General features: G+C 38.7%; 54 protein-coding genes (2 of these 54 only partly in view). 21 read left to right on the top strand and 33 right to left on the bottom strand.

The window, feature by feature from the left end; translation table 11 throughout:
- Positions 1-498, top strand: the 3' portion of a protein-coding gene (locus BMW39_RS07610; RefSeq protein ID WP_051879830.1) for a murein L,D-transpeptidase catalytic domain family protein. The gene continues 297 nt to the left of window position 1, outside the view; the window shows 498 of its 795 coding nt (coding positions 298-795); its start codon lies beyond the left edge, outside the window; the stop codon is at positions 496-498.
- A 60-nt stretch (positions 499-558) separates the two neighbouring features.
- Here BMW39_RS07610 and BMW39_RS07605 read toward each other — a convergent pair whose 3' ends face one another.
- On the bottom strand, positions 559-1,248 hold the full coding sequence (locus tag BMW39_RS07605) for a response regulator transcription factor (protein WP_034973539.1): 690 nt from the start codon (positions 1,246-1,248) through the stop codon (positions 559-561).
- 85 nt (positions 1,249-1,333) lie between these two features.
- Positions 1,334-2,875, bottom strand: a complete 1,542-nt coding sequence (locus tag BMW39_RS07600; protein WP_034973533.1) for a sensor histidine kinase — start codon at positions 2,873-2,875, stop codon at positions 1,334-1,336.
- Positions 2,876-3,065: 190 nt separating this feature from the next.
- Here BMW39_RS07600 and BMW39_RS07595 point away from each other — a divergent pair, with 190 nt between their 5' ends.
- The gene (locus tag BMW39_RS07595; protein WP_034973531.1) at positions 3,066-3,557 is read left to right on the top strand and encodes an SRPBCC family protein; all 492 of its coding nucleotides are present in this window, start codon (positions 3,066-3,068) and stop codon (positions 3,555-3,557) included.
- A gap of 38 nt (positions 3,558-3,595) precedes the next feature.
- Here BMW39_RS07595 and BMW39_RS07590 read toward each other — a convergent pair whose 3' ends face one another.
- From BMW39_RS07590 to BMW39_RS07570, 4 genes are all read right to left on the bottom strand, one after another.
- Positions 3,596-3,940 carry a hypothetical protein gene (locus BMW39_RS07590; RefSeq protein ID WP_034973529.1) on the bottom strand — a complete coding sequence of 115 codons (345 nt, stop codon included), beginning with the start codon at positions 3,938-3,940 and terminating at the stop codon, positions 3,596-3,598.
- 251 nt (positions 3,941-4,191) lie between these two features.
- Positions 4,192-6,234 carry a S9 family peptidase gene (locus BMW39_RS07580; protein ID WP_034974246.1) on the bottom strand — a complete coding sequence of 681 codons (2,043 nt, stop codon included), beginning with the start codon at positions 6,232-6,234 and terminating at the stop codon, positions 4,192-4,194.
- 233 nt (positions 6,235-6,467) lie between these two features.
- The gene (locus BMW39_RS07575; RefSeq protein WP_034973527.1) at positions 6,468-7,208 is read right to left on the bottom strand and encodes a uroporphyrinogen-III synthase; all 741 of its coding nucleotides are present in this window, start codon (positions 7,206-7,208) and stop codon (positions 6,468-6,470) included.
- Between the two features lie 21 nt (positions 7,209-7,229).
- Positions 7,230-7,871: a DUF4271 domain-containing protein gene (locus BMW39_RS07570; RefSeq protein WP_034973526.1), complete on the bottom strand. Its 642-nt coding sequence runs from the start codon at positions 7,869-7,871 to the stop codon at positions 7,230-7,232.
- 148 nt (positions 7,872-8,019) lie between these two features.
- Here BMW39_RS07570 and BMW39_RS07565 point away from each other — a divergent pair, with 148 nt between their 5' ends.
- The gene (locus tag BMW39_RS07565) at positions 8,020-8,529 is read left to right on the top strand and encodes a hypothetical protein (protein WP_131474272.1); all 510 of its coding nucleotides are present in this window, start codon (positions 8,020-8,022) and stop codon (positions 8,527-8,529) included.
- Between the two features lie 9 nt (positions 8,530-8,538).
- On the opposite strand, the gene BMW39_RS07560 is transcribed toward BMW39_RS07565, so the two are convergent.
- Positions 8,539-9,366 (bottom strand): alpha/beta hydrolase, encoded by an 828-nt coding sequence (locus BMW39_RS07560; RefSeq protein WP_034973524.1) that lies wholly within the window; start codon positions 9,364-9,366, stop codon positions 8,539-8,541.
- 142 nt (positions 9,367-9,508) lie between these two features.
- On the opposite strand from BMW39_RS07560, the gene BMW39_RS07555 reads away from it, so the two are divergent.
- From BMW39_RS07555 to BMW39_RS07540, 4 genes are all read left to right on the top strand, one after another.
- Entirely contained in the window at positions 9,509-10,225 is a 717-nt protein-coding gene (locus BMW39_RS07555) for a polyprenol monophosphomannose synthase (protein WP_034973523.1), read from the top strand.
- Positions 10,226-10,228: 3 nt separating this feature from the next.
- Positions 10,229-10,600, top strand: coding sequence for a DUF4296 domain-containing protein (locus BMW39_RS07550; protein WP_034973522.1), 372 nt, complete (start codon positions 10,229-10,231; stop codon positions 10,598-10,600).
- A 3-nt stretch (positions 10,601-10,603) separates the two neighbouring features.
- Positions 10,604-11,737, top strand: coding sequence for a tRNA guanosine(34) transglycosylase Tgt (tgt, locus tag BMW39_RS07545; RefSeq protein WP_034973521.1), 1,134 nt, complete (start codon positions 10,604-10,606; stop codon positions 11,735-11,737).
- 72 nt (positions 11,738-11,809) lie between these two features.
- Positions 11,810-12,904, top strand: coding sequence for an LptF/LptG family permease (locus BMW39_RS07540; protein WP_034973520.1), 1,095 nt, complete (start codon positions 11,810-11,812; stop codon positions 12,902-12,904).
- 38 nt (positions 12,905-12,942) lie between these two features.
- Here the strand turns inward: BMW39_RS07540 and BMW39_RS07535 are convergent, their stop codons facing one another.
- Complete coding sequence (locus BMW39_RS07535; RefSeq protein WP_034973519.1) at positions 12,943-13,653, bottom strand: biotin--[acetyl-CoA-carboxylase] ligase; 711 nt, start codon at positions 13,651-13,653, stop codon at positions 12,943-12,945.
- Positions 13,654-13,741: 88 nt separating this feature from the next.
- Between BMW39_RS07535 and rsfS the strand changes: the two genes are divergently transcribed.
- From rsfS to BMW39_RS07505, 6 genes are all read left to right on the top strand, one after another.
- On the top strand, positions 13,742-14,104 hold the full coding sequence (gene rsfS / locus BMW39_RS07530) for a ribosome silencing factor (protein WP_028121978.1): 363 nt from the start codon (positions 13,742-13,744) through the stop codon (positions 14,102-14,104).
- A 39-nt stretch (positions 14,105-14,143) separates the two neighbouring features.
- Entirely contained in the window at positions 14,144-16,105 is a 1,962-nt protein-coding gene (gene ftsH / locus BMW39_RS07525; protein ID WP_051879828.1) for an ATP-dependent zinc metalloprotease FtsH, read from the top strand.
- 127 nt (positions 16,106-16,232) lie between these two features.
- Complete coding sequence (locus BMW39_RS07520; protein ID WP_034973517.1) at positions 16,233-16,811, top strand: LUD domain-containing protein; 579 nt, start codon at positions 16,233-16,235, stop codon at positions 16,809-16,811.
- A 9-nt stretch (positions 16,812-16,820) separates the two neighbouring features.
- A complete protein-coding gene (locus tag BMW39_RS07515) occupies positions 16,821-17,708 on the top strand; it encodes a phosphatidate cytidylyltransferase (protein ID WP_034973515.1) in 888 nt (295 codons plus the stop codon).
- A gap of 4 nt (positions 17,709-17,712) precedes the next feature.
- Positions 17,713-18,366 (top strand): phosphatidylserine decarboxylase family protein, encoded by a 654-nt coding sequence (locus BMW39_RS07510; RefSeq protein ID WP_034973513.1) that lies wholly within the window; start codon positions 17,713-17,715, stop codon positions 18,364-18,366.
- Between the two features lie 167 nt (positions 18,367-18,533).
- The gene (locus BMW39_RS07505) at positions 18,534-19,328 is read left to right on the top strand and encodes an alpha/beta hydrolase (protein WP_034974242.1); all 795 of its coding nucleotides are present in this window, start codon (positions 18,534-18,536) and stop codon (positions 19,326-19,328) included.
- A 14-nt stretch (positions 19,329-19,342) separates the two neighbouring features.
- Here the strand turns inward: BMW39_RS07505 and BMW39_RS07500 are convergent, their stop codons facing one another.
- From BMW39_RS07500 to BMW39_RS07465, 7 genes are all read right to left on the bottom strand, one after another.
- Entirely contained in the window at positions 19,343-19,867 is a 525-nt protein-coding gene (locus BMW39_RS07500) for a tetratricopeptide repeat protein (protein ID WP_034973511.1), read from the bottom strand.
- Positions 19,854-20,552 carry a peptide chain release factor H gene (prfH, locus tag BMW39_RS07495; RefSeq protein WP_034974240.1) on the bottom strand — a complete coding sequence of 233 codons (699 nt, stop codon included), beginning with the start codon at positions 20,550-20,552 and terminating at the stop codon, positions 19,854-19,856. Before prfH ends, BMW39_RS07500 begins: the two co-directional genes overlap by 14 nt.
- 216 nt (positions 20,553-20,768) lie before the next feature.
- Positions 20,769-22,160, bottom strand: coding sequence for an RtcB family protein (locus BMW39_RS07490; protein WP_034974239.1), 1,392 nt, complete (start codon positions 22,158-22,160; stop codon positions 20,769-20,771).
- Positions 22,161-22,665: 505 nt separating this feature from the next.
- Positions 22,666-23,037 carry a DoxX family protein gene (locus tag BMW39_RS07480; RefSeq protein ID WP_034973507.1) on the bottom strand — a complete coding sequence of 124 codons (372 nt, stop codon included), beginning with the start codon at positions 23,035-23,037 and terminating at the stop codon, positions 22,666-22,668.
- Positions 23,038-23,055: 18 nt separating this feature from the next.
- The gene (locus tag BMW39_RS07475; protein ID WP_034973505.1) at positions 23,056-23,262 is read right to left on the bottom strand and encodes a hypothetical protein; all 207 of its coding nucleotides are present in this window, start codon (positions 23,260-23,262) and stop codon (positions 23,056-23,058) included.
- Between the two features lie 138 nt (positions 23,263-23,400).
- The gene (gene lon, locus BMW39_RS07470; RefSeq protein WP_034973503.1) at positions 23,401-25,803 is read right to left on the bottom strand and encodes an endopeptidase La; all 2,403 of its coding nucleotides are present in this window, start codon (positions 25,801-25,803) and stop codon (positions 23,401-23,403) included.
- 279 nt (positions 25,804-26,082) lie between these two features.
- Positions 26,083-27,303 (bottom strand): aminotransferase class V-fold PLP-dependent enzyme, encoded by a 1,221-nt coding sequence (locus BMW39_RS07465; protein WP_034973502.1) that lies wholly within the window; start codon positions 27,301-27,303, stop codon positions 26,083-26,085.
- Positions 27,304-27,697: 394 nt separating this feature from the next.
- Between BMW39_RS07465 and BMW39_RS07460 the strand changes: the two genes are divergently transcribed.
- Positions 27,698-28,294, top strand: coding sequence for a superoxide dismutase (locus tag BMW39_RS07460; RefSeq protein WP_034973501.1), 597 nt, complete (start codon positions 27,698-27,700; stop codon positions 28,292-28,294).
- A gap of 53 nt (positions 28,295-28,347) precedes the next feature.
- On the opposite strand, the gene BMW39_RS07455 is transcribed toward BMW39_RS07460, so the two are convergent.
- Genes BMW39_RS07455 through mutL form a run of 4 tightly spaced genes read right to left on the bottom strand, consistent with a single transcriptional unit; the run spans position 28,348 to position 32,194 of the window.
- Positions 28,348-28,671, bottom strand: a complete 324-nt coding sequence (locus BMW39_RS07455) for a hypothetical protein (RefSeq protein WP_034973499.1) — start codon at positions 28,669-28,671, stop codon at positions 28,348-28,350.
- A 13-nt stretch (positions 28,672-28,684) separates the two neighbouring features.
- The gene (locus tag BMW39_RS07450) at positions 28,685-29,665 is read right to left on the bottom strand and encodes an endonuclease/exonuclease/phosphatase family protein (RefSeq protein ID WP_034973497.1); all 981 of its coding nucleotides are present in this window, start codon (positions 29,663-29,665) and stop codon (positions 28,685-28,687) included.
- The gene (locus BMW39_RS07445) at positions 29,666-30,430 is read right to left on the bottom strand and encodes a rhomboid family intramembrane serine protease (protein ID WP_034973495.1); all 765 of its coding nucleotides are present in this window, start codon (positions 30,428-30,430) and stop codon (positions 29,666-29,668) included.
- Between the two features lie 3 nt (positions 30,431-30,433).
- Positions 30,434-32,194 carry a DNA mismatch repair endonuclease MutL gene (gene mutL, locus BMW39_RS07440; protein ID WP_034973493.1) on the bottom strand — a complete coding sequence of 587 codons (1,761 nt, stop codon included), beginning with the start codon at positions 32,192-32,194 and terminating at the stop codon, positions 30,434-30,436.
- Between the two features lie 115 nt (positions 32,195-32,309).
- Between mutL and BMW39_RS07435 the strand changes: the two genes are divergently transcribed.
- The gene (locus BMW39_RS07435; protein WP_034973491.1) at positions 32,310-33,407 is read left to right on the top strand and encodes an acyltransferase family protein; all 1,098 of its coding nucleotides are present in this window, start codon (positions 32,310-32,312) and stop codon (positions 33,405-33,407) included.
- A 33-nt stretch (positions 33,408-33,440) separates the two neighbouring features.
- On the opposite strand, the gene BMW39_RS07430 is transcribed toward BMW39_RS07435, so the two are convergent.
- Positions 33,441-33,671, bottom strand: a complete 231-nt coding sequence (locus BMW39_RS07430; protein WP_034973489.1) for a hypothetical protein — start codon at positions 33,669-33,671, stop codon at positions 33,441-33,443.
- A gap of 162 nt (positions 33,672-33,833) precedes the next feature.
- On the opposite strand from BMW39_RS07430, the gene miaE reads away from it, so the two are divergent.
- The 3 genes from miaE (at position 33,834) to BMW39_RS07415 (ending at position 36,659) form a co-directional block, all read left to right on the top strand.
- Positions 33,834-34,415, top strand: coding sequence for a tRNA-(ms[2]io[6]A)-hydroxylase (gene miaE, locus BMW39_RS07425; RefSeq protein WP_034973487.1), 582 nt, complete (start codon positions 33,834-33,836; stop codon positions 34,413-34,415).
- An 8-nt stretch (positions 34,416-34,423) separates the two neighbouring features.
- The gene (locus BMW39_RS07420; protein WP_034973485.1) at positions 34,424-35,038 is read left to right on the top strand and encodes a DUF502 domain-containing protein; all 615 of its coding nucleotides are present in this window, start codon (positions 34,424-34,426) and stop codon (positions 35,036-35,038) included.
- A gap of 244 nt (positions 35,039-35,282) precedes the next feature.
- Complete coding sequence (locus tag BMW39_RS07415) at positions 35,283-36,659, top strand: tryptophanase (RefSeq protein ID WP_034973483.1); 1,377 nt, start codon at positions 35,283-35,285, stop codon at positions 36,657-36,659.
- A 36-nt stretch (positions 36,660-36,695) separates the two neighbouring features.
- On the opposite strand, the gene porW is transcribed toward BMW39_RS07415, so the two are convergent.
- The 5 genes from porW to BMW39_RS07390 all read right to left on the bottom strand — a co-directional run bounded on the left by porW (position 36,696) and on the right by BMW39_RS07390 (position 44,372).
- Entirely contained in the window at positions 36,696-39,311 is a 2,616-nt protein-coding gene (gene porW / locus BMW39_RS07410) for a type IX secretion system periplasmic lipoprotein PorW/SprE (protein ID WP_051879827.1), read from the bottom strand.
- Positions 39,312-39,381: 70 nt separating this feature from the next.
- Complete coding sequence (locus BMW39_RS07405) at positions 39,382-39,969, bottom strand: Maf family nucleotide pyrophosphatase (protein WP_051879826.1); 588 nt, start codon at positions 39,967-39,969, stop codon at positions 39,382-39,384.
- A gap of 64 nt (positions 39,970-40,033) precedes the next feature.
- Complete coding sequence (locus BMW39_RS07400; protein ID WP_034974236.1) at positions 40,034-40,555, bottom strand: KdsC family phosphatase; 522 nt, start codon at positions 40,553-40,555, stop codon at positions 40,034-40,036.
- A gap of 74 nt (positions 40,556-40,629) precedes the next feature.
- Positions 40,630-41,535, bottom strand: coding sequence for a GLPGLI family protein (locus tag BMW39_RS07395; RefSeq protein ID WP_034973482.1), 906 nt, complete (start codon positions 41,533-41,535; stop codon positions 40,630-40,632).
- Between the two features lie 89 nt (positions 41,536-41,624).
- Positions 41,625-44,372: a TonB-dependent receptor gene (locus BMW39_RS07390; protein ID WP_034973480.1), complete on the bottom strand. Its 2,748-nt coding sequence runs from the start codon at positions 44,370-44,372 to the stop codon at positions 41,625-41,627.
- A 223-nt stretch (positions 44,373-44,595) separates the two neighbouring features.
- Between BMW39_RS07390 and BMW39_RS07385 the strand changes: the two genes are divergently transcribed.
- Complete coding sequence (locus BMW39_RS07385; RefSeq protein ID WP_034973478.1) at positions 44,596-45,477, top strand: cupin-like domain-containing protein; 882 nt, start codon at positions 44,596-44,598, stop codon at positions 45,475-45,477.
- A gap of 138 nt (positions 45,478-45,615) precedes the next feature.
- Here BMW39_RS07385 and gdhA read toward each other — a convergent pair whose 3' ends face one another.
- From gdhA to BMW39_RS07370, 3 genes are all read right to left on the bottom strand, one after another.
- Positions 45,616-46,974, bottom strand: coding sequence for an NADP-specific glutamate dehydrogenase (gene gdhA / locus BMW39_RS07380; RefSeq protein WP_034973476.1), 1,359 nt, complete (start codon positions 46,972-46,974; stop codon positions 45,616-45,618).
- A 182-nt stretch (positions 46,975-47,156) separates the two neighbouring features.
- A complete protein-coding gene (dprA, locus tag BMW39_RS07375; protein ID WP_034973474.1) occupies positions 47,157-48,263 on the bottom strand; it encodes a DNA-processing protein DprA in 1,107 nt (368 codons plus the stop codon).
- Positions 48,264-48,293: 30 nt separating this feature from the next.
- Positions 48,294-49,067: a rhomboid family intramembrane serine protease gene (locus tag BMW39_RS07370; RefSeq protein ID WP_034973472.1), complete on the bottom strand. Its 774-nt coding sequence runs from the start codon at positions 49,065-49,067 to the stop codon at positions 48,294-48,296.
- 142 nt (positions 49,068-49,209) lie between these two features.
- On the opposite strand from BMW39_RS07370, the gene BMW39_RS07365 reads away from it, so the two are divergent.
- Together BMW39_RS07365 and BMW39_RS07360 are read left to right on the top strand one after the other, a co-directional pair.
- The gene (locus tag BMW39_RS07365) at positions 49,210-50,319 is read left to right on the top strand and encodes a DUF3078 domain-containing protein (protein ID WP_034973470.1); all 1,110 of its coding nucleotides are present in this window, start codon (positions 49,210-49,212) and stop codon (positions 50,317-50,319) included.
- A gap of 27 nt (positions 50,320-50,346) precedes the next feature.
- Complete coding sequence (locus BMW39_RS07360) at positions 50,347-51,252, top strand: DUF3078 domain-containing protein (protein WP_034973468.1); 906 nt, start codon at positions 50,347-50,349, stop codon at positions 51,250-51,252.
- Between the two features lie 37 nt (positions 51,253-51,289).
- On the opposite strand, the gene msrA is transcribed toward BMW39_RS07360, so the two are convergent.
- The 5 genes from msrA to BMW39_RS07335 all read right to left on the bottom strand — a co-directional run.
- Positions 51,290-51,943, bottom strand: coding sequence for a peptide-methionine (S)-S-oxide reductase MsrA (gene msrA / locus BMW39_RS07355; protein WP_034973466.1), 654 nt, complete (start codon positions 51,941-51,943; stop codon positions 51,290-51,292).
- 93 nt (positions 51,944-52,036) lie between these two features.
- On the bottom strand, positions 52,037-53,008 hold the full coding sequence (locus tag BMW39_RS07350) for an ROK family protein (RefSeq protein ID WP_034973464.1): 972 nt from the start codon (positions 53,006-53,008) through the stop codon (positions 52,037-52,039).
- A gap of 76 nt (positions 53,009-53,084) precedes the next feature.
- On the bottom strand, positions 53,085-55,655 hold the full coding sequence (locus BMW39_RS07345; RefSeq protein ID WP_034973462.1) for a TonB-dependent receptor: 2,571 nt from the start codon (positions 55,653-55,655) through the stop codon (positions 53,085-53,087).
- 110 nt (positions 55,656-55,765) lie between these two features.
- Positions 55,766-56,971, bottom strand: a complete 1,206-nt coding sequence (locus BMW39_RS07340) for a PepSY-associated TM helix domain-containing protein (protein ID WP_034973460.1) — start codon at positions 56,969-56,971, stop codon at positions 55,766-55,768.
- Between the two features lie 43 nt (positions 56,972-57,014).
- Positions 57,015-57,671, bottom strand: partial view of a TonB-dependent siderophore receptor gene (locus BMW39_RS07335; protein ID WP_034973458.1) — the end only. Its footprint extends 1,518 nt past the window's final position; 657 of the gene's 2,175 nt are visible here — the last part of the coding sequence; the start codon falls outside the window, past its right edge; it ends in the stop codon at positions 57,015-57,017.

Here is a 57,671-nt window from a genome sequence, read left to right as displayed (position 1 = left end):
TCTTCCAACAGAAAACGCCTTTGGGTGATCGATACTGGAGAGAAAAAAATACTGTTCAATTCCCTGGTAGCACACGGAAAAGGGACAGGTGAAGAGTTTGCAATGAATTTTTCCAACACGGAGGATTCGCACCAGTCAAGTCTCGGATTCTACGTCACAGAGCAGACTTACAACGGAGACAACGGCTATTCCTTGAGATTGTTCGGAATGGACAAAGGTTACAATGATGCGGCACTGGAAAGATGCATCGTGATGCACGGCGCAAAGTACGTGAGTGAGGATTTTATCAAAGCTGAAAAGCGATTGGGGAGAAGTTGGGGATGTCCCGCAGTTCCTAGAGAATTGGCGCAACCCATCATCAATACGATAAAAAACAGAACTTGTCTCTTTATCTATTATCCAGATCAAAATTATCTTTCGAGCTCACAATGGCTGAAAGGAAACGAACAAAAAGACCAGATCTTAGGTTCTCCGGAACAGAAAATGGCAACGAATTAAGTAAAAAGTAAAGGAAAGAAAAAATCCCTTCAGAGTTTTCTGAAGGGATTTTTGTTTATGTTAAGGATTCTTTACCAATAGACGGAAACCTTCTCCGTGAACGTTGATGATCTCTAATCCATCGTCGTCCTTCAAAAGTTTTCTCAGCTTTGCGATGTAAACATCCATACTTCTCGCGGTGAAGTAATTTTCTTTTTTCCAGATTTTTCTCAGTGCAAGATCTCTTGGCATAAAGTCGTTTCTGTGGATGCAAAGCAACTTCAAAAGTTCATTTTCTTTTGGAGATAATTTGTAATCATTTTCATTGACTCTTAATTGTCTAAGCATAGAGTCAAAGAAGATATTGCTGATCTTGAATTGTTCCTGATCTTCGTTTTCCAAAACAGCACTTCTTTGTAGAATTGCTTTGATCTTATAAAGAAGTAATTCAGTATCAAATGGTTTCGTGATGTAGTCATCTGCTCCGATCTGATAACCTTTCAATATATCCTCACGCAAGTTTCTCGCAGTCAGGAAAATAATCGGTGTATTTTTATCGATTTTCTTCACATCTTCTGCCAAAGAAAATCCATCTTTTTTCGGCATCATCACATCAAAGATGCAGATGTCAAATTCTTTTTCTGTAAACTCTTTCAGTCCCATTTCTCCGTCGGTCGCCAGGGTAACCTCGAAGTTGTTTATCGTAAGGTAATCTTTCAGAACTGCACCAAAACTCTGGTCGTCTTCTACTAATAATATTCTATTGCTCATATTTTTAATTTTACTTTGATTAATAATTGATTTGAGATAAATGATTTTTAGAATTGTTTATCATCCTTCATTTATCGTTTATATTTTAAACCATTGGCAATTTTATGGTAAACGTACTTCCTTTTCCTTTATGAGAATCTACGGATATTTGACCTTTATGGATCTCAATGATCTTCTTTACATATGACAATCCAAGACCTTGCCCTTTTACATTATGGATATTTCCGGTTTCCTCCCGGAAGAATTTTTCAAAGATCTTCGTCTTGTTGGTGCCATCCATTCCCATTCCCTTATCAGAAATTTCGATGACGTAGAAGTTGCCTTCGTTTCGTGTGCTGACTCTTATTTCTGGCGTTTCTGGTGAGTATTTGTTAGCATTGTCCAAAAGATTGATCAAGGCATTCGAGATGTGAAATTCATCCACCAAAAAATTATATTTGGTTGCGTTGAAGTCCGTTGTCAAAGTGCCATTTCGTTGGTCCACAATCAGTCGGAAAGATTCTGCCACGTCTTTTATCAGTTGTCTCACATTGGTTTCTTTCAAATGGAGAGGCATTTCGTTTCGTTCTAATTTGGACATATTCAGCACGGTTTCCACCTGCTTTTTCATCCTCAGATTTTCTTGCTTTATCAATCCGGAGTAGTATTTCACTTTATCAGGATTGGTCGCGATCTTATCATTGGCCAAAGAATCTGCCGCTACGGAAATGGTTGCCAAAGGTGTTTTGAACTCGTGCGACATATTATTGATGAAATCCGTCTTGATCTCCGCGATTTTCTTCTGACGCATCATATAATTAATGGAAATAATATAGATTCCAAGAATCGTCAACAACGAGATGAAGGTTCCCAAAAGCATCGGCAAATTGTGCTTCACCAAAGAAAGGTCATTCCTTGGAAAAACAACGGCGAGCGTGTAAAGCGTTCTATCCTTGCTGTCTGTGAAAAGTGGATAAGTGTAATTCATCTTATCTTTTTGATCCAGATAGATGTTATTTGCAATGGTCGTCAACTTATTGGTTTTGTTGATGACGCCGTAACCAAATTTGGTATCAATTCCTTTGAGTCTCAATTCCTTGGAGATCACAGAGTCTATGGTTTTGCCATCAACTCTTTTTTCGATTGGTAGATTCGTTGCGCTCAACCTCGCAAACTCTTTCATTTGGAAAGAATTATTGTCGATGTCTCTGCTGATGTTGGTTGTAAGCGGTTCTGGTGAGTTTCTTTTCAGCTTCAATTGACCTTCATCTTTGTAGAGTTTCGTGGTGTAAAGCGTATCGCCTTTTGCAGAAACCGGAATGTTCTGCTTTTCTACAATGCTCGTTTGAAATAGAATATTAGAACGGTTTGCCGAATCTGAACTTTGCTGAATATAAGTTTTTGTAGGTTGATTGGCCGATGCCAAAACTTCTTTCCCAACGCCGCCATAGGTCTCATTCCAATACTTGTTGACCTCGATCTGATTTACCTTTTGAGTCGAACTTTCTAATGCGGAATAGACTTTGTTGGAGAAATCCTGTTCCAGAGAGGTATATAATTCTTTGATCCAATACAACTGTAAAGAGACAAAAACGATCAACGAGATTGTCATAAATACAGAAATAATCGGAATGAATTTGTTGTTCATAAGTTGTTTTAAGTTTGAAAAGTTAAAATTACTGATTTTAAGAATGTCGCGATAAAAAATCACGTTTGAAATTATTAAATTTTTCTTAAAATCGACTTATTTAACATTTTTTTGTGAATAATCAAATATGTTGCCATAAGAAAAGTTTGGTGTGATTTTTTATGATTAAGTTTTATAAATAGATAACGTTATGAATTCAGAGATTATTTTCAACACCGATTTAGATTCTGCAACGGCTTATATTTCTAAGATTTATGATGCAGACGTGACAGAACTGTGGGATTATTTTACCCAATCCGAATTGATAGACCAATGGTGGGCACCAAAACCTTGGAAGTGCGAAACCGAAAAAATGGATTTCCGAGAAGGTGGAAATTGGCTGTACGCAATGGTTGGTCCAGAAGGCGAGAAGGAATTTGCAATCACAAACTTTGGCGAAATAATGCCTCACAGAAGTATCTCGTGGACAGATGCTTTCGCTGATGACAAAGGAAAAGTAAAAACTGATTTACCACAAACCACTTGGCTGATAGGCTTCACTGGAATCGATGAAGGTACAAGAATGACCTTCAATCTGCATTTCAATTCCAAAGATGAACTGGCTCAAATTATGGAAATGGGCTTTGAAGAAGGTTTCAAAATGGGATTGAATCAGTTGGAAGATTTACTGTCACAGAATTAAAATTACTCCCTTTAGGGCTGGGGAAATAATTTTAATTCTTAATCCAAATCAATCTCCTCATCCTGAAAATACTGAATAATCGCTTTTTTCATCAAGAGCGATTGTTCGTTTGGTTTCAATTCTGGCAAATCATCGAGTTTGTCATAATGAGGCCAACCATCTTCGTAATGCGTGAATTTATAATAACCAAAAGGCTCCAACAATCTGCAAACCGCGATGTGCAAAAGATTGACCTTATCATCTTTCGTGAATTTCTGCTGTCCGCTTCCCAATTCCTGAACACCAATGATAAAAAGTAATGTATCGATTGGCGGATTTTTTTCGGTTTGAAAATTAACTTCGAAAAAATGTTCTACTTTTTTCCAGATTTCTGCTTCTGTCATTTTAAAATTTAGGATTTATTATTTTTGTAATTAACAGTACAATTACAATTAAGGCATAGCAAATTATAAAAACTGAAGTGATTTTATACATTGATAATGACATTGGGAAATATTTCAGCATAAATTTGCCGTATAGGTTTTTACGATTCCTGTCATCACTTTTCTTTTTAATAATTTCAGGATTTTTAAATATCCTAATTCCAAATTTTAATAAAAAAAGCATCCCAATTATTATTACAATATATATAATGTTATTCATTATTTTCTATTTTTAAGAGAAACGCGTATTCCAAAGCGATTTCCTTCAAACTTTCAAATCGTCCGCTCGCACCGCCGTGACCAGAACTCATATCGGTTTTGAAAATCAGAATGTTGTCATCCGTTTTTAATTCTCTCAATTTCGCAGTCCATTTTGCGGGTTCCCAATATTGAACCTGAGAATCGTGGAATCCTGTTGTGATTAAGATATTAGGATAATTTTTTGCTTCTACATTATCGTAAGGCGAATAGGCTTTCATATAATCATAATATTCCCTCTCATTCGGATTTCCCCATTCGTCGTATTCGCCCGTGGTCAATGGTATCGTATCATCCAACATCGTCGAAACTACGTCCACGAAAGGAACTTGCGCCACAATCCCGTTGAAAAGTTCCGGATTGTAATTCATCACCGCACCAACCAAAAGTCCACCGGCACTTCCGCCCATTGCGTAAAGGTGTTTTGGCGACGTGTAATTTTCTGATATTAAGTATTTTGCGGAATCAATGAAATCAAAAAAGGTATTCTTTTTCTGAAGCATTTTTCCATCTTCGTACCATTCTCGGCCAAGATATTCTCCGCCTCGGATGTGCGCGATGGCGTAGATGTAACCTCGGTCAAGCAAGGTCAATCGTACGCTGGAAAAGCTCGCATCCACCGTGTGGCCGTAACTTCCGTAGCCGTAGAGTAGAAGTGGCGTGTTTTCGGATTTTGGTGTGTCTTTGTGATAGACCAATGAAATCGGAACTTTTTTTCCGTCTCTTGCCGTTGCCCAGATTCGTTCTGAGATATAATTTTCTTTGTTGAATTTCCCGCCTAAAACTTCCTGTTCTTTCAGGAGTTTCGTGGCTTTTTCCTTCATATCATATTCGAAAGTCGAAGCGGGTTTTGTCAAAGACGTGTAACCAAAACGCAATTTTTCGGTGTCAAATTCCATATTCGTTCCGATGTACGCCGTGTAAGTCGGGTCGGAAAATGGCAGATAATGGTAATCTCCGGTTTTGCTTTCGATAATTTTGATTTGAAGAAGTCCGCTTTCCCGTTCTTCCAAAACGAAATATTCATTAAAAATCTCAAAACCTTCCAACAATACATTTTCTCTGTGCGGAATAAAGTCTTCCCAGTTTTCAATAGAAGGATTTTCGACTTTGGTCTTTACAATTTTAAAGTTGGTAGAATCATCTGCATTTGTAATGATGTAAAAATCATCCTGATAATGCTCCACCGAATATTCCAAATCCTCAGTTCGTTCCTGAATGATTTTCCAATCTGCAAAGACATCATTGGAAGGAATAAATCTGTGTTCATCTTCATTCGTGCTTGATGAAGAGATGAAAATATAATCTAAAGTCTTGGTTTTGTAAACATTAACGTCAAAAGTCTCATCTTCCTCGTGGAAAATCAGAACGTCTTTTTCAGTTTCAGTTCCCAACTCGTGGCGATGGATTTGAAAAGCTCTCAGACTTTCATCTTTTCTAATGTAAAAGACATAATTGTTATCATTGGACCACACCGCTTTTCCGGTCGTGTTGTCAATTTCGTCTCCGAAGATTTCGCCGGTTTTTAGATTCTTGAAGAAAATCTTATAAATCCTTCTCCCGACAACATCCGTTGAAAAAGATAAAATATCATTATTAACGCTGATAGAAATGCTCCCAATATCAAAATATTCCTTTCCCTCAGCCAAAACATTCGCATCCAAAAGAATCTCTTCTTCGTTCTCCAAGGTTTGAAAGTTTCGTGAGAAAATCGGATATTCTTTCCCATCTTCATAACGGACGATGTACCAATATTGATTGAAAAAATAAGGCAAAGACTCGTCATCCTTTTTGTAGCGGGCTTTCATTTCTTCATAAAGGTCGTTCTGAAGGTCTTCTGTTTCCTTCATCACAAAATCTGTGTAGGCGTTTTCTTCCTCCAGATATTTGATGACTTCGGGATTTTCTCTTTCATTCATCCAGAAATAAGGGTCGTTCCTTTGGTCGTTGTGAATTTCGAGAAGTTTTTCTATTTTTTTTGCTTTTGGAGCATTCATTTTGAAATTGGTATTAATTGAACCACATAGACACATAGATTCAAATTACTTTAAGAAAAAATAGACAAAGCCTAGAATGCCTTTCCTATTTAAACTTATAATTTTTTTTAAATTTCAGAAAACTATGTGTCTATGTGGTTAAAAGTTTTCTGAGGTGATTATCAGATTTAACAAAATTAAACAAAAAACCATCCCGAAAATTCCGGGACGGCTTTGATTTATGTAATCAATAATTACTTATTGATGCTTTTGATATATTTTTCAATCGCCATTGTCATAGACGGCGTCTCTTTCGTTGGAGCCATCACGTTGACGGTCAATCCAGCTTCTTCTGCAGCCGCTTGGGTTGTGGTTCCGAAAACAGCAATTTTCGTTTCTTTCTGTTCAAATGTTGGGAAATTGATCTTCAAAGATTTGATTCCTTGTGGACTGAAGAACACCAACATTTCGTAATCGTCGATATTGATATCGGTCAAATCACTCGCAACTGTTTTGTACATGATCGCTCTTGTCCAATCGATGTTTGAAGAGTCCAAAACTTTTGGAACTTCTGGTGTCAAGATATCTGATGATGGCAAAAGATACTTTTCTGATGGATGTTTTTTGAACAATGGCGCCAGGTCAGAAAAAGTCTTCTCGCCGAAGCTGATCTTTCTCTTTCTGTAAACGATGTGCTTCTGCAAATAGTTGGCAATCGCTTCGGACTGGCAGATGTAACGCATTGCATCTGGCACTGTGAATCTCATTTCCTCTGCTAATCGAAAATAATGATCAATCGCGTTTTTGCTTGTGAAAATAATGCCTGTGTACTGAGTAAGGTCAATTTTCTGCGTTCTCAGATCTTTCGCATCCACACCTTGAACGTGAATAAAAGGACGAAAATCAATTTTGATCTTCTCTTTCTTTGCGATCTCCAAATAAGGCGAAGATTCGTTAGGTGCTGGTTGTGAAACTAAAATAGATTTGATTTTCATCTTAAAATGTGTGTGTTACATTTAATAAAATAAGAACTTCCAAAGTACCAATACGGGTACTATTTGAAGCGTGCAAATATACAAAAATTTATAATACCATTTTTCGGGTAAAATAGCTTGCTTATGAAAAATATAGATGAGGTTTTTCAATACGAACAAGGAAATTAGTACAATGATGATAACATAAAAATATTGTACCAGATCCAAAGGATAGAAGTAGAGAGCAAATCCAGCGATGATGAGTCCGATGGTTTCCAGGAAGTAGAACTTGCTGGATATCAAAGCCAAGCCTTTCAGATTTTTCCCATCGCCAATGCTGTTATAAAATAAAAACGTGAGCACATTCTTGATAATGTCAAAAGAAATCACAGCTAAGAAGGCAAAACCAAACTTGTTGAGCTGAACGCCAAACAACTGAATATCGGAAATAAATTTCGGAACGATAGGTACGAATTGAGACAACAGAACGGCGATCATCACGCTTCTAACAATGGAAATGATGGTCCAAGACGGCGTCAAATTATTAGAATCTTCGATCTTCTGAGTCAAAAAATCCTTGATGTTTGCATCGCGATTGAAAACAGAAAGCACGATGATATAGGCAAAAATACTCCCGAGAATACAATATACCACCCAATCGTTATGTTCTGCTATTCTTACCAAGCTTCAAATTTTTTGCAAAAATAAGAATTAGAAATTGTTATCGGTTTATTTGTAAGTTAAATAATTGAGATAATTTTTAAGTTTAGATTCTCCTTCTTTTCTAATATTATCCCTAATTTTAATTCATTAAGAAATTTCCAAAATCAAAATGAGTTTCAAAACCTTTGTCATATTAATGTCTGTCGTCGGCATATTTTATATTCCTGGGAAAATTCTCATTTCGAATAATGCTTTAAAACAAGTTAGCGCAACGGTAACCGAAGTTAGGAAAAGCGGAAACAGAGTTGCTTATTTTATGTTTGAGACCAAGGAATATCCTGGTATTTTTTACAATTCAGGAAACGGGATGCTTTCTTATTTCAAAGATGACCAAGCAATTTTGAATACTTCCATCAATAAAAAACTGACTTTCTTTATTAATGAAAGCGAAACTTTAGAAAGTGGTGAAGATAAGTTTTACATTGCCTTAAAGACGAAATCGAAATGGACGGATTTGTTCTACTACAACATCAAATCCTTTACAAAGTTTTTCTTTTCCTTGTTCTGTCTTTTTCTTTTGATAATCAACACCATTGCGATTTATAGATATAAAATGAAGTTGTTTGAGATCACATTTATGGTTTATTTAGTCTTATTCTTTTTGGTACTTGGATTTTAAGTGGGAAAATTATTTCACACTTTCCATAAAATTCACCGCTTCATCAAACCTTTTGCTCCAGGGCAAAAAATATTGCAAGACCATCGGGACGTGCTTTTTATTGAGCATAATTGGTTTGACATCTGGTTGTAAAGTTTTCAATGCTTTCAAAAAATTCTCATTTGCGATTTTTATGGAAGGATAAGTTTTCTTGCCTAAATAGATCATAAAAGGTGGCGTTTTTTCATTAATGAAATAAATCGACGACGCTTGTTTCCATTTTTCTGGGTCTTTGCTCCACGTGATATCGTAATTATCTTCAGCTGTGGGCGGATATTTTTGGAGATAATTTTTCATATCAATCCCAGCACCATCAATTAGGATAATTCCCGAAATCGTTTTCTCTGGAATTCCATATTTGGGATTCATTACCGCAGAAGTTGATAATTGCCCGCCTGCGGAATGACCTGAGATGAAAATTCGTTCTGGATTTCCGTGATATTTTTTCGCATTGGCTTTTGTGAATTGAATGGCTGACGCGATTTCCTCGGTCATTTCGTTAACATCGGCATTCGGACTCAAAGTGTAATCTGGAATCACGACCACCATATTTTTTCGGGCAAAGTTTCTCCCCAGAAGATTGTATTTGTTTTTATTTCCCGTGTTCCAATTTCCGCCGTAAACGAAAATGAGGACAGGAAGATTTTTGTCCTTGATTTTTTTCGGTGTGAAAATATTGAGCTTTACATCTTCTCCTTTATGATTTTTGGTGTAGGAAATATCTTTGTAAGCCATAGTCGGTTTGCAACTGATGATCATTAAGGCAAATAAAAAGAGTGTGATGATAGATTTTTGCATTTCATTTATTATATAATCATATACGATGAATCTTAATTTTCAGATTGTATTGGATTTTCGAGATTCTATTAAAAAAAGTTAATTTCCACCGCGCCAAATAAACATTAACGATTAAAGATTATCTTTGCGGATTATTTGCCGAATGAAGAAACTTGTCATTATTCCCACCTACAACGAAAAAGAGAACGTCGAAAAGATCATTTCGGCTGTTTTTGCTTTGGAACAGGATTTCCACGTTTTGGTGGTGGACGATTCTTCGCCAGACGGAACGGCTGAGATCGTCAAAAATCTTCGTGAAAAATTTCCGCTTCAATTGCATTTGACCGTTCGAAAGATCAAAGACGGACTTGGCAAAGCGTATATTCACGGTTTCCAGTGGGCAATCCACAACGAATATGATTACATCTTCGAGATGGATGCCGATTTTTCCCACAATCCGAAAGATCTTCTCAGGCTTTTCGAAGCTTGCAAATCGGCAGATATGGCCGTTGGCTCCAGATATTCTCAAGGTGTAAATGTGGTGAACTGGCCGATGGGAAGGGTTTTGTTGTCTTATTTTGCTTCGAAATATGTGAGATTCGTTTTAGGACTTCCAATTCACGACACGACGGCGGGATTTGTTTGTTTTAAAAAAGAAACATTGATCGCCATTGGTCTCGATAAGATCAAACTGAAAGGTTACGGTTTCCAGGTCGAAATGAAATATCGCGTTTTCAAAAAAGATCTGAAGATTGTGGAAGTGCCAATTATTTTTACAGATAGGACAGAAGGCGTGAGCAAAATGAACGGCGGAATCATCCAGGAAGCGATTTTTGGTGTTCTGAATTTGAAATGGAAAAATCTGATCGGAAAATTGTAAATCATGAAGTATTTATTTTACATATCAATGATTTTCAGCGTTTTGTCCTGTGCAGAAGCGATAGAAAAACCGAAAGGTCTGTTGCCAGAAGACAAGATGTCCGAGATCATTGCAGATTTTGCCATAAATGAGCAGAATTATACGATTGGAACTGGCATCAATTCCGAAAATGCGGCAAGATTTATTCTAAAAAAGTATAAGATCAAAGGTGAATTGTTCACTAAAAGCTACGAATATTACATGACGAAACCTGAAGTGATCACAGAGATTCTGGAGGATGCTCAGAAGATCATCGTAGCCAAAGACCCGAAAGCTGAGGCTTTCATCGATAAAAAATTAAAAGAGAATCCGGGAATACCGCCGCAAGCGAGATAAATTATGCAAAAATTTTTTGAAATCGAAAAAACTTCAGAGTCCAAAGCTAGAGCTGGAGTTATCAATACCGACCACGGACAGATCCAAACCCCGATCTTCATGCCGGTGGGAACTGTTGCCTCTGTGAAAACCGTTCACCAGAGGGAACTTAAAGAAGACATCAAAGCACAGATCATCTTAGGAAACACCTACCATTTGATGCTACGTCCAACGATGGATATTATGGAAAAAGCGGCCGGACTGCACCAGTTTATGAATTGGGATCTACCAATTTTGACAGACTCCGGTGGTTATCAGGTTTTTTCTTTAGCAAAAAGCAGAAAGATCACGGAAGAAGGTGTGAAGTTCAAATCGCACATCGACGGTAGTTTGCATTTTATGTCACCAGAAGTTTCGATGCAAATTCAAAGACAAATCGGTGCGGATATTTTTATGGCTTTTGATGAGTGCATTGCTTATCCAAGCGACTATAACGCTGTAAAAACATCAATGGAGCTTACGCACCGTTGGTTGAAAAGATGCATCACGTGGACTGAGGAAAACAAAGAATTGTACGGTCACAAACAGAGATTGTTCCCAATTGTTCAGGGTTCTTGTTATTCTGATCTAAGAAAAATTTCGGCTGAGGTGATTTCAGAGGCTGGTGCAGAAGGAAACGCAATCGGTGGACTTTCCGTTGGTGAACCAGAACCGGAAATGTACAGGATCACAAATGAAGTGACGGACATTCTCCCGACAGACAAACCAAGATATTTGATGGGCGTTGGAACACCTTGGAATATTCTAGAAAGTATTGGTTTCGGTGTAGATATGATGGACTGCGTAATGCCGACCAGAAATGCAAGAAACGCAATGCTCTTCACTTGGCAAGGTGTGATGAATATGAAAAATGAACGTTGGAAAGAAGATTTCTCTCCGCTCGACGAGTTTGGGACGAGTTTTGTGGACAGCGCTTACAGCAAGGCTTATGTGCGTCACCTTTTCGTTTCGAAGGAATATTTGGCAAAACAAATTGCATCGATTCATAACTTGGCGTTTTATCTAGATCTGGTTAAAGTTGCGAGAGAGCACATCGTTGCTGGAGACTTTTACCAATGGAAAGATTCAATCATTCCACAGTTGAAGACAAGGCTTTAAAAGACTTAAGAAAAAAATAAAAAGACTCAACAGAGAAGCAATTATCAATCATCATTTATCAATTATAACTCGATGAAAATCATAGACCTTTACGTCATCAAAAAATATTTGGGAACCCTCATTTTTATGTTGGCGCTTTTGTCTATCATCATTATGGTTGTGGATGTGCAGGCAAAAACGCCGAGGATCGAGAGCAACGGATTTACGGTTGGTTATTTCTTGCTTAATTTTTATCCGTTTTGGATCCTGAATTTGATTCTGACCTTTATGTCGATTCTGGTTTTCATCACGGTGATCTTCTTCACTTCCAGAATGGCGAATAATACGGAAATCGTTGCCATCATCAGTAGTGGTGCTAGTTTCCACAGGTTTGCAAGACCGTATTTGATCACCTCGTTGTTGATATTCATAATGACTTTGGCGGTCAACCATTTCATTTTGCCTTGGGCCAATATCAAGAAAAATGTTCTGGAACCTTACACTTACAACAGCGTCAACAAGGAAAAATTATTGGGGAACATGAGCATCGCCTCAAACATCACCCTTTCTGATTATATTTTTGTCAATAGCTACAACAAGAAGGAAAATCGTGGTAATGGCTATATGTATCAGAAGTTTGACAAGAACAAAAAACTGGTCTACCAGATCACCGCAATGGATATCCAGTGGGATGCACAGAAAAAGCATTTCATTATCAATAATTATATCGAGAGAACTGCCGGCAAAAATGACATGGAGATCTTAGGTCAAGGTACCACGAAGATCCAGGATTTCAAATTGCCGCCCTCAGAATTGTTTCCGGACAAATTGGTGGCACAGAATAAAACCACGCCTGAATTGATCAATTTGATAAACCGTGAAAAAATGAAAGGTAATAACAATGTCACGTCCTTTTACAACGAGCTTTATCAAAGAACTTCTATGCCAGTTTCGATTATAATCTTAACATTTCTAGGACTGTCATTGGCGTCTCAGAAGAAGCGCGGTGGCTTAGGTTTGAATTTGGCTTTGGGAATTGCTTTGGCATTTCTTTTCGTGTTTTCTTTCCAGGTTTTGAATGTTGTTTCTGAGAACAAAAGTTTGCCACCTTTATTAGCTATGTGGCTTCCGAATATCATCTTTGCGCCAATCGCGGCCTATCTTTACATTAAAAGAGCGAATCAGTAATTTGTTTATCGTAAAACTGTTTGTTTTAAATTCCGAAGTTAATATAGAAGTTCAATCTCTTTGTGGAAGAATTTCTGCAAGCCATCATTTTCCAAGTTGATCCAAAGAAAACCATTTTTGTCAGCATTTTTGATGATGCCATTTTGGCGCAAATCGTTTTTCTGAAAAACAGAGATCTCATCTTTTCGGAAAAGTGAGTGGTTATAGGTGTTCAATATTATTTCGTCCGAATCCATGTCTTTCATTCTTGAAATTAAATATTGATGAAATTCAGTGACAAATTGATTCAAGTCAAAACTTAAACCTGTGACAGACAATACGGAACCAGCTTTAGGAAGGTTTGAAAAATCAGATTGAAGAACATTGATGCCGATTCCGATGATGTAATATTCTTCATGATTAATCTTCTTTTTCTCGATAAGGATTCCACAAACTTTTTTTCCATTCAAGATGATATCATTTGGCCACTTGATCTTTGTATCGGCGTTTGTCAGATTGGCAAGAAAATCCCGGACGATGATAGCGGTATAGTAATTGAGGAATGTATCGGAAATATTGACTTTTGAAGTTTTCAAGGCGAGCGAGTAAGCCAGGTTTTCATTCGGATCTACCTTCCAGATATTTCCATATTGGCCACGACCTTTTGTTTGATTAAAAGTAAAAACAGCAGTTGATTCGTCTTCATTTAAAACAGAGAGGATTTCGTCATTGGTGGAAAAACAATTTTCGAAGTGGTGCAAACAGGTCATTTATGAAAACTTTAAGAGATAATAAACATGAGAAAGGAAAGATAAATAGATAAAAATCAATAAATTTGCAAATTAGACAATTTTTTGAATGAGTAAAATTACAGAAAAACAATTATTAATCGATAAGATCGTAGATTCGATTCAAGATACAAAAGGTGAAGATATTTTGGTCTTCGATTTAACAGGAATAGAAAACGCTGCAGCAGAAACTTTTATCATCTGCAGTGGAAATTCCAATACACAAGTTTCGGCAATCGCCGGCAATATCCAAAAAAACGTAAGAAACGACCTCAATGACAGACCTTGGCATGTAGAAGGGACTGAGAACTCTATGTGGGTTTTAGTGGATTACGTTTCCGTGGTCGTGCACATTTTCCAAAAAGAGATTCGTGAATATTACGACATCGAAGAACTTTGGGGTGATGCAAAGATCACAAAAATAGAAAGTTAAAAGATGCACTTTAGCATCATCAATCTTTAAAAAATAAAAATGAATAACAAAGGATTCAACTGGTTCATACCCGTTTTATTGGGACTCATTTTACTCATATTTCTTCCAGGACTTCTTGGAGATTCTATGGTAAAAAACATTGATGAAAAAGAATTTTACACACTTGTAGAAAAAGGGAAAGTTGGCGAAGTAATGGTCTATAGAGACAACTTCAAAGCTGATGTTTACCTTACAAAAGCAGCGAAAGCCGAACTTAAAAAGACAGAGAAGGAAAGCGATCCTCTTTCTGCGATCAATATCAAACCTAGTCCGGATTTTGTTTTGACATATGGTGATCTTAGATATTTCCAGGAGAGATTCGAAAGCATCAATACCAAACTGCCTACACAGGCAAGAATGGAATTTGGTAAAAGCCAAAGTGGTTTCTCCGAGTTGCTGTTTACTTTAGCACTTTGGGGTGGACTTTTCGCTTTGTTGTACTTCTTCATTTTCAGAAAAATGGGCGGTGGCGCAGGCGGACCTGGCGGACAGATCTTCAGTATTGGAAAATCTAAAGCCAAATTGTTCGACGAGAAAGACAAGATGCAGATCACTTTCAAAGATGTTGCAGGATTGGAAGGTGCAAAAGAGGAAGTTCAGGAAGTTGTAGATTTCTTGAAGAATTCTGAAAAATATACAAAATTGGGAGGTAAAATCCCGAAAGGTGTTCTATTGGTAGGGCCTCCGGGAACTGGTAAAACCTTGTTGGCGAAAGCTGTTGCAGGTGAAGCTAAAGTTCCGTTCTTCTCACTTTCAGGTTCTGATTTTGTTGAAATGTTCGTGGGTGTTGGAGCTTCCAGAGTAAGAGATCTTTTTGCTCAGGCCAAAGCGAAATCGCCAGCCATTATTTTCATTGATGAGATCGATGCGATTGGTAGAGCGAGAGGAAAAGGTGGTTTCCAAGGTGGAAATGACGAGCGCGAAAATACATTGAACCAATTACTGACAGAAATGGACGGTTTTGGAACTGATGTCAACGTGATAGTGATGGCTGCTACAAACCGTGCCGATATTTTGGATAAAGCATTGATGAGAGCTGGCCGTTTTGACCGTTCGATCTATGTAGATCTTCCGGAATTGCACGAGAGACAGCAGATCTTTGATGTGCACTTGGCTAAGATCAAAATGGATGACTCCATCGATAGAGAATTCTTGGCAAAACAAACACCAGGTTTCAGCGGTGCTGATATCGCCAATGTTTGTAACGAAGCCGCTTTGATTGCAGCAAGAAACTCTCACGAATCCGTAAACAAACAAGATTTCTTGGACGCAGTCGATAGAATTATCGGTGGTCTAGAGAAGAAAAATAAAGCCATCAAACCTTCCGAAAAAAGAAGAGTTGCCTTCCACGAAGCTGGTCACGCAACGATATCTTGGTTGGTAGAGCACGCAGCGCCACTTTTAAAAGTAACAATCGTTCCTCGTGGACGTTCACTTGGAGCCGCTTGGTATCTTCCGGAAGAAAGACAATTGACCACTACTCAGCAAATGTTGGACGAGATTTGTGCAACATTGGGCGGTAGAGCAGCGGAACAAGCTGTTTTCGGGAATATTTCCACAGGAGCCTTGTCCGATCTTGAAAGAGTGACGAAACAAGCTCAAGCAATGGTTACAATTTATGGTCTGAATGATAAAGTAGGAAATATCTCTTACTATGACAGTTCAGGTCAATCTGAGTATAGTTTTGGAAAACCATATTCTGAGCAAACAGCGAAACTGATTGATGAAGAAATCTCAAAATTGGTCGAAACGCAATACGCAAGAGCGGTCCATATCTTGACAGAAAATAGAGATAAACTGGATGCCTTGGCTCAGAAACTTTTGGAAAAAGAAGTGATCTTCCGCGAAGATCTTGAAGAAATTTTCGGAAAACGCGCTTGGGACCCAGAATTGACAGAAAAACCTGTATCAAGTTTAGATAATCCTGCTGATGCTGGAAATGTCTTAAATACAGACAGTTAAACTGTTCAAAATTTAAATAATAACAAAAAATCCTAATCTATTTAGGATTTTTTGTTAAAATAAAGTTTTGGTTTTTAACCTATTATAATTATTTTTTTACATTTGTATTAATTAAAGCATAACTAAATTGAGTCTGTTCAAAAAACTCGTCAATAAGATAATGAATCAGCCCGAAGAGGAGCAGCCAGATGTGACCAAACTGGCGGACCAACTTCGCGATGCAGATCTTGATTATAAATTTGCGCAACTTTTTACGCATTCAGGGGGATTTTTTAATTATTGCGCAGATGAATCCGAAGCCTTACAAACGCTCAATCAGATCATTAAAATCGAGCAGGTAAAAGATGTTTTCTGTTGGGACCAGGATCTGAGAAATTTCTTGGACGTCATCAAGACTCCTTACACGCCAGAGCTCACCGAACAAAATGACGCTGCTTTCATCACTTGCGAATATCTGATCGCTTTCGACGGCAGAATTATGCTTTCTCACAACAATATCCTTCACTATCATTCTTCAAGATTGCCAAGTAAGATCATCATTATGGCAAACGTTTCTCAGATCGCTAACAATCTGAACGAGGCAATGATGAAAGTAAAACGTGCAGGAAATCTTAAAAATCTGACCTCTATCAGCGGAAGTCAGTCCAAATTAGACACACCTAATAAGGATAATACCAAACTTTTCTTACTTTTGCTGGAAGATTAAATTTCAGTTTTGGATAAAAATTTCATTCAGCGTACAATTTCCGGGATCATTTATGTTTTGGTTATTGCTATTTGCACCACGCCGCTTGGCGAAAATCTCTTTAGCAGTTTCCTGCCACAAGTAAAACAGCAATATCTTTTTTACGGATTGATGACACTGTTCCTGGTTGTTGGATTGTACGAATGCATTAGGCTAATGAAATTTGATAACAGCATTTACAAATGGCTCGTTTTTCCAGTTGCTGCGATTATTTACTACCGATTTACCAAACGATTTTTCAACCACGATTTTCTTAACGGCTACAGCATCAACAATTATTTCAGCGAAATCCTTGCATTAGGATTAATAGTAATAGCTGTCGTTACACTTTTCAAATATTCCAGAGAACTATACTTCGAAAATGGAAAACTGATTTTCACTGTCGTTTATGTGACTTTACCGTTCGCATTTTCATTAGGCTTACCTAAATTCAGTACGTTGGATACAAGTAAGACTTTTACGTTAGAAATTTTTATGCTTTTCGTATTGATTTGGAGCAGCGATACTTTTGCTTATCTGACAGGGAAATTCTTTGGAAAACACAAGATGGCACCGCGGATTTCGCCTAAGAAAACGTGGGAAGGATTTGCTGGCGGCGTAGTTCTGACATTAGTTTTAGGATTCTTCGTGGAGCAATATTTTCCTGAACTCAGAGGAAACTGGATGATGGTTGGATTCCTAGTTTCCGTCTTCGCTCCGTTGGGAGATTTGGTAGAAAGTCAGTTAAAACGTAGTTTTGCAGTCAAAGACAGCGGAAATATTATGCCTGGTCACGGTGGTGTACTTGATAGGCTTGATAGCTTTATCATTTGCGTTCCGGTTATATATTTATATTTTATCTTAGAAAAATTAGTCTAATTATATGAAACTACATAAAGAATCAAAAGGGACTTTGATTGTTGCAATATTGTTTATTGCATTTATTGGAACGATATCCATTTATTATTTAGAATTATGGTCTTTGGTCATCTTAATTCCACTATTGGTGATGTTGGGTTTGATATTCTGGTTTTTCCGGGTTCCAACGAGAGCCATTCTGGACCATACGGAAAACGTGGTAGCGCCAGTGGACGGGAAAGTCGTGATGATAAAGGAAGTCATTGAAGACGAATTCATCAAAGACAAATGCATTCAGGTTTCTATTTTTATGTCACCTTTGAATGTTCATATTTGCCGTTATCCGGTGAGTGGTGACGTGATTTATAAAAAATACCATCCAGGAAAATATTTGGTGGCTTGGCACGAGAAATCCTCTACTGAAAATGAAAGAACGACTGTTGCCGTGAAAAGTTTGACCAATCATCAGGTTGTTTTCCGTCAAATTGCAGGATATGTGGCGAGAAGGATTGTTTTCTATTGTAATGTTGAAGATAAAGCAAAAGCTGGTCACGAATTTGGATTCATCAAATTCGGTTCCAGAATGGACGTCTTCCTGCCGCTGGACACCGAAATCCTTTGCAAAATCGGAGACAAGACAAAAGGTGGAATAGATGTTATCGCAAGAATGAGAGATTAATTTTTCATCCATATAAAATTTAAAAGAGGCTTAATTATTAAGTCTCTTTTTTTTTGTTTAATCCTGAGAATTGACAGTTTGGTCGGAATTTCCGACCATTCGGACCATTATTTTTTTAATTAATGTCTCCTAGATATAATTTTGAGGCAGAATTAAAAATCAAAACAATGAAAACATCAGTATTCTTCTCATTCTTCCTTATCTTATTATCAATTTTTTCCAAAGCTCAAATGGATGACAAATTCTATCAGCCCAAGAAAGAAATGAAACCTTTGGAATTCAAAAACATCGAAAACATCAGTTTGCCAGTTGAAAGTGATACCATCACCGCAGTGGTTTTAAAGCCTGAATCAAAATCAATCAAAAAAACAATTGTATTTTTCCACGGTGCAGCTGGTAATATTTCAACTTACCAATACATCACAAAACCATTGGTGGAAGACGGATTCCAGGTCGTAATGGTAGATGTGAGAGGTTATGGAAAGTCAACGGGCAAACCAACACACTTGAATGTTGTTTCTGACGGCCAAAAAATGTTCGATTATCTCTTGACCAGAAAAGATATTCAAAATACAAAAATCTATCTGTATGGTGCTTCTTTGGGTTCTCAGATTGCAACGCATTTGGCTAAAGGAAATCCAACAAAGATTTCAGGATTGATTGTGGATGGCGGAATGTCGTCTTTCACAGATATTGCGGTCCACTTTTCACCACAGTACAAGGAAATGATTGAGAAAGCTCTGATTTCACCTTACTCTGCAAAAGAAGACGTGAAAGCTTTGAGCAATGTTCCAAAACTATTCATCTACAGCAAAGGCGATTCCACAGTTCCGTTCGAACAAGGTCAATTGATTTACGCCAACGCTCCCGAACCAAAACAATTCCTCGAATTTTCCGGAGAACACATCCAGGCAATGGTTGTGGACAAAAGTAGAATCGTAGCGGCCATCGAAAAGTTATAATAAAAAAGGAAACCTCAATGGGTTTCCTTTTTCTTTTTAGCTGATTTTTTCTTCAGCTTTTTCGGCATTTTTGATTTGACGAATTGCTCTCTGGCTTTCAGAAATTCAAGCATTTCCTTATTATAACTGAATTGCTTTGCATCATTTAAAAACTTCAAAGCATTCACAAAACTTCCTCTCATCTCAGATAACAAAGCTCTGTAAAACCATAATGTTGATCTGTCGATTCCTTTGATTTTTAAAGAATAATTAATCAGTTTTTCGGCCTCCTGAAAATCTTCGTTGTCCAAAAGACATTTAATGTAGTATTTTGGCGTATTCAGATTGGTCAAGTCACATTGCATTGCTTCCTCGAAATAGAGTTTTGCTTTTTCATAATCGTCGAGCATTTCGCTGTAGATTCTTCCCATCAGACAAAGCGAATCTGCATCTTCAGGGTCGTAGGAAAGCGCATAATTCAACGCTTCCAGACAATCCGGCAAGCTGTATGGATAATTATCCAGCGCTTCAAAATAATATTTACTTTTAGTTAAGGTCATTTCTGTAATTTTTTAATTCATTTTTCAGTTGATGTCTTTCTTTTTTGAAAGATTTCTCCTGATGATTCTTTTTAAAATCGGTTCCTGAAAAAATTCGGATAGGATTTCCTCTCTGAACATTCAAATGATTGTTCCAGGTTTCCTGCATTTGTTTTTCCAGTTGCTGGATGTGAAATTCCATCACTTTTTCTTTCAAACGAATAATCGAAAGCTTCTTATTCTCCAGTTGCGAACGGGAATCCTGCACGAAAACACTCTGTCCGGTTTTCGGATAAGTCGCCCGAACGGCAGTTTCCAATTTATTCACGTTTTGTCCGCCACTTCCCTGACTTCTCGTGGTCTGAAACTGAATGTCTCTTTCATTAAATTCAATTTTCTCCAAACCTTCCAGTTCAAAAATCCCTATAAACCAATTGCTTCTTTTATGGAATTTTCTGAAAGTGCTTTTCCCAATCCAGAGAACGCTTCCGAGCCAGTTTTTCAGAAATTCATTTACTTCTTTTCCTTTTAAAACTAAAGTCGCAGATTTCAAAGTCAGGTTTTCATCGCCAATTTCACGATGGATGATTTCGTAACCGATTTTATTTTGTTTCGCTTCCTCAAGAAAGACCTTCAGAACTTTGGCAACTACCCATTGACATTCCAAAGGTCCTCTTCCCGAGGTAATTTGTATTATTTTGTCCATTTTTTTTAGGAGCTTAATCCCGCTGTTCACTATATCTTTTTTGTCACAGTCTCCGCTTCGCTGCGTCTGCAACAAAAAAGGATGCCGTTTACATCGAGGCTATGGTTTTTCTCCTTTTTATTACTATTTGTTATAATTTATTAAATGATTTTCAAAAGAATTAAAATGCAGGTTTTTGACATCAAACACCCAACATCCCGCATCCAACATCAATCATTATTTATCCATTCTCACAATCCGAGGTTGGAAAGTTCCGAGAATATCGACCAATTCACTTTGTGCGTTCATCACTTCATTGATGTCTTTGTACGCCATCGGTGCTTCTTCCGCATTTCCGCCCATCAAGGTGACATTTTTGAGCTTCAATTCTTTCTTAATGTCATTTTGAGTAAAACGATTTCTGCATTCTCCTCTCGAAAAAGCCCGTCCCGCTCCGTGTGAAGCCGAGTTCAGCGAATCCGGATTTCCTTTTCCACGCACGATGAAACCTTTTGCCGTCATCGAACCGGGAATCATTCCCAACTCGTTTTCGTTGGCTGGAGTTGCGCCTTTTCGGTGAACAATCACTTCTTTCCCGTTGTGGATTTCTTTCCACGCGAAGTTGTGATGGTTTTCGATTCTCGCTTTCACTCTTCCGCCGACCGCTTTCACAAGTCTTCTGTGAATATCATCGTGACAGGCTGAAGCATAATCTCCCGCGAGATTCATCGCCGTCCAGTATTCTAATCCGAGATGCGTGTTCAAATCCAGCCAAGCGAAGTTTTGCGCTTCTTTCGGTAACGGACACTGTTCGGTCGCCACTCTCGAATAATACTGAGCGATTTCTGCTCCCAATCCACGCGAACCGCTGTGTGAAAGAATTCCGAGATATTTTCCTTTCGGAAGATTGATTTGTTCATCTTCTTCCGTAATTTCCACTTCCCCGAATTCTACGAAGTGATTTCCGCCGCCGGAGCTTCCCATTTGTTTGATGGCCTTTCCTTTCAATCTTCTTAAAATCGGAATTAAATCAAACGTATCTCTGTCGAAAATCTCGTGGTCGACGTGAGATTTGTGGGTTTCGTACATCCCGAATTTGGTGTGTTCGGCAAGCGCTTTTTCATATTTATCTTTCGCGCCGTCGAGATATGAAATTGGCGTATCCAAAATACTGAGCGACATTCTGCATCCGATATCCATCCCGACTCCATAAGGAATCACGGCATTTTCTACTGCGAGAACGCCACCGATTGGAAGTCCGTAACCACTGTGTGCATCGGGCATCAAAGCACCTTGAGTTGCAATTGGCAGTTTCAGTCCGGTGTATAATTGGTTTTTTGCTTCATCTGAAATATCATTTCCGAAAATCTGGAAAGATGCCCGGTTGGTGTTGAGCATTCTTTTCTCGGTTTTCTTTGATGAAAGCAGAGCTTCCGCAATTTGTCCGAAGGTTAAATCTTTCTCGAAGTTCTCCGGATTCTGCTGGATTTCCTTGAGAAGAGATTTCACATAATGAATATTTTTGGTTGCAAAATTTCTTTTCATCACCTCCAAAGCGATGTTGACGCTCTGGTTGTTTGGATAGCCTAATTTTAATATATCTTTTCCTTTTAATTTTAAATTTCCCATTGCTTTATATAATTGATGAATGATGAGAGATGATTGATTTTCTCGCATCTCGTTTGCCAACTAAAATTCTAGTTGGTTTTATTCAAACCTTCAAGGTTTTTGAAACCTTGAAGGTTTATGGCAGGAGTTTGTCCTAGCCCCGATTGCAGCGGCATCCTTTTTTTTTGCGTGGGCTTGAAAAAAGCGCTGGCAAAAAAAGATACAGCGGAAAGCGGGATTAAGCTCCTAAAAAAAAGATTTCGGGGAAACGTTTTGAGTTTGGAATATTGCGCAATAAAAAACCCGAAATCTTACGACTCCGGGTTTTGATATTTCATTATACTGTTGTTCTAAGAATGTACCAAACCACGAAGCCTCGCCTTTGCAAAAGGCAATCCTACTGATGTATGTAAGTTGTATTTGAACATTGCTTCGTTGTTATTTTTGTTGGTTGAACTTGATTTTCAGGTGCAAAGATATTATTTTTTTTGAATTTGCAAATTTTATTTTTGAAATGGTAAAAATCTTAGCTGATTAGAGCTTCGTATTTTTTGCGATTATCAATCAAAATCCAAAGGTTGATGGTTGCGAAAACCAAGGCGATTGGAATGCCTTCCGGAGCTTTTGTAAAGTTGTGAAGAACGATTCCGACCATAATTGGTAAGATGACAATGGCGCCCAACGCTCTCGTTTTTGGAAAGATGAATAAAGCACCACCTATGATTTCTACGGCACCGACCAATGGCATCAGCCAGCTCAGTTCTGCAAATGCGGCGAATGATTTTTTCATAGACTCTGTAAGTTCCGGCATTGGCATATAATGGAAGAACTTGTCTAGCCCGGCGTTGATGAACATTAAGCCGAAAAGGATGCAGAGGATAAATTTGACGTATTTCATAGTTTGTAAATTTTATAGTTATTTTTTAATTTCTAAAGTTTCATTTTGAACCGGTTCTCTTCCTCCGCCAAACTGTGTTGCGAAGAGGAAAGCCAAAACGGCGAAACAGACCAACAAAGCAGCAATGACGATGAAAATCTTTTTGCGGAATGTTAGATTGGGAATGTATGACACCAAAAATATCAAGATGACCAATAAAATTACAAATAGTGCGGTAATTCCCATATGATGTTTTAATATTCTGGTGTAAATGAATTTGTAAATGCGAAATTAATAAAAATTTGAATTGAATATTAAAATAAAAATCCGTCCGAGAAAATTTCCCGAACGGATGTATGTTTAGATTATGAATCTTAATTATTTTTATTTCAAAGCAATCTCAACAACTTCACTCATATTGGTCACGTAATTGACTTTCAGATGTTTCAGATAATCTTTTTTGATTTCCTCCACATCTTTTCTGTTCGCTTCACAAAGAATGACTTCTTTGATTCCAGCTCTGGTTGCCGCAAGTAATTTTTCCTTGATTCCGCCGACTGGAAGTACTTTTCCACGAAGCGTGATTTCGCCCGTCATTGCCAAATGTGGTCTCACTTTGATGTTCTTGTAGCTGGAAACCATTGATGTTAGCATCGCAATTCCGGCAGATGGTCCATCCTTTGGCGTTGCGCCTTCTGGAACGTGAACGTGGATGTTTTTCTTTTCGATGTCTTCTTCAGAAATGCCTAATTCCTCGTAATGTGCTTTGATGAATTCCAAAGCGATTGTCGCAGATTCCTTCATCACATTTCCAAGGTTACCGGTCATTGTCAAAGCGCCTTTTCCTTTGGATAAAATACTTTCAATAAAGAGAATATCGCCACCGACACTTGTCCAGGCCAACCCTGTTACCACGCCGGGAACATCTGTGATTTCGGCCAAAGTTTTAGGTCTTGGAACACCAAGAATTTCATCGACTTTATCAACAGAGATTTTTGGATCAAATTCTTTTTCCATTGCGATTTGAAGTGCTACCCAGCGCGCGATTCCTGCAATTTTTTTCTCCAGAGTTCTCACGCCACTTTCAGAAGTGTGCGCGTCGATAATGTGTTTCAATTCTGGATTTCCGAGCTTCAGATATTTGGCATCCAAACCATTTTCACGCAATTGTTTTTTGATCAAATGTCGTTTGGCAATTTCCACTTTTTCTTCCAAAGTATAGCCAGCAATGCTGATGATCTCCATTCTGTCCAAAAGCGGACGCTGAACGGTAGAAAGTGAATTGGCCGTTGCGATGAACATTACTTTGGAGAGGTCATAACCCAATTCTAGGAAGTTATCGTAGAAATTGTTATTTTGTTCAGGGTCAAGAACTTCCAGCAAAGCTGAGCTTGGGTCGCCGTGAGCGCCTTGTCCGAGTTTATCAATCTCATCCAAAACGATCACTGGATTTGATGTTCCGGATTTTTTGATGGATTGAAGGATTCTTCCTGCCATCGCACCAATGTAGGTTTTTCTGTGTCCGCGAATCTCACTTTCGTCGTGCAATCCACCAAGAGAAACACGCACATATTTTCTTCCTAAAGCATCGGCAACAGATTTACCTAATGACGTTTTTCCAACGCCTGGAGGACCAACCAAACAAAGGATTGGCGACTTCATATCGTTCTTAAGTTTCAGAACGGCGATGTGTTCCAAAATTCTCTTCTTGATATCTTCTAACCCAAAATGTTCTTTGTCCAAAAGTTTCTCCGCTTTGTTCAAATCGAAGGCATCTTTGGAATAATGTTCCCAAGGTAAATCGGTGAAAAAGTCCAGATAATTACGCTGAACGTTGTAATCCGGCGAGCTGGAATGCTGTCTGGAAAGTCTTTGTAGTTCTTTCTCGAAGTGTTTTTCTACATCATCACTCCATTTCAGTTTTGAAGCTTTTTTACGGAATTCGTCGGCATCAGATTCTGCGCCGCCGCCCAACTCGTCTTGGATGGTGCGGATCTGCTGATTGAGGAAATATTCACGCTGTTGCTTGTCAAGATCCTTGCTGGTTTTTTGATGGATTTGGTTTTTGAGTTCGAGATGACGGAAATCATCGTGCATCATTTCGTAAAGATTTTTTGCACGGCCGATCAAGGTTTTTTCGTCTAATAAACTTTGTTTTTTGTCTGACGCAAAATTTCCGTTGGCTGAAACGAAATTCAAAAGGTCTTCTTGCCCATCAATATTTTTGATAGCAAACTGTGCTGCATTTGGAATATTTGGATCGATGTTGATGATCTTTTCTGCAAGGTCTTTGATGTTGTCCACCAATGCAGAAAATTCCTCTTTATCTTTGGGTTGTGTATCTTTTTGTTTGGTAATTTCTGCAAGAAAGTAAGGCTCGGTAGAAACAAATTTTTTCACTTTGAATCTCTGAACGCCGCGAGTGATCGCAGTAATATTACCTTCGGGAAGCGTGATGATCTTAAGGATTTTTGCCAAAGTTCCTACGAGGTAAAGGTCTTTTTCAGAGGGATTTTCTTCGTTTGGATTTTTTTGACTGATGATTCCCACGAGTTTGTTTTCTCTTTGAGCATCTTCCAAGAGTTTTTTGGATTTTTCCCTTCCAGCCGTAATTGGCGTAATGACTTTCGGGAACATCACCATATTTCTCACGGGGAGAATTGGGAAAACAGTTTGGGTTTTGTCGGCATCTTGATTGCCGAGCTCATCCAGATTGATCTCTTCTGCCACGATTCCGAAACCTTCGTCTAGGATTTCCTCAAAACTGATATTTTCAAATTCTGTCATAGTATATTGAATGACATATTGTCATTAATCTTAATTAATATAAAAATCGTTTCTCCAATTTAATGGAAAAACAATACTGTTACGAATGAATCTATAATTTCGCAAGAGATATGCCAATAGGAAAAGCAATACAATTTGGCAGATATTAAAAACAAAAACCTCCCGAAATTAATCGAAAGGTTTTTGTTTTTAGTTCTCGCTGATTTGGCAAATAGAGCAGATTTTTTTTAATTTAAATCTGCATAATTAGCTTTATCTACGAGAATTTATTTTTTCATTTTACACTAACATTCTCTGCGCTTTCTTCACACCTTCCACCAGAATATCAATTTCTTCCAAAGTATTGTAAACTGCAAAACTTGCACGCACAGTTCCTGCAATGTTGAAAAAATCCATAATCGGTTGAGTACAATGATGCCCGGTTCTCACGGCAATTCCCAGTTTGTCGAGAATCATTCCGGTGTCAGAGGCGATTCCTGCGCCTTCCAAGTTGAAGGAAACGACGCCGGTTCTATTGGCTTTTTCGCCATAGATTTTGATGCCTTCTAATTCAAGAAGTTTTTTCTGAGCGTAATTCAGAAGGTCGTTTTCGTGGTTTTGAAGATTTTCGTGACCGATATTTTCAATGAAATCTACAGCCGAGCCAATCGCAATATTGCCACCAACATTGGGTGTTCCAGCCTCGAATTTGAAAGGTAAACCGGCGTAAGTTGTTTTCTCAAAGCTACAAACCGCAATCATTTCGCCACCGCCGTGGAAAGGGTGAAGATTTTCAAGCACAGATTCTTTGCCGTAAAGGATTCCAGTTCCCATTGGTGCGTACATCTTGTGTCCCGAGAAGACGAAGAAATCACAATCCAGTTTCTGAACATCGATTTTGAAATGTGGTGCAGATTGAGCGCCGTCAATCAAAACGTAAGCATTGGAAAGTCTTCTTGTTTTTTCAATGATTTCTTCGATGGGATTGATGATTCCCAAAGCGTTAGAAACTTGATTTACAGAGACTATTTTTGTTTTTTCGTTCAACCATTCATCCAAAACATCGATTTGAAGGATTCCGTTTTCGTCCATTGGGATGACGCGAAGTTTTGCGCCGGTTCTTTCGCAAAGCATCTGCCACGGAACGATGTTGGAGTGATGTTCCAAATAAGAAATGATGATTTCGTCATTTGGTTTGATTTGGTTGGTCAAAGCATAAGCCACGAGATTGATTCCTTCCGTTGTTCCTTTAGTGAAAATCACTTCGTAGTCGTGTTTTGCATTGATGAAACGTTGGATTTTCTGTCTGGAAAGTTCCATTTCTTCCGTTGCTAATTGACTCAACGTGTGGATGCCACGGTGAACATTGGCGTTGATGGTTTCGTAATATTGTTCCCAAGTTTTGATAACTGAAATCGGTTTTTGGGAAGTTGCGGCGTTGTCTAGATAAACTAATGGTTTGCCGTTGACTTCTTGGTTCAGGATTGGGAATTGGGCTCTTATGTTGTTGATATCAAACATTTTAAATTATATGTTTTGTTATGGTTGACCACCCCGTCAAAATTCTCTGAATTTTGTCACCCCTCCAGAGGAGGGGAATTTTTTGAGGTCGAATTATCTCTAATTCTAATTTTTAAATTGGCATCGATGAATCTCGTTTCTAGATTTATCTGCAGCCCGGCCTGAGTGGAAATCCTTTTTTGTGGCTGGAAAAGCTTTGGCAAAAAGATTGGGAACGGAGGACGGATAAAGCTGCCCAAATAATAATTAATTATTTAGAATGCGTCAAAGTTACGGCAAATTTTATTATATTTTTCGATGTTAAATATTTATAAAATAAGTCTAATTCTTGCTTCTTGGAATAATAATTGACTATTTTTGAACAATTCATTTATTAACAAATAAATACCAAACTATGTCATTCGAATTACCAAAACTTAGTTATGCGTACGATGCGTTGGAGCCAACCATCGATGCAAAAACAATGGAAATCCACCACTTAAAACACCACCAGGCGTATGTGGACAATCTTAATAACGCAATCGCAGGGACAGAACTTGAAGGGAAATCTCTTGAAGAAATCCAAAAAACAGGAACTGACAAACCTGCAGTAAGAAATAACGGCGGTGGACACTACAACCACTCACTTTTCTGGGAACTTTTGACGCCAGGCGGTAGCAAAGAGCCAGTTGGAAATGTGAAAGCTGAAATCGAGAAAATCGGTGGTTTTGATAAATTCAAAGAAGATTTTTCTAACGCGGCGAAAACTAGATTCGGTTCTGGTTGGGCTTGGTTGGTGAAAAATTCTGATGGTTCTGTAGCGGTAACTTCTACACCAAATCAGGACAATCCACTAATGCCGGTTGCTGACAAACAAGGAACGCCAATTCTTGGATTGGATGTTTGGGAGCACGCTTATTACCTTAACTATCAAAACAGAAGACCAGACTATGTGAATGCGTTTTTTGATGTGATCAATTGGGATAAAGTGGAAGAACTTTACAATAAATAATTTTTCATAGAATTATATTGAGAAACCCATCAGAAATTATCTGATGGGTTTTTTTATGGATTTGTGGTTGGTGTCGGTTGTTCTGTTTTGGGCTCCTTCGCTTTTTCAGCTTCTAACTTGGCTTTTTCCTTGTCCAATTTCTCCTGCTCTGCTTTTGCGATTTTGGCTAAACTGTCTTGTTCTTTCTTGATGGCGACCGCGTTGATTTTTGCCATCACGGCTTCAGAAGTTGCACCGGGACCGAAAGAATCGATGGCTGTAGTGTCATAGACCATTTGTGGCGCAGCATCCAGATTGTCGGAATTGTTCAGAACGGGTGTTTCTTTGGAGCAAGCTGAAAGTAGAATTAAAACGCTTGCAACTATTATTTTTTTCATAATCATTTTAATTTTATTCAATCAAAAATTCGGCAAGGACAGGGAAGTGGTCAGAGATGTCAACACTTCTGTCAACCCTGTAACTGATTGGTTTAATTGATTTTGATGAAAATATGTGGTCAATCTTCATTGGGAATTTAAAGTCATGAAAACTTGTTCCGCTGCCTTTCCCAACTTTCAGAAAAGTATCTTCCAAATCTTCAGAAACTTTGTAATATTCGTATGAATTGGGAACAGCGTTGAAGTCGCCGCCAACGATGATCGGATAAGGTGACTTATCAATAAAATCTTTGATCTGATCGATCTGTGTCTGGTGTTTTTTGAATGTGGGAACCAATTTATGGATTAGCTTTTTTGCTTTTTCCTCGTTCCTGTCCATATCATTCGTCGGTTTTACCATTTTTTTGTCCAGGAAGAAAGGTTCCATGTAAACGTTCACAAAACGGATGATCTTTCCATTGATCTTGATATCCGCATAAAGACACATTCCGGTACTGACGTCGGTTTTCACTTCGCCACTTTCGATGATCGGGAATCTAGATTGGATCTTTACAATCGGTCGGCTGTTCTCGAAATATTGGAAGCCGTCCAAAGGTTTCTTATTGTCATATTCCTGAAAGAAAACGACATCTGCATTTTGTTCATTAAGGAAACCATATATTTTTCCATCGCCAAAATAACCAAATTTCCCATTGAGAGAAATCAGTTTAAGATTGGGTTTTTCTTTTTTATCTGGTGTAAAGTTGAGCCAACGTCTAGTCGGAATGATGAAACATAAAGATAATACCAGGAAAACAGCCGCTCTTTTTTTCCAGCTAATGATCCAAAATATCAACAACAAAACATTGATGATGATCAATATTGGAAAACCAAGTGACAGGAGATTCAGCATTCCGAAAACACTTGGCGGAATGTAGGCGTTCATAATCGTTCCGAACAACAAAACAATAATGATGATGTGTAAAATCGTCAATAAAAATCGAATGATTCCCATCTATTGGATCCTGTCTCGGTTTTTCTTGAAATTGAGAACAAACAAATAACCAATCAATGCGCCGCCGAGATGTGCGAAATGTGCAATATTATCACCGCTGAATTGGCGCAGGCCTAAAAATATCGAAACGGCAATGATAATCGGCGTTAAATATTTTGCCTTGATCGGAAACGGAATAAACATGAACATCAATTTTGCATCTGGGAACAAAGTAGAAAACGCAGCGATAATCCCGAAAATTGCACCAGAAGCACCTACCATTGGCGTTTTTAAAATTGCAAAAAGTTCACGGGCAGAGCTATCAATACCTTCTTTGTCAGAAAACTGAGGGTAATATTTTATCTGCCTGGTGTCCACTGTTTTATAAACATCATGAATGTCGAATCCTTGAGAAGTTAGATAATTTGTAAGCTGACTTACTTCGTAATAATTCCACATATTAAACAAAACGAAACCACCCAAACCAGCAGCAAAATAAAGAATGATAAACTTCTTCTGTCCTAAAACCTGCTCCAGTACTGGTCCGAAACTATAAAGCGTGAACATATTAAAAATAATGTGAAAAAGAGTTCCTCCAGGTTCCTTAAAACTTGAATGCATAAACATATGGGTAACAATTTGCCAACTTTCAAAATTAGGAGAAAGTGGGAAATAACCAGAAAATTTATCGTAAAGTAGAGGATAAGACACAAAATTACTGACTATGTAAAAAATCACATTTAGAATGATGATATTTCGCGTCACTGGTGTTATTTGAGGAAACATAATTTAAAATTTGTTTTTAAAATCGTCAAATGGAACTTCCATCCAACATTTTTTACCATTCACGGTATATTGCGGAAATCCAAGGTCGATAAAGTCTTTGACCAATTGTTCCACTTCGGTTTTATAAATGAAATCAAATTTGGATTTTGTTTTAAGTTTAATCCATTGGTATTCAAAGTATTTGGAGAACTCATCTTCGGTTCGGTATTCCAAAACTTCGAAGATTTTTTCAAGGAATTTGATGACTTGAGACTCTTTCAAAGCTTCTGGAACAGTTTCGATTCTGAGGACATTTTCCTGAGCCAAGGTCATTTCAAAACCAAAATCCGGTAGATATTTTTTGATGGATTTGTATTTGTTTTTCTCGATTTCATTCAAATGATATTCTAAAGAAAACAACAGACTTTGACCTGCTTTTTTCGTTGGCAGATTTTCCTGATGCGAAGACATGATCACGCGGTGCATTCTCCCAAGATCCAACATATACGTCAATCCATCTTTGTTCAGAAGCCAATAACCGTTTGGCAATCGGAAAAGGTCTTCGTCCAGATCATCATCTTCGAAAAGATTGATCTTTGATGGCGCTGCTTCTGTTGCTTGGTAAAGTTCAGCCAAATTGATCCGCTCTTCATCTGTTGTTTTTTCCACAGAAAACGGATTGAAATCTCTGTCAACGTTAATCGCAGATGGCGATGGTGCGCTGTAAGTGCTTTTGCTGGGTGCGAAAAAAGCTTCCATTTTCGGATCTCTTTCGAAGTCCAAACTGGGTGCAACGTTGTAAATTCCCAAAGAACGTTTGATTGTTGATCTCACCAAAGCGAAAATCAACGCTTCGTCTTCAAACTTAACTTCTGTTTTTTGAGGATGGATATTCACATCAATTTTCTCCGGATCCATTTCCAGATAAAGAAAAAATGACGGAATGTAACCAGGTTGCAAAAGTCCTTCAAACGCTTCCTGGACGGCTTTGCTGAGATAAGCGCTTCGGAAAAACCTGCCATTCACAAAGAAGAATTGTTCGCCTCGTGTTTTTTTAGCGCCTTCTGGTTTCGCTACATAACCGTGCAAATGAACCCAGCCAAGATCTTCCTTGATCGGAATCAAAAGTGGCTGCAACTTTCGCCCGAAAACATCCACGATCCTTTGCATTTGACCGCCTTTTCTCAGTTTGAAAACTGGCTCGTCATTATGGAACATTTCAAACTCGATATTTTCGTGAGCCAAAGCAACCCGCTGAAATTCATCAATGATATGACGAAATTCTACATTGTCATTTTTAAGGAATTTCCTTCTTGCGGGAACATTGTAAAATAAATTCTTGACCGAGAAGTTAGAACCTTCAACGGTTTGAATCGGGTCTTGAAATTGGAAAAGTCCACCTTCAATATAGATATTCGTCCCAACAGGCGAATCTTTTTGTTTTGTTTTAAGCTCCACTTGTGCAACCGCAGCAATCGACGCCAGAGCTTCACCACGGAAACCTTTGGTCGCTATTTTGAAAATATCTTCCGTCGAACGGATCTTTGAAGTGGCGTGACGTTCAAAAGCCAATCTTGCATCCGTCTCAGACATTCCAATACCGTTGTCCACAACTTGAAGCAGATTTTTCCCAGCGTCACGAATGATAAGTTGGATTTTATTTGAACCTGCATCCACAGAATTCTCCAAAAGTTCCTTCACAATGGAAGCTGGCCTTTGTACCACTTCTCCAGCAGCAATCTGATTGGCAACGTGATCCGGTAAAAGCTGAATGATATCTGACATTTCTACGATTGAACTTGTAAAAATAAGGATAACAATCGAGTGGTAAAAGTTAAATATTTATAAAGAACTTGGGAAAATAATGATAATTTTGACTTTCAGATAATTAATCACATCGATGCAAAGAGATCTCTATATTGATTTTGCCAAAGGACTGGCGACCATTTCCATTATATTCATTCACACGGCTTTCTGGAGCGGACAATTTTACATTCCGACGGAAGTTCGGGTTTTCTCTTTGGTTTTTGATGTTGCATTGTTTTATGCGCTCAGCGGGATTACTTCCGGGAATAATATCGAGAAAACGCTTTACAGATTGCTGAAGTTGCAGATCACGTACATGATCTTCGTGACATTTCTCTTTTTCCTCGACTACTTTTTCAAGGTTTTTGGATTGAATTTTTTCTCGTTTGAATGGTTGAAGGATTTCTACTCAACATTCGGAACCAAGTACGTTCCAAGCAGTATTTCGTCAGAACCGCAGTGGCAGGTTTTGGGAAATTGGTACTTGCACGAGTATTCCACTTGTGACACTTTTCCTGTGGTGATGGGAAGTTTTTGGTATCTGAAAGTTTATTATATCTTGACGGTTTTGGGCGTATTAATTTTAAAATTCTTCCCGAAACACATCAATTGGTTTATTGGGCTTTGTATCGTTTTAACTTTGATATTCAATATTTTTCCACATTATTACCCTAATGGACAAGGTGGTTATGTGGCTTTTTATATGGCTGTTTTTCTGATTGGAAACAGAATGAAAGGCACGAAAATATCAACCAAAATGATTCCCGTTTTGTACGGATTGGTCGCAATTGCTTTGGCTTGGTTGTTCTGGAATTATGGAAGTGATATTTTCTATAAGATCAATAAACAAAAATTCCCACCGAAAATTCCGTACATTATTTGGACCTTATTCTCATTGGTCACCCTTTTCGTTTTCTACAACCGATTGAAGATCACGAAACCAAATTTCATAACCAATGTCGGACAAAATGCGATCTTCTTCTATTTCGCTCAGGGAATGAGTTCATCATTGATCTATTTTCTTGTGGTCCCTCTGAAAGATTCGATGAGTTGGTGGCTGTTGGTTTTGATCATTTATCCGCTCAATATTTTATTGGCATTCCTGATTTCGATTGGTTTGAAAAAAGTGGATGATCTCGGTTGGAAAGTTCTAGAATTTTTGAGAGCTAAAACAGCTTCAAAGAATCCATAAAAAAAGCGCTCCTAAAAGCGCTTTGTAATATTTTTAATCATTTCTTTTCCTTCCGCTCATCGCCACAATTGCGACGATCACAATAAGAACGACGCCACCAATGATCCAGTATGTTGGATTGGTTTGCCATTCTTCTGTAGAAGTGGTAACATTTGTTGTCTTAACGACTGTTGAATCTTGTGCATAGGTCAATGCAGAAGAAAAAAGAGCTAAGAAGCTAAATAGAAATAATTTAGCACGATTGGTAATAGTTGAATTTTTCATAATTTTATTATTTGATTATTGTTAATTTTTCAATATCTATGCCAAATGATAATGTGTTTCGTTAAAGCGATATTTGTCAACATTGATTTCAAAAATTAATTTTAATCAATAAAATATTTAATAAGAAGCCATCAAATCCTTATTTTTACAAAAAATATTAAAATGTTCCGTCTTAAACTTCTTACAGATCCACGTTGGGCAAACATCGCCGAAGATAACTTGGAAGAAATCCTTACCGATCACGCTTGGTGCGAACAAAAAGCTGCTACCAACGCGATTGGCCTGATCACAATGGTTCCAGAGCACACAGAAATGGTGACCGAACTTTTGGCCATTGCGCAGGAAGAGTTGGACCACTTCAACCAAGTTCACGAGATCATCAAGAAAAGAGGTGGTGTTTTGGGAAGAACACGCAAGGACGATTACGTGAATGATCTAATTAAATTCCTCGTAAAAGGTGGACACCGCGATGAGCAAATTATCGACAAAATGCTTTTCGCAGCAATGATCGAGGCAAGAAGCTGCGAACGTTTCAAAGTGTTGACGGAGAATATCAAGGATGAGGAACTGAAGCAATTCTACCACGACCTGATGGTTTCCGAAGCCAATCATTACACAACATTCATCGGTTTCGCAAGACAGTTGGGCGACCCGGAAAAGGTGAACAAACGTTGGGAAGAGTGGCTGGAATATGAGGCCAACATTATGAAATCCTACGGAAACAAAGAAACCATTCACGGCTAAAATCTAAAATGGACAGAAATCTCAACGATTATCTTCGACTCTTTATACGATCCTTCATCCAAGGATTGATTATCATTGGGCCTCTTGCCATCACGGTTTGGGTCATTTGGAGCGTGGTTTTCAGCATCGATAATCTGGTGCCTTCTGTCTCAGAAAAGTTTCCTGGGCTTGTATTTTTCATTGTTATCTTCGGGACGACTTTTATTGGTTTTTTCGGAAACAAATTCATCATCGGAAGATTGATCGTCGACGGTGTGGATTACGTTTTGGAACATATCCCAGGGATCAAATTTATTTACACTTCGCTGAAAGACGTTCTCGGATCTTTCGTGGGCGATAAGAAAAAATTCAATGTGCCGGTTTGGGTCAAGACCAATGAAGCGCCGGAGATTTGGCGAATTGGATTTTTGACGCAGTCCGATATGTCCGTCGTCGATCTGGAGCATATGATCGCCGTTTATTTACCGCATTCCTATGCCGTTTCTGGCTGGGTGATCATCACCAAATTCAATAATATCAAAGAAGTAACCGGTATGAGCGCCGCCGAAGCCATGAAGTTCGCTGTGAGTGGAGGTGTGGCCGGATTTCATTCAGACGACAACGTTTTCAAAGCACCGGAGTAGTTTCAAATTAATAATTAAGATTATAGTTAGTATTTCTATTCACTATAATTTATTCCTACGAGATTAATCTTACATTTTATTAGGGCAGCTTTATCCGTCTTCCGTTCCCAATCTTTTTGCCTGGCTTTTCCAGCCACAAAAAAGGATTTCCACTCAAGCCGGGCTGCAGGCTTTCATTTCAAATAAGATGTCAACAATTAATTTCCACTTTCAATTAATTATTCATTCTTAACTATTCATTATCATGAAATTACCTTACGCAGAACCATTTAGAATCAAAATGGTCGAAGAAATATACCAATCTACCCAAGAACAACGCGAAGAATGGCTGAAAAAAGCCGATTATAATTTATTCAATCTTAGAAGTTCCCACGTTTTCATCGATTTGCTGACAGACAGCGGAACCGGCGCTATGAGTGACAAACAATGGGGCGCACTGATGATCGGCGACGAAAGTTATGCAGGCTCAAGATCATTCGAAGCGTTGCAAAGTACCGTTGAAAGAATCACTGGTTTTCCTTACTTATTACCCACACATCAAGGAAGAGCGGCAGAAAATGTATTGTTCTCCGTAATGGTGAAAGAAGGCGACATTTGTCCCGGAAATTCACACTTCGACACCACAAAAGGACACATCGAATTTCGAAAAGCGCACGCTGTAGATTGTACAATCGATGAAGCTTTTGATATTAATGACCTTCATCCATTCAAAGGAAACATTGATCTGGAAAAATTGGAAGCTGTTTACAGTTCTCATCCAAAAGAACAGATCCCGTTTTGTTTGATCACGATCACTTGCAACTCTTCCGGCGGACAACCTGTTTCTCTCGAAAATATCAAAGCTGTAAAGGCATTATCAGATCAATACGGAATTCCGGTTCTGTTTGATTCCGCTAGATTTGCAGAGAACGCTTATTTCATCAAGAAAAGAGAAAAAGGACAGGAAAACAGGACCATTAAAGAGATTTGTAAAGAGATTTTCTCTTATGGTGACGGTATGACGATGAGTTCCAAGAAAGATGGCTTGGTCAACATCGGCGGATTCATCGCTTTAAAAAACAGAGAGATCTTTGAGCAAGCTTCCAACTTCACCATCATCTACGAAGGTTTCATCACTTACGGTGGAATGGCTGGAAGAGATATGTCAGCTTTGGCAACTGGATTGGACGAAGCAACAGAATTCCCTTATCTGGAAAGCAGAATTTCACAAGTTGAATATCTTGGAAATAAATTGATGGAAGCCGGAATCCCAGTTCAAAAGCCAATTGGCGGACACGCTGTTTTTATAGACGCACTGAACTTCTTACCTAATATCAAAAGAGAGGAATTTCCCGCACAAACTTTAGCCATCGAGCTTTACAAAGAAGCCGGAATCCGAGGTGTGGAAATTGGAACTCTCTTGGCTGACCGTGATCCAGAGACGAGAGAAAATCGTTACCCGAAATTGGAATTATTAAGACTGGCAATTCCAAGACGAACTTACACCAACAATCATATGGATTATGTAGCAGCCGCAGTGATCAATGTTTTTGAAAGACGAAACGAGATCACCAAAGGTTACAAGATCACCAAAGAACCAGCCATTCTACGACACTTTACAGTGCAGCTGGATAAGATATGATCGAAACAAAAAAGAGAGCTAATTGCTCTCTTTTTTTTATTTTTTTATTTTCTCGGGAGAAATTGCCTGGACCTTTTGAAGGCTGCCTCCATCCATTTTCGCTGATGCACCAGGAATTCCCGGACCTGTAGAAGGAGCCATCGCTCCTCTTTCATTTTGATCTAGGTCTTGTCTTAGTTGTTTTGCTCTTTCCAACTCTTCGGCGTTTGGCTGTTGCTGAGGTTGTTGAGCGTTTTGTGAAATTGCATTTCCACTCTCATCCGTCAATTCTAACTTGACGTCACTTTTCAGATATTTCAAAAGTTCTTTTGCCTTCAGACCTTCGGGTGTTTTAGCGTAGTTGAGGACGATCTGCTCCAGTTGAAGGATCATAATTTCTTTCCCCGCATTTTTCCCCGCATTGTAAGCATTCAATAGATAGAATTTTGGGACCAAAGCATCTTTTGGATTGTCTGCAATTGCTTTTTCAATGATAGCGGATGACTCTGCAAACTTTTCTGTTTCGTAAAGCTTATAAGCATCCGCATAGAGTTTCTCTACATCGGCAGTTGACTTGTTGAAATCCTTGTTTTTAGGATTCTTCACATATTCTGCATAAGAGGTATATGGATATTTTTCCAAGATCAATTGTTTTGCTTTCTCTGCATCCGCTGGACTTTTCTCATAGTTGAAAACGAAAATGTTGTACAAAGCCTGCAAATCTGTTTCTTCGTCTGGTTTTACTTCCACAAGATCAAATAATGTCTTGGTCGCTAATTTCGTATTACCAAAAAATGACTCGTACATTCTTCCCATTCCAAGGCTTGCGGTGTCTCTTTCCTTCTTCAATGTTCCCAATACTTCGCGAGAAGTAGGAATCTGCTCGATGTAGAATTCCGGTTCCAAACGCCTTGGGTCAGGTGCATTTGCCAAGCCGAGTGCTTCATTTTTCAATTCCTCGATCGTGGTGGTTTTTGCGGAGTAACGCCAGTTGTCGGACAAGGTCCTGTTTCCCCAAGTCTGTCTGAAGGCATTTTCTCCTCTCGGAATGTTGTTGGAGTTGGCAAAATAGAACGTAGAACCTCCAGTGATCCCAAAGTTTTGGAAACTATTGGCGTCAGAAGAATTGTTCGCAAAGATAGAGTTGGCATTGTAGTCATTGTTATCAAAGCCTTTACTGCGGTCAGCTCTTCTCTGTTCTAGCTCTGCTGCTTCTTCTTTAGCCTTGATTTTCTCGATATATTTTGAGAAATAATCTCTTTGTTGATCAGGAGACATCTTTGCCAAGTTTAGGATACTGTCGTTTTTCTTAATGACATAATAATTCTTGGAAAGTTTCTTGATGTTGGCTGTAAGGCTTGTCAATCGCTCTTTTTCTGGCAAGTAGGTCATCACGGCAAGCGCACTGTCATAGTAGACACCAGCTGTCAAGTAATCATCTTTGGCAAAATATTTCTTCGCGATCTCAGAATAGGTAAGACCTCTGATCTGTGGATCGGACTGTTTTTCCTTCAAAGCTTTTCTAAAAAAGGAATCGGCGATAGAATCTTTTGCAGCAGACGTTGCCACTAATCCACTAGCGTAGAACAATTCATTTTTACGGGATGCATAGGTTCCTTTCTTCGCGATATTCGCTAGATAGGCCATTGCTTCTTCGTAGCTGTCAGCTTTGCCGTCAAAGGTCTTAGCGATCTCGATCTGAGATTTGACTTCGAATTCGTAGCTGTTCGCATATTTGTAAGCTGCAGCAAATGACTCTCTTGCTTCATCTTTTCTATTCAGGTTAGAAAGGATCTGTCCGCGTAAAAATGCGATGCGACTTTTTGTTCTTCTGTCTTTGTTGTAAGTGAAAGCATCTTCCAAAACCTCTGCAGCGAGTTCTTTTTTGCCCCATTTCAGGAAGTTGTCCGCTTGGTAAACTTTCATGATCCGAAGATGTTCTTTTTTAAGTTTGATCTTTGGATTTTCTTCAAGATTTTTGAAAACCTCGTCTGCACGGTAATATTCTTTTAATTTGGTATAGTTGGCCGCTTTGTAGATATGAGCCAAAGGAAGCCTTTTGTCCTTGCTCATCGTATTGAAAAGATAGGTCAATGCATCCAGGGATTCCAAATGTTTTCCTTGGTACATTCTCGCTTTTGCCAAAAGGATGTAAGCATCAAAGATCTTCTTGTTTTTTTCAACCCCATTTACGAGGACAGAATATTTTGTGATGGCCTTGGAGGCTTTAGCTTCAGTGATTTCCAGAATGGTAGCGCCTTTTTTGTTGGCATTTCCGGACTGCGAATTGTTACCGCCACCTACTGATGACATAGTCTGACTGTCGACAAAATTAGAAGAAGCTGCATTTCTAGAAGACCTAGAAGCTCCTCTCACGGGAGATATCGGCATGTCCGATTGCATCGCAGAATTGGATCCTCCAGAAAAACTATTTGTTTCCTGAGCTACATCTTCTGTGGTGTATACAGAAATATATGGGTCATAAAAATTGTCCACATGAGCTTTGTCCCTGCTTTCCATCTCTGCAGCAAGCGCTTCCTTACTGTTGAACAAAGTATTGTGGTAGGTCATAAATCTGTTTATTGGACCGCTTTTGGTTTTCTTCTTTTTATTACGCGGGTTGCAGGCCAATATGCTTACGACAGCAAGTATGATCAGTAAATATTTTCTCATCTAAGTAATTTCAATTTGAAAATTGAGTATTCAATCTGTAAAAATAACGAATTTTTGCAAGGAAAATTATCTAAAGAATCTTGTTTTGAAAATTCTTTGGAAAGCAGTTCATTTTTTTGAGTTCTTCATAAACCAGATCCACCGGAAAACCCATCACAGAATAGAATGACCCGGAGATATTTTTGATCTTGGACATGCCTAGCCACTCCTGTATTCCGTAAGATCCGGCCTTGTCAAAAGGTTTGAAATTATGAATGTAGAACTTGATTTCCTCATCGCTGATCTCAGAGAATTCAACGTCTGTTTTGCTGGTCTTACTAATTTCAGAATCTTTGGTTTTGATGGTGAAAGCGGTGTAAACCTGATGTTTCTTACCCGAAAGTTCTTTTAACATTACAAAAGCGTCATCCTCATTTTTTGGTTTGAGGAGGATTTTTTGGTCTAATGCGACAATCGTGTCAGAAGTTAGTAGGATCTCATCAGACTCAACATCGAAAGCGGCTGCTTTTTTATTTGAAACATATTCGGCGATATTTTCTGGCAAAAGTTCTGCAGGATAAGATTCATCCACATCAATACTGACGGTTTCGAATTGGTAACCGAGTTGCGATAACAATTCTTTTCGTCTAGGCGATTGGGAAGCAAGTAGTAATTTCATTGGCTTAATGTCTATGGTTCTTCAACGTTCAAATGTTTCGCTGAAGCAATTCATTATCAAATAACTAAGCTGATTTTGTTTCTTCGTCGAGATTCCATTTTCCTTGGACTTTCATCACCTGTTCTATCACATCACGCACAGCACCTTTTCCACCATAGACTGGAGAGATGTAATCTGAAATTGCCTTCACTTCCGGAACTGCGTTGGCAGGACAAGCAGAGATCTCTGCCAATTTCATAATTCCAATATCCGGGATATCATCGCCCATCATGAGGATCTCGGAATCTTGTAAATTATGTTTTGATTTGAAATCTTCGTAATCCGAAATCTTGTGCGAAGATTTGGCGTAATAATCATTGATTCCCAAATATTCCATTCTGTTTTTTACCATCGGGTCATTTCCGCCCGTGATGATTCCGATCTTGTAACCTTGCTTGATGGACTGGACAACCGCATAGCCGTCTAGAACGCTCATCACACGACTCATATTTTTATCTGGCAAAAGGTAAACGCTGCCATCTGTGAAAACGCCGTCAACATCGAATACGAAGGCTTTTATATTTTTTAATTTGGGTAAATAACTCATTTTGATCTTGTAAAAATTTAGCATAAAAAAGTCCTCCAAATAGAGGACTATAAAAATAGTGTTTTATGTGGGAATTAAGGATAAAGCGAAGGTTCAATTTTATTATTGTCCTTATTGATCAGCTCTCTCTGGAATTTTTCCATATTTCTCAGCATCTCTGCCGGATCTGTCATTTCTTTTCCGTTGATGTTAACTTTCATTTTCACGCCTGGCCTGGAGAGGTTTTGTCTCATGTCTTTTACAGGATCATTTTTGTATTCTTTCCACTGTTTGATGAATTGCTCCTCGGAAACTTCCAATTCCTTTCCACCCGCCATATTCCCGAATCTCACAACTCTTCCGCCTGGAGCTGTTGATTCGATTTCTTTTTTCTCAATTTTTTCGATCTCATCAAAGTTTTTGCTTCCGGCAAATTTGAAAATGTGTGTGGCGGTAGAATCTTCCATTTCCAATATCAGTCCTGGCAATCCATGGAATTTGTAAGGACCGTCCTGAAAAGGAAAATCCTGCGAGAACCATGCTGTCCACATTCTGCCTCCAAACTCCACAGTCGCTTTCTGAGCATCGAATTTGTCGATTTTCTTTTTGTCGGGAAGGATCTTCCAATCCATCGGTTTTGAGTCAGAAACATTGAAACGATTTTGGCCGATCGTTGTGTGTAGGTTGACTTTAAAGTCTGGATAAGATTTATTGACAGAAGCTTCTACCTTCCCTGCGTTGTTATCATTGTAGCTGAAATTGGTTGCGCCAGAAGCCAATTGTTTTTGGATATAAGCGTCGCGGACAGAATCGCTGTAGAATCGCTTACGGCTGTAGAATTTGCTGCCGTCTTTTTTAATATCGAGATACATCAATTCTGTATTTGCAGAATCTTTTTTCGCCAGATCGGAGACAAATCTGTATTCGTACATGATCCGTGTTCCTTGAGCAAAAGAAATTAAACTCAGAAAAGTCATCAGTAATAAAAGTGTTTTCTTCATAACTAAGTTTTTAGTGATTTAAAATTAAAAAAAATAAAAAGGCAGACAAAAATTTGCGCTACCTTTTTTGGTATAATTAAAATAGTGTGTTACTTGAAATTGAATTTGACGGTGAACATGAATTGGCTTGGTCGGATGTAGATTTGATTTGACATCACCAACTTGTTTGCAGTATCTACATTGACTGTTTCATACAACTTTCTATTGGCAATATTCAACCATTTGAATTCGAAATCGATTTTTCTCTTGACCCAAGTATACTGATAGGAAAGATCATAGAATGAATTTCTAAAGGATAATCCTGTTGTGGAAGAGGAGATATCATCCCAGTTAAATCCAAAAGTGTGATTGTCGGAAGGATAGATGTATGCTGCAAGATTATGATTCCAGCCACTTGATTTTTGTCTGAAATCTTCTGTTTTGTTATAGTTCTGATTCCAGTTCATGCTAATGTTGTAATCTATGCTGAACCAACTAAAATAAGCATTATTGAATTTAGCGGTAAGGGTTTGTATGTTGTTAGTAGTCTCTGTTAAAGGGACCAATTTCGGATCTGTTACACCAACAGGTATGTTTTTGAAAAAGTTGTTAGCATCGGTATTAGTGAAACTTAAAGATAGGTTAGATTTGAATTTAGGAAAGTACTTACCAATTTCCGCACCTTCTGTCTGGCTTTTGGTATTGGTAGTCTCATCAATAAGCGCTAAGTTAGATGAGAGGCCGCTTCTTGTAAAACTTTCTAAAATATTCTTACGATTGGTTCCATAATTATATCTTACGTTGAAGAACAAATTATTGAGCGGATTTCTATATTCTAATCTTGTTCCAATATTTCTGCTTCTGAACTGAGGCATTATATCAGACTCAGGACTTCTAAGTGAGATGCTTAATGGGTTTGTCAACATTTTACCACCATACAAGTATCCAAAACTTCCGAAATTGTAATTCTGGCTCGCAAAAACCCAATATTTGAAGAAGGAGGCGAAGTCGTAGCTTGCAAAAAAAGTAGGTTCGAAAACAGACTTGTTCAAGTCACTGTTCTTATTGTTGAGATGGTCTTTATAAGCAATACCATAAAAGTTATAAGGTAATGTTACATTAAGATTCAATCTGTCAGACTTGTAATTAACACTAATTTGTGTGTATGACTGGATTTCATTCCAATCAACATCATTGATATAAGAATTATTAATTGCGGTAAAAGAATCATTTTTCCCACCATACAAAGCAGAATTGAGTCTATTGAAGTTCATGTTGATCCCTACTTCTGGAATCAAAGTCCATTTTTTGAAATTAAAGCCAACAGATAATGAGTGATTTGCCTCCAAGGTATTCGAGTTTGTGTACTGTTTCAGCTTATCATAGCCATTGAATTCCGGATTTATATTCTGAAAGTTGGTGTAACTCGCTGGATTCACTTCTAAGGTTTGTCTGTCCTTTTGATATTTGAAGTAACTCATGACGTTAAACAATTTATCTTTCCAAGGGATAATGGTACTAAGTGAATTCTGAAAAGAGCCGGTTGGAGATTCCAATGATTGACCACTTGCCCGATTATCAATAAGATTAGTTACTGAATTTGGTGTGTTCTGAATTACATCCGCTCGACTATCATTCCAGTAGCCATTCCAAGTAGTTGTATTTTTGAAAAAACCTTTTTTAGCATTTTTTGTAAAGATCAATTCGCCCTTTGCTGCATTGGTGTAAAAATTATTAGAAGCCGAAGATGTGATTGTTCCTCCAGGTGTAAAACTTGGTGATCCCACTTCATATACATTGATGGACGAAGACACTCTTTCAACAGCATTGTTTGTGTAGCTGGCGTTTGCTTTTAGTTCCCACTCCTTATTTTTGAAGGGGCTTGTAAGCAGATTTGCAGAGACAAAATGAACATTATTGAGTAGATATCTTTTCTCGGGAAGGTTTGGTGTGTCAGCAGATTCTACATTTAGCCAGGATTTCTGTGTAGTTTGAGACCTTCTACCTTCCCATCTACTTCCAAAACTTAAAAGATTACCTTCTTTCTCAACACTTTCGCCATTGTTATTCGCTTTATAGTTGATGACCCACTGGTTTTTCTGTCCAAAGAACATTGGTGTCAATTTCACATTCCAAAGCAATGGGCTAAAACCTGCGCCAACTTCGCCACGACCGGTCATCGTCACAGATTTTTTTAGTTTGATGTTAAGTGCGGCTTGTTCGGAAGGAACTTTATCACGTAGAATGCTTACTGGTTGGTGGTTTTCCAAAACTTCAACTTTGGAAACGGCATCTTTTGGAAGTGAGTTGTTGATTGTTCCATAGCCACCTTCCATCAGGTCTTTGCCATTGACGTAAAACTTGTTGATGGCCTCACCTTGGTAGAGGACCGTTCCATCTTTGTTTACCTCGATGCCTGGGATCTTCTTCAAAACATCGGCAAGGGTTCTGTCGTTTTTATTTTCGAAAGATTTCAGGTCGTAAGAAATTGTATCTCCTTTTTTGGTGATCAATTTTGTTTTAAGTCTTACTTCCTGGATTTCTGTGGCTTGAGAATCCAATGAAAAATTCAGTTTCTGATCATCATTTTTGATGGACTGCGTGATCGGTTTCTGGTTGAAGGCTTTGATCTTCAGGTCCAGATTACTTTCCGCTGAGGTAAAAGTTACTTTATATTCGCCTTTCGCATTGGAAATTCCATAGGCAAGAATCGCGTTTTTTCCAGGTTCTTCAATGGTTACACTGGCGCTTGCAAGGGCTTTTCCGTCTGCATCGGTAATAATTCCTGTAACGGTTTTCTGTGCAAAAACAATCAGAGAAAAAGCAAGCACAAAAAGGAGAGAGAGAATTTTTTTCATGTTAAATAATTGTATCACTAAAGTATTAGTAAAAGAACTTTGTAAAATGTTACAAAGTTTTTATTGGAGTTTACAAAAAGATTATAGTTAAATCTTGAAACTTCTTTTTATTATTAAAGATTTGAAGGATAATCTATTTATAACATCACATTCGATTATTTAAAATAATTATAGATAATGAAGAGTAAAATTTAATAAATTTGTTCCTTAATATTAGATTAATATGGGAGTCATTTTAAAACCGATTGATATTGTAGACGATATTACAAAAGAAGAATTCTTCGAAAAATATCTGAAACCGCGCAAACCAGTTGTCATCAAAAACATGGCGAGAAACTGGCCAGCCTATCAAAAGTGGACGATGGAATATATAAAAGAAGTGGTGGGAGATGTGACTGTTCCTTTGTATGACAGTGCCAAAGCTGATCCAGCGGCACCAATCAATACTCCAACCACGGAGATGAAGTTTGCAGATTACATCGACCTGATCCAAAGAGAACCAACGGATCTGCGGATCTTCTTTTTCGACCCTATAAAACATGCTCCAGACATTCTGAAAGATTACATCTCTCCAAAAGAATTGATGGGTGGTTTCCTAGACAAATATCCAAGTATGTTCTTTGGCGGGAAAAGTTCTGTGACTTTCCTTCATTATGATATTGACCTCGCTCACATTTTCCACACGCATTTCAATGGGAGAAAACACGTTTTGCTTTTCGAACAGAAATGGAAAGACCGTTTGTATTGTCTTCCGTACGCCACTTATGCCTTGGAAGATTATGATATTGAAAATCCGGATTTCGAAAAATTCCCAGCGTTGGACGGCGTTGAAGGCATCGAATGTTTCCTGGAACATGGCGATACACTCTTCATGCCGACAGGTTGGTGGCATTGGATGAAATATCTGGATGGTAGTTTCTCCTTGTCACTCAGAGCTTGGGACAAAAGTTGGGGCGTAAAAGCAAATTCACTTTGGAATCTTACTGTTCAAAGAGGTTTTGATAACTTCATGAAGAAGAACTTCAAAGCCAACTATATGAACTGGAAAGAGAAAAAAGCGATAGAAAGAGGAAATTATGCTTTGAAAAGAGGTTTACCAAGATAATTGTACAAAGTAAAATGTAGAAAGTATGAAGTACTTTTTGTCATTAACTAAATAAAAAATGCAGCTAATAATTTAGCTGCATTTTTGTTATATGAAAGTCAAATTTTAATCTCTAAAATCTAACTTCTAAAATCTCATTTAAACTACACCTTGAGCCAACATAGCTTCAGCCACTTTTACGAAGCCTGCGATGTTTGCACCTTTCACGTAGTTCACGTATCCGTCTTCCTCTTTACCGTAGTCTCTACAAGCTTTGTGGATGCCGATCATGATCTCTTTCAATCTTGCGTCAACTTCTTCTGAGGTCCAGTTGAGTCTGATCGAGTTTTGCGTCATTTCCAATCCGGAAGTCGCAACTCCACCAGCGTTAGAAGCTTTCCCTGGAGAGAACAAAACTTTATTGTCCAAGAAATAGTTGATCGCCTCAAGCGTCGAAGGCATATTTGCAGCCTCGGTTACACAAAGACAACCGTTTGCAACCAATATTTTTGCATCTTCCAGATCCAATTCATTTTGCGTTGCAGATGGGAAAGCAATGTCACACTTCACCTCCCAAGGTCTTTTTCCTGCAAAGAACTGCGCTTCAGGATATTTCGTAATGTAATCTTCCGCTCTATTATTTCCACTTGCTCTCAGTTCCAAAAGATATTCGATCTTCTCTCCGGAAATCCCGTCTTTGTCGTAGATGTAACCATCCGGACCAGACATTGTCACAACTTTTCCTCCCAGATCGTTGACTTTTTTGATAACACCCCAAGCTACGTTTCCAAATCCAGAAACGGCTACAGTTTTACCAGCGATGGATTCATTAATTGTTTTAAGCATCTGCTCAGCGAAATAAACCACACCATAACCAGTTGCTTCCGGACGGATCAACGATCCACCATAGGCCAGACCTTTACCAGTCAATACACCAGTAAATTCGTTTCTGATCTTTTTATACATTCCGAAAAGGTATCCGATTTCTCTTGCGCCAACACCGATGTCTCCGGCAGGAACGTCTGTTTCTGGACCAATGTGTTTGCAAAGCTCCATCATGAAGGCTTGGCAGAAACGCATTACTTCCATATCCGATTTTCCTTGTGGATCAAAGTCGGAGCCTCCTTTTCCACCGCCCATTGGCAAAGTTGTAAGTGAGTTTTTGAAAGTCTGCTCAAAAGCAAGGAATTTTAAAACGCTAAGATTTACCGTTGGATGGAATCTGATTCCACCTTTGTAAGGTCCAATCGCAGAGTTCATTTGGATTCTGAATCCTCTGTTCACCTGGATCTCGCCTTTATCATCGATCCACGGCACGCGGAAGATGATCACTCTTTCCGGCTCTGCCATTCTTTCCAGAAGTTTCATTCCGGTATATTCTTTTCTCGTCGCAATGAAAGGAATTACGGTCACCGCAACTTCTTTTACAGCTTGGATAAATTCGGGTTCGTTAGGATTTTTGGCTTCGATTTTCGCCATAAATTCCTGAATCTTTTCTTCAACGTTAAATAATTCCATTGTGTAACAATTATGACAACAAATTTAAATTCTTTTTCGAATTTCGCAAGTAATATTTTGATTTTTATTGAAAATTTAATGATATAGATTAAGTTTTTTGCATAATGTATAATTCTGTCTTTTGTGTTAACAATTTTTGAAGTTAATATTAAATTACTTCACGTTTCCGAAATGTTGTTTTTCTAATTAAGTTGATATTGCCTTCCGGAAAGACATTTGATGTAGCCATAAATTTCCAGATCGAGGAGAATTGGTAAGATCTTGTGGTGCAAAATGTCAGATTTTTCGGCTAATTCATCAAGCGAAATATTTTTATTTTCGGTTATGATTTCCAATATTTTATGGTGGTCTTTTTTATCAGGCTCGATCATGATTCTCGTCTCTTCTACCGGAAATAATTCGGGCTGCGGTGTGAAGTTGAGATTTCTGACCAGAGTTTTAATGTCGACAATAGATTCTGCCTTGTTGTTTGCGATCAGTTGGTTGCAACCTTGGCTGTAAACATCCGTGATCTTTCCGGGCAAAGCATAAACATCCCGGTTGTATTGGTTGGCCGCTGTGACGGTTGTAACAGATCCGCCGCCATAAGCCGTTTCCACAACGATCAAGTGTGGCGAAAAACCTGCAATGATCCTATTCCTTTGCAAAAAATTTTCCTTCGCCATGCCTTCGAACGAAGCGTATTCTGTGATTAGTGCGCCATTATTCTCAATGATCTTCTTAGCCAGATTTTTGTTGGAAGCCGGATAGATCTTGTCCAAGCTTTGTGCTAAAACAGCGACGGTCGGGATGTTATGATCCAAGGATTCCTCATGAACACATGAATCTGCGCCCAATGCAAGTCCACTCACCGTACAAACCTTTGAGGTTGATAACTCAGACGTTAAAGCCTGAATAAAGTGTTTTCCGTAAGTAGTTAGTTTTCTGGTTCCAACAATGCTGACAGGATTTAGGTCAGTATTCAAATGGCCTTTGTAGAATAGAATGACGGGCGAATCGTCACAATTTAAAAGGTGTTTTGGGTAGAGGTTTTCTTCCTGAGAAATGATTTTGATGCCGTGTTTTTCACAAAACATAATTTCCTTCTCTGCAGACTTCAAGAATTCTTTGTTTCCAATATTCTGAATGCTACTTTTGCCAATTCCTGAGATCGAAAGGAGAGATTTTGGTGATGATTCCCAAACTTCTTTGGCTGATCCAATGTGCTGTATCAGTTTTTTGAGATTGATGTTGCCAATGTTTTTGCACTGTTTCAGCGCGAGAATGTAGAGATATTCTTCCGGATTCATATGGTCATTTGTGTACGACCAATTTAGAAATTATTTTTCATTTTTCCGGATCTCGTCCAGATATTCCCAAATGTTATGCTGTTTCAGCTGAGGTAGATCTTCAAAATCCTCTGGATGATTCTGGATGTATTCCTGCCACATTTTGTCGTCCCGCTCATTGTAATATTCAGGATATTCCCAGATGTATTTGATTTTTTTTTCACCTTGTTTTCTGAAAATTAAAGCTAATATAATTCCTGTGATGCTTCCCGCAAGGTGCGATTGCCAACTGATCCTACTAGGCTCGGGAAGATTGGAAAAAAACTCTTCTGGAAAGATTCCCCAGATCAAACTTCCGTAGTACAAGGCAACGACCAACGAAACGGTCAGCAATTTCATATTCCAGCGGAAGACACCACTGAAGAAAATGAAGAACGCCAGCATATAGACCAATCCACTCGCGCCGATGATACAGCTGTAATTCCACTGTCCTGTGATAATGTCTATCGGCGGTAACATCCAGACCAATAATCCGGAGGCGATCCAGCCAATCAGAAAAATCTTTAAAGCGATCTTTGGGTAAAATTCAAACAACAAAAAGAGAAGAATCGCAATCGGCATAGAGTTGCCGATGATATGGTCCAAACTGCCATGAAGCAAAGGTGCGAAGATGACGCCACTCAAACCATCCGGGACCAGCGGAATAATTGCGCCGCTACAACCTCCGAAAAATCCGAGATTCTGGAGTAGGAAAAAAATCCACATCAATGAGAGCAGTGCAATGGGAACCAAAAAGGATTTTAAATGAAAGGTCTTCAAAAACATGGATTTGAGAATCACAATTATACAGCCATTTTGAAGAAAAGGTAATTTTGTCCGCAAAAAAAGCTCGGAAAATTGAGAATTTGGTTATAAAGTCAGATTTTTAAAAAATTAGTTTTATTATTTTTGTGGAAAATTTTGATTAATGAAAAAGGTATTGGTTGTTTTTGCGGTGGTGATGGTCTTTTTTTCTAAAGCTCAAATTACTGATTATCAAAAATTAATAGATTCTATTGCGCAGAGCAGATGGGATTCCACATCCATTGATATCGATAGTTTGGCAAATCCGAAGATAGTGAATATCAGATCTTTGAAAAATGACACGGTCAAACTATCTAACAATACCATTATCGTTTCCAATACGGATGACACGAGTCCCTTGACGCCATCGTCCATTCTCAACTTGCCAACGCTGAAACGCTGGTTCTTTTTTGGGCAGAACAGTTTGGTTTTCAATCAATCATCATTTGCAAACTGGTATGCCGGCGGGAATAATAACATTGGTGTCATCGGAAAGGTGAATTACAATATCGTCTATAAAAAGAACAGACACTATCTGGATAATAATATTCAGATGGGTTATGGATTTGTTTCCTCGACTGGACAATCTACCAGAAAGACAGATGATTACATCAATATCATGACCAATTATGGTTACGAGTTGGCGCAACATTACTATTTGTCAACAGGTTTCCAGTTCTTGTCACAATTTACGCCGGGATTCAATTATGCCAATACACCAGAGCCTGTCTATGACAACCGAATTTCCAAGTTCATGGCACCAGGTTACCTGAATGTCGGTCTTGGTTTTTCTTATAATCCTAATGAGAATTTCCAGGTGATCGTGCGTCCTCTCAATGGGAAATTCACTTTTGTGCTCGATAAAAAGCTTCAAACTGCCGGAACTTATGGTCTGGAAAAGGATGGACAAAGTATGCGTGCAGAGCTTGGAGCCATGGTCAATATTCTTTATAAGATCAAGATCTACAAGGATATTACTTATGTCAATCAGATCAACTTTTTTAGCAACTATCTGGAACATACGGAAAGAGTCGATATCAACTACAGTGGCGCTTTGAATCTAAAATTCAACAAATATATCTCTGGCGTTGTTACCATCGATATGATGTATGATCACGATCAGATCCAGAAATTGCAGAGAAAACAAACTTTAGGTTTCGGGATCACCTATAATCTTGGTTATAAAGTAGATCGCGATACAACAACTGGTGTGATCAAACCTTTTGTTAATTAAGAACATTATTATAATAAATACACACTGATGAAAAAACTACTTTTTGCAGCAGGCATTCTGCTTGCTCTCAATTCCTATGCTCAAGAACTACCAGTTCAAGATACGGTAAAAGCTTGGTCTGTACTGGGACAAAATACATTGATGCTCAATCAATCTGCCTTTTCCAATTGGGTGGCAGGTGGTGCCAATAATGTGGGCTGGCAAGCCGGTGTCAATTACAATCTGACCTACGAGAAGGACAAGGACCTTTGGGAAAACATCATCATTCTGGGTTATGGAATGAATAATACGCAAGGTGTTGGTAATAGAAAAACGCAGGATGTCATCAACCTTTCTACCAATTATGGACGCAAGATCTCGGGCAATTGGTACGCCTCGGTTGGCGCTGGCTTGATCTCTCAATTTGCGCCAGGCTACAAAGATGGAAACAATCCCGAAGCTGAAAAGATCTCAAACTTCATGTCACCAGGTTATGTGAATGTTGGTGCTGGTTTTACTTACAAACCGAATGATAATTTTACAATGACATTGAGACCTGCCAACGCAAGATTCACATTCGTGACAGATAAAGATCTGCAATACGCGGGTAATTACGGTTTGAAGAATGATGGCGATGCTATGTTGTTCCAATTTGGATTTCTGGCAACGGCGCAATACAAGGTGAAATTGATGGAAAACATTATGTTGCAGAATAATGCTTCCGTTTTCTCCAACTACCTGGATCACCCTGAAAGATTGGTGCTTTCTTATGGTGGAATTCTTAATTTGAAGGTCAATAAGTACATCTCGACCAACGTCACTTTAGATTTGTTGTACGACCACAATCAGATTAAGAAAACGCAATTGAAACAAACTTTGGGAATAGGCTTTGCTTATAACATCGATAATGGGAAAAAAAGGACAGACGAAAAACGCAACCAAGGTTGGAAATAAATAATCTGTAAATTATAATGAATAAAAAAAGTGGAGCTTATTGCTCCACTTTTTCTTGTAACCAACCCAATTCTCCAAAATGTTTTTTGAATTTTTGGATCTTCGGTCCAACAACAGCACTACAGTAAGGCTGGTTTGGATTGGCGTTGTAATAACCTTGGTGGTAAGCTTCCGCCGACCAGAATTTTTTGAAAGGAACAATCTCTGTAACGTATTTTCCGTTCCATTCACCTTTTGCTTCAGATGCTTTCAAAGATTCCTCAGATTCTTGTTTTTGCTTATCAGAATGATAGAAGATGGCGGATCTGTATTGTCTTCCAATATCATTGCCTTGTCTGTTCAGCGTTGTAGGGTTGTGAAGGAACCAGAACACTTCCAATAATTGTTTGAAGGAAATGATCTTTGGGTCATAGGCGATCTGTACAACTTCTGCATGTCCAGTCGTTCCAGTTGATACTTCCTCATAAGTAGGATTATCTTTCTGTCCGCCAGAATATCCTGAGGTTACAGATTCTACACCCTTCAGCATATGGAAACAACTCTCCACACACCAAAAACATCCGCCTGCCAAAGTGGCATATTCCAAATTGTTTTTATCCATTTTTTGATTTGTTAAAGGTTTTGATTTTTTCTCCTGTCCATTGCAGTTGACGAGGAAAAAGCTTAAGAATATTAATAAATAACGTTTCATTTTTGAGCAAGAAAAATCCTTTGATTTTCCTTGTTCTTAATAGCAAATATTATTCCCATTAAAAACGAACATCAAAGGATCTCTCTATCTCAATTATTTATTTTCCCAGACCAAAGCACTTGCGCCAAGAATGGCAGCATCCGCCTCGTCCAGTTCACTGAAGACCAATTTCACCTTGGAACGGAAAATTGGCAACAGGTTTCTTTCCATATGTAATTTGGCAGGCTTCAAGAGGAAATCGCCAGCTTTGATCACACCTCCAAACAATAGGATTGCTTCTGGTGATGAGAACATTACGAAGTTTGCTAATGCTTCTCCCAATTTCTGTCCTGTGTATCTGAAAACTTCAATGGCTGTTGGGTCTCCTTTTTTAGCACACTCATGTACTGTTTTGGAATTGATCGTTTCTTCCGGATATTGATTCAACATAGAATCTGGAAACTCAGCTCTGAATTTTTTTGCAGTGATCGCGATTCCGGTAGCAGATGCGTAAGCCTCAAGACTACCTTCGGAACCTGTGCTCCAATGCTTTCTTCCACCAGGCTTCACCACGGTGTGACCTAGTTCTCCGGCAAATCCATCGTGACCGTAGATCAGACTTCCGCTGGCTACGATTCCGCTTCCAACGCCTGTTCCCAAAGTGATCATGATGAAATCTTTCATTCCTCGTGCAGCACCGAACATCATCTCTCCAAGTGCAGCAGCATTGGCATCATTTGTCATTTTGCAAGGCACCCCGAATTTCTTTGTCATCAATTCAGCAAACGGAACGACACCTTTCCACGGAAGATTTGGTGCCAACTCTATGGTTCCTGTGTAGTAATTGGCATTGGGTGCGCCAACGCCGATCCCGTCCAAAGTCGTGTTGGTGGAAACTTTGTCGATAAGTGGTTTGATGTTGACATACAAGGCCTCGATAAAATCTTCTACCTGCTTGTACTCCTCAGTTTTAATTTGTCCTTTTGCGAGAATCTCTCCGCGGTGGTTCACCAAACCGAATTTGGTATTGGTTCCGCCAATATCTATACCTATGGCGATTTGTCGTGATAAATCAATTAATGACATCGATCAAAATTTTTAAGACCCTAAATTTAGAGAAAAGGAATTTAATATGAATTAAATATTTGGTTAATTTTAAAAATTAGAAGTTATATTTTATCGTAACGCCATAAGTTCTTGGGTCGCCCAAAACCGCGGCATAATGTCCCGCATTTCCAGCACCGGGAAGCAATTGCTCAAAATAATCGCGGTTGAAAATATTCCTTACCCAAAGATAGGTCGTGACACCTTGTCGCACTCGGAATCCAAATCTCGAATTGAAAAGGGCATAACCGGGAACATTCAAAAACTGAGATGGTGTAGGGCTGGATGAGAACGTTGTACGGTAATAGCTATCCAAAGCGAAGAAATAATCGCCATTATAATTGAGGAATTTTCCTGCAAAATTAATTTCTCCACCCGTAGAACCTGCCCATTTGGAAACGCCTGGCAAAACACCACCCGAAATATCAACGAAAGTAGGTCCACCTGTATTCTCCAAAGCTGGCGGCGCATTGTTAAATTTTTTATAAATCGCCTCTGTGTAAGCCAGATTGGAATAGAAATACAAATTGCTGAAGCTGTAAGAAAGATCGGTCTCGATGCCGCGAACTCGTACTTTTTCTGCATTCGCCAGATAACCTCTGTTGATGGAAAGGTCAGCTGCCTGAACTTGAACTTGATAATCCTTAATAGATGAATTGTAGAGGGTTAGATTGAAGATGAAATTTTTGAAAGGTTGAGATTTCAAACCTAATTCGTAATGAAGGATCCTTTCTGGTTTCACGACGGCCAATTCCGTCAATGCATTGCCATTAGAATCTGTTGGAAGTCCACCAAGATTCAGTCCGACTGGTTTGAAGCCTGTGGAAAATGTCCCGAATAGGTTGTAGTTTTTGGTTGGTTTGAAGGCTAAAGTCAATTGTCCGGAAAAGTTGGTGTCATCTATCGACGCATTGAATTCCTGATTGCTGTAAACGGAATTTTTGAGCGCGATCAAAGCTGGGTCACTGGTTTCCAGACCGCCATAAATAAATCTTTTGAAATCGATTTCCTTTTTATCATAATTGACGCGGATTCCCGGCAGTAAACTAAGTTTTTCGGAGAAGCTCCAATCCAACTGTCCGAAAACCGCACCACTAAAAGAGTTGAGACTTGGATAAGATTTGATTCCGTAGCCATCTAGCAATCCTGGCGTTTGCCACAAAGAGCTTGTAGAACTTTGGGAAAATCGCCATTGGTCTTTTCCAGCTTCTTCGATCTGTCCATTTTTGTCTGCCCGTAATCTTTGCCAGATTCCAAAAACACCGAACACGCCGCTCAGTTTTTCATTGAAATCACCAGACCAGCGGATTTCCTGACTCCATTGCTGATGTTTGCTCGGCGCCTGGGATTTTGCCAACGCTGCAAGTCCTGTAAAATCTCTGTCATTGGATGGATTCCAATTCCAGAATCGCCACGCTGAGGTCGAGACGATCTTTCCTTTTCCTAAGGTGTATTCAGCATTCAGGGAAAGTCCGCCCATATCTTGTTCCGCTTTCCACGGCGTGTCTGTGTCGACAGTCCTGTTAAACGGGTCGATTGCAGGAAGTGTATAACCAAGGTCAGAAATGATATTTCCAAATTGTCTGTAAGCAGCTCTTTTTGTGGTCACAACGCCGGCGATCACTTGTGCGTAGCCATTTGCTCGAAGTCGATTATAATCTCCGGTCAAGATGAATTTTAAATTTTCATTGGGTTTGTATAAGAGCTGATCTCGTATCGCAATAGAATTAATATCATTCAGGTCTTGGCTGGCTCTGGAATTATAGATCGTACCATCGCGGTGTGTTCCCGAAGCTGAGAATCTATTGGCAAACTTATCCGAGATGGCGCCCGTGACAGACGTTTTTGCCTGGATGAATCCATAATTGCCAAAACTGATCTCTGCTGTTCCACCTGTTGTGAAACTTGGCTGCTTTGTTGTGACATTGAAGGTTCCGGCCGTTGTATTTTTACCGAATAAAGTTCCCTGCGGACCGCGCAAAACCTCGATCCTCTCGATGTCAACAAAATCTAAAGTTGTGGCTGCTGGTCTTGCATAGTAAACACCATCCACGTAGAAACCAACACCTGGGTCCAAACCATCATTGGTCAATCCGAAAGTAGAGCCTAATCCTCGAATGCTGAGACTTGTATTCCTAGGTGTGGAACTGTAAAACTGAACCGATGGCACCAGTTCCTTCAAGCGATTGACATTGAAAGCGCCCGTTTCTTCCGCTTTTTTTCCAGAGATCACATTGATGGGAATCGGAACTTGTTGCGCCGTTTCTTCTCGTCGTCTGGCGGTAACGATGACTTCCGTGATCACGAAATCATTGGGGAGAAGTTTGATGATCAAAGTGTCGGTCGGATTTTCATTAATATAATAAGACTTCGACTCGAATCCGTTTTTCTGAATTTTGAATTCTGAAGGAAATTGATTGATATTAGTTAAGGTAAAATTACCATCCTGATCGGTTTGGACGGATACGTTTTTATCGGCCTTCGAAGTGATCTTGACCGATGTGATCGGTTTGTTGTTGATGCTATCCAGAACTTTTCCGGTGATCGAATTCTGTGCGACTGAATGGATGATTGTGAAAGTGAAAAAGAGGATGTACCACTTTTTCAAGATAATAGGATTGCTGCTCATAGTTTATTAAAAATAGAGAGCAAAAGTAAATTATTTTATTATCATACTAAAATAGTATGAATTAAAATTAATATAAAACCTGAATGATTAAATTCAGGTTTCAATATCAATTATTTAATCTGTGTTTTCTTTCTTCGTCCCCACCAGATCATAAATCCAGTGATTGGCATTGAGGCAATGATTAAACTGACAATGAATGCGATGATCTTTGTCGGCAAGCCTAAGATCGCACCAACGTGAATGTCATAATTGGCAGCCACGGTTTTCTCTCCAAAGTTCTTGTCTTTCGGGTCGTGTGTGTGCAGTAATTCTCCAGAGTTCTCATCAAAGATCAAGCTGCTGCTTTTGTGATAAGAGTAGGATAGATGTCTCACATAAACCTCGAAATTCGGATGTTCGTGATCGTCGATATGCGGATGACCAAGATCCAAACTGAATCCGTAAGCTGTTGGATACAACTCCTTCACTTTGTCAGAGATCTTGTCCAAGGTTCTGTCGTTTTTCATCTCTATTGGCGCTTTGGTCGTGATCTTTGAGAAATCCGGATAAGCTGTTTCGCCTCCAGAAAATACGACGTAGATCATCGCCTGAACGACAAAGAATGCATAGAACAAACCTGTAATGGTGAGGATCAAAGCAAAAATAGAAGAGTAGAAGCCGAGGATATTATGAAGGTCATAATTCTTTCGTTTCCATTGTGTGGTGTCTTTCCATTGGAATTTGAAGCGTTGTTTTCTGGCTGCTTTATTCTTTGGCCACCAAAGCACAATTCCTGTGATCAGCATTATTAAGAAAATAATGACCGGAATCCCGACAACATAACTTCCCCAATCCTGTTTCAAAAGAAAACTCCAGTGGATGGATTTCACAATGGCAAAGAAACCGTTTTTCTCGTCGTACGTTTGCAGTACTTTTCCTGTGTAGGGATTGACGTAAGCTAATTTGTAGATCGGAAATTCATCAAAGTAATTCCATTGATCAGGTTGATGCTCGTACCAGTAAAATTGATAGGACATTTTTTTGTCGATCGGAACGTTGATCCAGTGGATTGGATACTTTTCTTTGGTCTGCTCGTTGACCAATTTTTCCATCACGCGGATTGGCAGGATTTGTTTTTGGTCGATGTTCTGCTCGTTGTGGTAGATGTATTCTTTTCTGGTCACATTTTCCACTTCATCTTTGAAAACATACAAGGCGCCTGTGATCGCGATAATGAAAATGAGTGTACCAATGGACAAGCCAAACCACAAATGTAGTTTGGCTGTCCATTTTTTAAAGAAACCAGGTTTCTTCTTATGATGATGTTTTTTCCTCATAAAAGTTTAAAAAGCCAAGTTGCAAACTTAGCTTTTTTATTTTTTAGAATTTGTAAGTGATGCTTCCTAAAGCATTGATAAGAGTCTGTGGATTTGCAGTAGAATATCCGATCCAATAATGTTCGTTGGTAAAGTTATCAACCTTCAATCCAATTCTGAATTTCTTAGTGTCATAATATGCGTTAGCATTTAAGACAAAAAAGCTATTCAAAGTAAAAGTATCCTGTGCGTTTCTTGTTGGATTAAATTGATTAAGGATTTTGTTGTCGCTCGCATAATTTCCTCCAACGCCAAATCCTAAACCTTTAAGATTTCCATCAATGAATTGATAACTTGCGTTAAAGTTTGCTAACCATTTTGACCCAGATGTAGCAGGTCTCATTCCGGTGGCTTGATCTACAGTATCGTTATATGCAAGACCTCCGATCAAAGAAAATCCTTTAACAAGATAGGCATTAACTTCAAGTTCTACACCTTTGCTGCGAATCTCTCCAGTTTGATTCTGGATAGCTATGTTTCCAAAATATCCTGTAGTTACGAGATAATTTTTAGCAGTGATATCATAATAACTTACAGTAGCATTGATTTTTCCGTTGATCAGATTAGTTTTAAAACCTCCTTCGAACTGATTTGCTCTTTCCGGATCTGATAATGCAGTTTCTCCTGCAGCATTGAATGTGTAATATCCATTACTTTTGAA

It is taken from the genome of Epilithonimonas lactis (assembly GCF_900110605.1).
GTDB lineage: Bacteria > Bacteroidota > Bacteroidia > Flavobacteriales > Weeksellaceae > Epilithonimonas > Epilithonimonas lactis.
The sequence above is the reverse complement of the archived record's forward strand: the minus strand, read 5'-3'. Positions and strand labels throughout refer to the sequence as shown.

Excerpts from the sequence above, each read along its gene's own strand:
- BMW39_RS07605 (WP_034973539.1), bottom strand. The coding sequence starts at position 1,248 with ATGAGCAATAGAATATTATTAGTAGAAGACGACCAGAGTTTTGGTGCA.
- BMW39_RS07600 (WP_034973533.1), bottom strand. The coding sequence starts at position 2,875 with ATGAACAACAAATTCATTCCGATTATTTCTGTATTTATGACAATCTCG.
- BMW39_RS07595 (WP_034973531.1), top strand. The coding sequence starts at position 3,066 with ATGAATTCAGAGATTATTTTCAACACCGATTTAGATTCTGCAACGGCT.
- BMW39_RS07590 (WP_034973529.1), bottom strand. The coding sequence starts at position 3,940 with ATGACAGAAGCAGAAATCTGGAAAAAAGTAGAACATTTTTTCGAAGTT.
- BMW39_RS07580 (WP_034974246.1), bottom strand. The coding sequence starts at position 6,234 with ATGAATGCTCCAAAAGCAAAAAAAATAGAAAAACTTCTCGAAATTCAC.
- BMW39_RS07575 (WP_034973527.1), bottom strand. The coding sequence starts at position 7,208 with ATGAAAATCAAATCTATTTTAGTTTCACAACCAGCACCTAACGAATCT.
- BMW39_RS07565 (WP_131474272.1), top strand. The coding sequence starts at position 8,020 with ATGAGTTTCAAAACCTTTGTCATATTAATGTCTGTCGTCGGCATATTT.
- BMW39_RS07560 (WP_034973524.1), bottom strand. The coding sequence starts at position 9,366 with ATGCAAAAATCTATCATCACACTCTTTTTATTTGCCTTAATGATCATC.
- BMW39_RS07555 (WP_034973523.1), top strand. The coding sequence starts at position 9,509 with ATGAAGAAACTTGTCATTATTCCCACCTACAACGAAAAAGAGAACGTC.
- BMW39_RS07550 (WP_034973522.1), top strand. The coding sequence starts at position 10,229 with ATGAAGTATTTATTTTACATATCAATGATTTTCAGCGTTTTGTCCTGT.
- tgt (WP_034973521.1), top strand. The coding sequence starts at position 10,604 with ATGCAAAAATTTTTTGAAATCGAAAAAACTTCAGAGTCCAAAGCTAGA.
- BMW39_RS07540 (WP_034973520.1), top strand. The coding sequence starts at position 11,810 with ATGAAAATCATAGACCTTTACGTCATCAAAAAATATTTGGGAACCCTC.
- BMW39_RS07535 (WP_034973519.1), bottom strand. The coding sequence starts at position 13,653 with ATGACCTGTTTGCACCACTTCGAAAATTGTTTTTCCACCAATGACGAA.
- rsfS (WP_028121978.1), top strand. The coding sequence starts at position 13,742 with ATGAGTAAAATTACAGAAAAACAATTATTAATCGATAAGATCGTAGAT.
- ftsH (WP_051879828.1), top strand. The coding sequence starts at position 14,144 with ATGAATAACAAAGGATTCAACTGGTTCATACCCGTTTTATTGGGACTC.
- BMW39_RS07510 (WP_034973513.1), top strand. The coding sequence starts at position 17,713 with ATGAAACTACATAAAGAATCAAAAGGGACTTTGATTGTTGCAATATTG.
- BMW39_RS07505 (WP_034974242.1), top strand. The coding sequence starts at position 18,534 with ATGAAAACATCAGTATTCTTCTCATTCTTCCTTATCTTATTATCAATT.
- BMW39_RS07500 (WP_034973511.1), bottom strand. The coding sequence starts at position 19,867 with ATGACCTTAACTAAAAGTAAATATTATTTTGAAGCGCTGGATAATTAT.
- prfH (WP_034974240.1), bottom strand. The coding sequence starts at position 20,552 with ATGGACAAAATAATACAAATTACCTCGGGAAGAGGACCTTTGGAATGT.
- BMW39_RS07490 (WP_034974239.1), bottom strand. The coding sequence starts at position 22,160 with ATGGGAAATTTAAAATTAAAAGGAAAAGATATATTAAAATTAGGCTAT.
- BMW39_RS07480 (WP_034973507.1), bottom strand. The coding sequence starts at position 23,037 with ATGAAATACGTCAAATTTATCCTCTGCATCCTTTTCGGCTTAATGTTC.
- BMW39_RS07475 (WP_034973505.1), bottom strand. The coding sequence starts at position 23,262 with ATGGGAATTACCGCACTATTTGTAATTTTATTGGTCATCTTGATATTT.
- lon (WP_034973503.1), bottom strand. The coding sequence starts at position 25,803 with ATGACAGAATTTGAAAATATCAGTTTTGAGGAAATCCTAGACGAAGGT.
- BMW39_RS07465 (WP_034973502.1), bottom strand. The coding sequence starts at position 27,303 with ATGTTTGATATCAACAACATAAGAGCCCAATTCCCAATCCTGAACCAA.
- BMW39_RS07460 (WP_034973501.1), top strand. The coding sequence starts at position 27,698 with ATGTCATTCGAATTACCAAAACTTAGTTATGCGTACGATGCGTTGGAG.
- BMW39_RS07455 (WP_034973499.1), bottom strand. The coding sequence starts at position 28,671 with ATGAAAAAAATAATAGTTGCAAGCGTTTTAATTCTACTTTCAGCTTGC.
- BMW39_RS07450 (WP_034973497.1), bottom strand. The coding sequence starts at position 29,665 with ATGGGAATCATTCGATTTTTATTGACGATTTTACACATCATCATTATT.
- BMW39_RS07445 (WP_034973495.1), bottom strand. The coding sequence starts at position 30,430 with ATGTTTCCTCAAATAACACCAGTGACGCGAAATATCATCATTCTAAAT.
- mutL (WP_034973493.1), bottom strand. The coding sequence starts at position 32,194 with ATGTCAGATATCATTCAGCTTTTACCGGATCACGTTGCCAATCAGATT.
- BMW39_RS07435 (WP_034973491.1), top strand. The coding sequence starts at position 32,310 with ATGCAAAGAGATCTCTATATTGATTTTGCCAAAGGACTGGCGACCATT.
- BMW39_RS07430 (WP_034973489.1), bottom strand. The coding sequence starts at position 33,671 with ATGAAAAATTCAACTATTACCAATCGTGCTAAATTATTTCTATTTAGC.
- miaE (WP_034973487.1), top strand. The coding sequence starts at position 33,834 with ATGTTCCGTCTTAAACTTCTTACAGATCCACGTTGGGCAAACATCGCC.
- BMW39_RS07420 (WP_034973485.1), top strand. The coding sequence starts at position 34,424 with ATGGACAGAAATCTCAACGATTATCTTCGACTCTTTATACGATCCTTC.
- BMW39_RS07415 (WP_034973483.1), top strand. The coding sequence starts at position 35,283 with ATGAAATTACCTTACGCAGAACCATTTAGAATCAAAATGGTCGAAGAA.
- porW (WP_051879827.1), bottom strand. The coding sequence starts at position 39,311 with ATGAGAAAATATTTACTGATCATACTTGCTGTCGTAAGCATATTGGCC.
- BMW39_RS07405 (WP_051879826.1), bottom strand. The coding sequence starts at position 39,969 with ATGAAATTACTACTTGCTTCCCAATCGCCTAGACGAAAAGAATTGTTA.
- BMW39_RS07400 (WP_034974236.1), bottom strand. The coding sequence starts at position 40,555 with ATGAGTTATTTACCCAAATTAAAAAATATAAAAGCCTTCGTATTCGAT.
- BMW39_RS07395 (WP_034973482.1), bottom strand. The coding sequence starts at position 41,535 with ATGAAGAAAACACTTTTATTACTGATGACTTTTCTGAGTTTAATTTCT.
- BMW39_RS07390 (WP_034973480.1), bottom strand. The coding sequence starts at position 44,372 with ATGAAAAAAATTCTCTCTCTCCTTTTTGTGCTTGCTTTTTCTCTGATT.
- BMW39_RS07385 (WP_034973478.1), top strand. The coding sequence starts at position 44,596 with ATGGGAGTCATTTTAAAACCGATTGATATTGTAGACGATATTACAAAA.
- gdhA (WP_034973476.1), bottom strand. The coding sequence starts at position 46,974 with ATGGAATTATTTAACGTTGAAGAAAAGATTCAGGAATTTATGGCGAAA.
- dprA (WP_034973474.1), bottom strand. The coding sequence starts at position 48,263 with ATGAATCCGGAAGAATATCTCTACATTCTCGCGCTGAAACAGTGCAAA.
- BMW39_RS07370 (WP_034973472.1), bottom strand. The coding sequence starts at position 49,067 with ATGTTTTTGAAGACCTTTCATTTAAAATCCTTTTTGGTTCCCATTGCA.
- BMW39_RS07365 (WP_034973470.1), top strand. The coding sequence starts at position 49,210 with ATGAAAAAGGTATTGGTTGTTTTTGCGGTGGTGATGGTCTTTTTTTCT.
- BMW39_RS07360 (WP_034973468.1), top strand. The coding sequence starts at position 50,347 with ATGAAAAAACTACTTTTTGCAGCAGGCATTCTGCTTGCTCTCAATTCC.
- msrA (WP_034973466.1), bottom strand. The coding sequence starts at position 51,943 with ATGAAACGTTATTTATTAATATTCTTAAGCTTTTTCCTCGTCAACTGC.
- BMW39_RS07350 (WP_034973464.1), bottom strand. The coding sequence starts at position 53,008 with ATGTCATTAATTGATTTATCACGACAAATCGCCATAGGTATAGATATT.
- BMW39_RS07345 (WP_034973462.1), bottom strand. The coding sequence starts at position 55,655 with ATGAGCAGCAATCCTATTATCTTGAAAAAGTGGTACATCCTCTTTTTC.
- BMW39_RS07340 (WP_034973460.1), bottom strand. The coding sequence starts at position 56,971 with ATGAGGAAAAAACATCATCATAAGAAGAAACCTGGTTTCTTTAAAAAA.